This is a genomic window from Kitasatospora sp. NPDC088351 (assembly GCF_040685575.1).
In the GTDB taxonomy this organism is placed as follows: domain Bacteria; phylum Actinomycetota; class Actinomycetes; order Streptomycetales; family Streptomycetaceae; genus Kitasatospora.
Genome location: NZ_JBFBIL010000044.1, coordinates 1 through 56861, shown reverse-complemented (window position 1 = coordinate 56861; position 56861 = coordinate 1). Strand labels below are relative to the sequence as shown.

Genomic DNA, 56861 nt, shown 5'->3' with positions numbered 1-56861 from the left:
GTCGGACGGCACGGCTGCTCTCAGGCATGTCAGGCACGGTCCCGGTGCGCAGACGGAAAATTGGTTGAGCCTCGGGTGGCCAGGTGGCAGGCTTGCCCGCCGTGACCGAGATCACCAAGTCGCACGACGACGAGGTGGACATCGATGCATCCCTGGCGGCGCGTCCGCTCTCCACGAGGCGATGACATCCGGGGTCTCGGTGAACAGCACGCGTTACGGAGGACGGATGTCATCGATCAAGCAGTTCCAAGTCACCTTCGACTGCGCGGAACCTGAGCGCGTCGCCCGTTTCTGGTGCGAGGTGCTGGGGTACGTCGTACCGCCGCCACCGGAGGGGTTCGCCACGTGGGACGATTTCAATCGCTCGCTGCCGCCTGAGCGCCAGGGTTCGGCGTTTGTCTGCATGGATCCCTCAGGTGTGGGCCCGCGCATGTACTTCCAGCGCGTTCCCGAAGGCAAGGCCGTCAAGAATCGGCTGCATCTCGACGTGCGGGTCGGCACCGGGCTCGTGGGCGAAGAACGCCTCGCCACACTCGAGGCCGAGTGCGCACGGCTGACGGCGCTCGGTGCGGTGCGCGTGCAACTACTGCGTGCCGATGGCGTCAATGAGTCGTGCATCGCGATGCAGGACATCGAGGGCAACGAGTTCTGTCTCGACTGAGGCGCCGCGAACGCGTCCTCTTTCTGTCCCCGTTTTGCCCAGGACGAAGAACCGCCCCGGCCTGTCAGGGCGCTGCAGTGCCTTCCGCACCGCCCGGCGACGGATTCCGTACCTCCGGCCGAGCGCCCGGACGCCCGTACCCTCAAGCCGTGTGTCCCGCCGGATCGCGGCGAACATCTCCACCTCGGTCATCCGCGCCATCTGCGCTCCTTGGACTCGGAGCGCAGATGGCGTCCCACCGCAGCCCTCCGGTGGGGCCAACACAGGTCCTTAGAACCAGTTACGTGCCCGCCGACGCTCGGCCGCTGGTGTGAGTTCTCGCTTCGGATCATCCTCCTGAGGCTCGCTCGGGCGGCGACGAGGTCGTCGCTGGTCTCGGCGAGTCTCCGTTCGAGCTCCTGCTTCTCATGGCGGAGCTGAGCGAGCTGGCTGTTCAGCTCTTGGTTCGGCGGTGAGCTGCTCAGCGGGCTGAGGCTGCGCCTCGGGCTGGGTCACGGCCCGGTCGACTGCGGGTCGGTCAGAATCCGGCCGTCATCCACGTGCACCGACTGGCCGGTGATGACCGCTTCGGCTCGGTCGAGGGAAGCGGAGAGGTCCTTGTCCAGCTCGGGCGGAACTGTTCGGCGATCGAGCGCGCACGCATCCAGTACCTGGGTGAGGGAGTATCTCTGGCGGTCCGTCATCAGGAGCGCACACGCGGCATGGGTGAGCACGTCTCGTGCCGCGTACCCGTCGCCGACCTCCAGGATCTGGTCGACCAGCTGTGCCACCTGAGTTTGCACGCGTCGGTGGCGGTCGCGACCGACGGCGTCGATGGCCGACAGCGTCAGGCGGGTGTGGAACACCACCAGATCCGCGCGAAAGCCGACTTGGCGGCAGCGCGTCAGCAGGCTGTCGATCTCCTCATCGGTGGGCCGGTGGCCGGGAGGCCGGCACAGGACGGTGAGGCAGGCAGTTACGGCGTTCTCCCAGGGTTCGCCCGGGGCGGTGTCGGAGAGGAGTTGCTGAGCGCCGGCGTGGTCGCCGGTGGTGGCGAGCGCGAGGACGGCGACTTGGCGGCCGTCGAGCATGTGCTTGCCGATGCCGTGGTGCTGCCGGACATGGGCGAGGGCGTCCCGCCAGCGTCCCGACGCGGTCAGGGCGCGCGTGCCGTCGGCGATGATGACCCGCCACAGCCACTGGCGCACTTCCTGGCGATCCGCGTCGGTGGCGGTCAGGTTGGCCGGCACGGTGATTCCGTCGAGGACGGCTGCCTTGCTTTCGGTGACGGCTTCGTAGAGGGAAAGGAGCAGCCGGTGGCCCTGGTCTCCGTGGCCTGCACGGATGTGGAGCCGGGCGAGGTTGATGATCGGTTCGAGGTTGCGGATCGCGTCCATGCCGCCCAGAGGGCACAAGCGCAGGTAGGCAGCGGCGTGCCGGTGGCACCAGTACCGGGCAGTGTCGGGCAGCCCGAGATCGGAGGCCAGGAGCGCTGCCTGGTTGAAGATGCTGGAGGCAACGCCCTGGTCCGCCTCCCGCTCGGCCTCGTCAGCGAGTTTGCGGATTTTGCCGACCCGGGCGGGGAGCGGGAGGCATCCCGGCCGGGCTCGTGCCACGAGCGGGAAGCGCCGGGCTATTGGTCCGTGGGGGTCCATGTGTTCCTCTCGGACGACCGTTTGGATGCGCGGGCGCTGGGGCCGGACCGGCTGTCCGGTCCTACGGGTCCCGCCAGCCACAGGCGTGTGGCCAGCGGGACCTGTGGCGCTATCCGGCCAGAGGCCGACTCACTGCCACGCGACGACGATCCGGTTGAGCGGAGTGTCGATGGTGAACCGGCCAGGGGCGGGCTTGACGGGCGCGGCGGTCAGGGGCTGGATCTCGAACTGGGCCTCGCGGTCCCGGTACTCGCGGTCCCAGGTGCGCATCGACTCGGCTACTCGGTCGGCCAACTCGTCGCTGCCGGGCCCGTGTCCGACGACCCCGAACTCCCACAGCTTGCCGCCTTCGGGGGTGCGCTTGGGGGACAGGCGTCGGGCGAGATACGTGAGTGCGCCCTTCTCGAACACTGCGGTGGAACTCGGGTACGGGTCCTCGGTGAGCAGGTCGCCGACGGTCTCCCGCTTGAAGGGCATCTGGTTCAGGCCGCTGGGCAGCGTGCAGGACAGCCAGAGTTCCATCCACTCGGGCGACTCCATGGCGCGGTAGAAGACGTCAGCCCAGAGCACGGTACGAGGCTGGTCGAGCACGTCGGCCAGAGCGTCCGCATCGACCGGCTGTTCGCTGTTGGTCTGGAGGCGCACGGAGCCGTTCGAGGCCACCGGGATCATGCGTCGCTCGTCGTCGGCGATTCCCCTGCGCAGCGGCATGAAGGTGTTCATCTCGCTACGGATGGAGACCCAGGCACCGTTCTTGCGCTCGTAGGCGATGGATCGGGACACGCTACCCCGCAGTCGCTGGGGCACGAGCAGCCGACCGCCGGGCGCGAGCTGCTTCATCCAGGCGTGCGGGACACCGTGCGCACCGACCGTGGCGACAATACGGTCATACGGTGCGCCGTCGGGGTGGCCGAGCGCTCCATCGGTCCGCAGGACGGTGACGTTCTCGATCCCCGCCGTGGCCAGGTGTGACCGGGCACCCTCCACGAGGTCGTCGTCCACGTCGATCGTGGTGACGTGGCCGCCCCCTTCGACCAGGTGGGCGAGCAGCCCGGCGTTGTAGCCGGTGCCGGCACCCAATTCGAGTACCTTGTTGCCAGGTTGAGGTTGGAGCTGTTCCAGCATGAGCCCGACGACGCCTGGCTGCGATGCGCAACTGATCGACGTCCCATCGCTGTTCTGCTTGATGTCGACCGTCGAATTGGTGTATGCCTCTTCGAGGGACACCTCGGGGACGAACACGTGGCGGGGCACGGTCCGCATGGCCGCCTCGATGCGAGGTGTGTGCACACGCCCCTCCGTGATGACCTGGTCGACCAGGACGTTGCGGAGGCGTTCGGCGGCGGTGTCGATCTCTTCGATCGTGTCGCTGTTCACCTCGTCGAGGCTAGTGCGCTCGGAGGCCGCGCCGGGCGAAGACGCGACGTTGTCACTCGTTCCCATGACTACTTCTCTCGCTAGTGCTGACATGGCGCTTTGGTCCTCCACGGGGAGGCCGGCGCGGTTGGCGTGAAAGATCAGATGGTGAGCCAGGACGGCCCGCAGTCCCCGGGTCAGCGCGCCGCGACGCGCCAGGTGAGCCAGCGTCTGCCCGGCCTGCTCGAAGGCGGTCACCCACGGGTCATGCCCGGCGAGCGGACCGTCTGGGTTGCACAGGGCTCGGACGTTGACGGTCATGAGCCGGCGCATCGCCGTGACCTTCTCGGCAGGGAGCTCGGAAGGACGGGGGTCAGAGGCCGGGCGCAGTTTGGCGACCTTGTCCCAGACGTCGCCCTGCTCGTAGAAGTCCAGGCCGGCGGCCCGCATCATTGCGCTGAACAGCAGGATCACGGTCTCCCGTCGGCCCAGATGCCCGGCGGTGGGGGACGGGGCGTAGGTGAGCAGGTGGCGGCTGTCGTGGTGGAAGAGCGCGTGGGCGGCGTCCATGGCTGCGTCGCCACCGAAGGCGAATGTCTCGGGTTCGTAGATCCCGGGTGTCCAGCTGACGATCTGGCCTTGGGCGGCCAGCGTGTTGAGCAGGTCGTTGATGACGCCCGGGATGGCAGCGTCGGTCAGGTAGCGCAGCGGCCAAGGCTGCTTGTTCAAGTACCACCAGCCGTGGAGGAGACCTCCGGTTCCGGCGGAGAGCAGGGCGGGGCCGATGGCGTCGGCGACGACCTGCTGGGCGGTCTCGCGGTCGGGGAACTCGATGTTGTGTTGGTGCCAGCGAGCGGTTGGCATCCGGCGTCCTCAGGCTGGTGATGGGCGGTCAGGAGATGAGTAGGCAGGCGTCCCAGGCGGAGCTGGGCGGGGCGGCGGCACTGGGAGTGAGTACGGCCAGGGCGACGCCGGCCGCGCCGTCGAGAAGTCCTGGGCCGCCGTCTGCGGCGCCCATCAGCGCGGTGGTCACATGTTCCGCGTCGGTGCCCGGGGGGTGGACGGCGGAAAGCAACGCGGGTATAAGGGCGCGCAGTTGGCCGACAGTTTCAGGGAGGGCGTCATCGGCCGCGCGGGCGGCAACGTGGGCGAGACCGGCGAAGCCGTGGCACAACGAGATGTCGGTCGTCGCCGCGAGCTGGGCCGGATCACTGAGAGCGCCGACCAGCCCGATCTCCGCCAGGAGCTGGCGGTCGGTGTCGCCGAGGGCGAGAGCGGCGAGTTGTTGCACTCTTCCCAGCCCCGCACCGCCGTAGCACCACGACGGACGCAGTGGCCCGGACTGCTTGGGCAGGTTGCTGCGGAGTTCGGCGCGGGTCACCCAGTAGGGCCAGGTCGGGCCGTGGCCGGTCTCGACACGCCAGCGGTCCAGCCACGCGCAGACCGTGTGGATGGCGTCGAGCTGGCCGCCAACGATGGTGCCGCGCAGGGCAGCGAGGGAGAGCAGGCTCAGGGCGCCGGTGATGCCGTGGGCCACGCTGTTGTTGGCGTGGCCGTCGGGGAACCGGTCGTCTGCCCGTCCGGAGGGCGCCGATGCTGTCCACCACCCGGGCAATACCTCCCCGGCGAGGGTGATCGGGATGGTGAGGCGAACGAGGTATTCGAGGACGGCGCGTACGGCATCGCCGTCGGGGTCGCGGCGTAGCAGGTAGCCGCCGAAGCCCGTGAGTCCCTGGAGCGCGTCGAACTCGGCCAGAGTGGGAAGGTGCCCGGCGTCGATGCGGTGGTGCGCGGCGGCCACGCGGCGGAGGGTGTCGTTGGCGATCTGCTGATCCAGGATGCCGAGGGCGCACTTGTAGGAGCCGGGGAGCCGATCGGCAGCGCAGGCAAGGGCGTGGGCGATGGCGGGTGCCCCGTAGTAGGGGTGGCTGTCGGTCCCGCTGGTGATGGGGACTCGAGTGGCGGCGGCGAGCCAGTCGTGGGCGCGTTGCCAGGGTGCCCGTCCTTCAGCCGCGAGCTCGATGTGCAACAGGGCGATGCCGGGAATGCCGTGTGCGAGCGACTGCGGCCACCACGCCTGAGCGCGCCGCTCGGCGGGGGCAGTGTCGGGGTGGGCGAGTCGTTCGCTGATCACCATGGCGAGGTCAGCGGCTGGATGCTGCGTCACACGGGCCTCCCGGTGGTGCGGGCAGTCCACGCGAGGGCGGCGGCTCGCGCGAGGTACAGGCAGATGGCCTCTTCTGGGAAGTCGACGGCGACGGCGCGTACGAAGTGGACGTGGAGGAGGGAGCCAAGAACGTCGTCGGTGTCGATGCCCTGGGTGTCCGGGCCGGGTAGATGGTTCCGGTAGGCGGCCACCGCGAAGTCGCGTTCAGCCCACGCCTCCACGGTGGCCGTACCGCCGGGCACCGTGCGAAGTGCCGCCCAGTCGTCGCGGGGGTCAGTGACCCGGACGGCTTCGTTGAACTGGTCGCGGGGCACTGGCTCGGGTGCTGTGGGCGGAACGTGGTCGATGAGCCAGCGCATGCCTGCGTCGGTGCTGCCCAGGAAGGCAGAGACGATGGAGACGCTGTGAGCGGCGACCAGTGCCCGCCGATGCGGGCGGGTGGGTTGGCCGAACTGGGTGAGCAGGGCGCGTGAGTCAGCGCGGAACACCTCCTCGGCGGCAGCCCACGCCGGCCCCGAGCCCCAGCGGCCGGTCTCGGGGTAGGAGGTGGGGTAGCGCACCTCCCGCAGTAGTCCGGCGTGATGCAGCTCGTCGGACCAGACGCTGACCGTACCGGCTGCCCGCCCGAACGCTTTCGGGTCGGGTAGAGCGATCCGCAGGCGCAGGTGCTGGTCGGGGTCGCGGAACCGGACGTACCACCAGGGCGGCTGACCGAGCCGGTCGAGCAAGGCCGGGAGGTGTTCGGCCAGGATGGTGTCCTGGCGGCGGATATCCCCGTACAGGCTGGCGAGGAGTACCGACGACATGGCAGGGGTCTGCCCCTGGTCCCGCCCGATGATCCGCGCACGGGTGGGCTTCGGCAGGCGCGGCCACGCCGGCGGTTCGGCCGTTTTCAGAGGAACGACGACTTCGTGAACCCTGCCACCGCACCAACCGGCTTCGGCCGGGGCTTCCGTCAGGACCGCGTGCGCGACACGGTCCAAGTGCACGCGCAGCAGAACGCGGTGGCCGGGCTCGTCCAGATCCAGCGCGAGCAGCCTGTCCCCCTCGGTCAGGTACACCTGTCGCGGCAACCGGTGTGTGTCCCGCCACATGGTCAGGGCTTCGTCCCACATGGACCACGGCTGCGATCGGGCGGGTAGCTCGGCCGCTTCCAACTGCCACCGGGCAGGGGAAAGGACGGTGCGCCCGTAGCGCAGTCGGGGTAGGAACGGCATCGCCCGCGCCGCGCCCCAGTCGAACAGCGTCACCGCAGCGCACTGAGCACGGCTCAGCTCGGTTAGGAAGCGGGCCAGCGGCGGGGTGTGGGTGTGCAGGTTCAGCGCGTGCATGGCTACGGCCTCCACCCGGTGGCCGTGCGCCGGAGCGGCCAGATACATCCGGCGACCATCGCAACCCACGGCCAGGTCTTCGACTGTCAGGACCTCGTCGTCGGGAGCACGGTGCTCCTCCAGGCTGATCACGGTCGGCAAGACCTGCGGGGAGCGGGTGACGTGAGCCGTCTCCGGCACTAACGGCGGGAACGACAACTGCGCCGGCACGGTGTCGCCGTCGGCACCCGGCAGATCGGCCAACTCCACAGCCAGTCGGGCGTGGTCCTGCGGCTCCAGGACATTGAGGAAGCGACCGATTCCGACGCCCGCACCTCGGGAAACGCTCACCACCTCCAGCCGGAAATCCCCGTGCTGGAGGTCGTGCAGGCTGGCGGCGTGCACACGTACCCCCACCTCCAGATGCGGCGGCAGCCGAACCCGGTCCGGTCCCAGCTCCAGATTCTTCATCAGCATCTCGTCCAGGGCTACTTCGTAGCGGCCATCCAGTGCCGCGCCCTGCGCCAGGCGGACCAGGGCCTCGTCCCGGCTCGACACCGGTGATCGGCGTTCCGAGCCCCCGGACCCCGGATAGCCGTCGGGAAATCCGATCCCGCTGTCAGCGACGACATCCAGTACGGGCACCATCGAGCCGATCCCGAAGCGCTCGTAGAACCGCTGGTGATACGACTTCCACTCAGCGGCGCCGTAAGGAGCGGCACTCAGACGGGCCAGGGCCAGCGCCGCGCGCTCCACCTCGCGGGCCACTTCCCGTGGCAGGGTGACCGTGGCGTCCATCCGCAGGTCCACCGCGAGCGGATGCTTGCGGACCGGCGCCAGGCGCTGCATCCGAACGGCCACATCCTCGCGTACAACGCTATCCTGACTGAGAGTCAGTGCCGGGTGGATCTCTCGAAGTGCGATCACCAGATCGGCTACCTGCACGATGCTCGCTGCGTCTACGGCCTCCAACTGCGCCACGAGGTACCGCAAGGCGTCGGTCTCGGTACTCGGTGCGTGCAGAACGGTGATCAGTGCACGTCTGGCGACCAGCTCCGTGAGTAGTGCGGTCACCTTCTCCGGGCCGGCCGTGGGAAATTCGGCCAGGAGTTTCGCCCTCACGCCCCCAACCGGAATCGGGGCGCGGGTAGCCGTCAAGGCCGACTTCACCGGGGCGGTGTGGCGTAGCGAGACCTCGATGGCCCCGGTCCCCCGCTGATGGTTGTTCGGCTGGTACGGCACGATCAACCGGTCGCCGCGAATCATCAACGAGGTGTTGGCGACTACAGGCAAACGGTCCAACAGTTCAGGGCAGCTCTCCAGTTGAGCGGTTACCGCTGCCAGCCACTCCGCTCCGGCCCGGACCACTGCCCGGTGCTCAGTGCCCCAAGCCGCTTGCACCTTCGTCCCGAAGGAGGCGGTTGTCACTCCGGCGAACAGGCCGAATGGGGTGGCGCGACCCTGCGAACGCAGCAGGTAGCGGGCAACGGACAGCACGGCGCGCCGGACATCGCGCGGCGCGGGATTCTCGGCCTCACCCAGGGCGTGTACCTGTGCGGCGAGCACCGGACTCGCATGCCGCAGTCCTTCGGCAACACCTTCTGTTTCCCAAACCGCCCGGAGCCATGCGACCTGAGAAGTCGCTCGCGCAGGGTCGGCGGCGGTGTTAGTCAGGTCAGGCCATGGTGGAAGGTGCAGCGTTGGGCGAGCGACGGCGCGCACGAGCGCCGCACTGCCGGAACGGAACGCGGGGGCCTGGGTGACCACGCTATTACCTCCGTATGGACACGGTGAACGGGACCGCCGGTGCCGCCGCAGTACGGCGGCACCGGCTTACTCAACGGGAGTTGCGCCCGGTCAGGCGACACCGGTGGTGCAGGCACCGCAAGTGCTGCCACAGTTGTCGTTGGTGATGTTGACCAGGCCGGCCGAGTCGGCGACCTCCAGCAGGGTGACGTCCAGCTCGAACTCGTCGGCGGCTGGAGCCACAGGGGCGTTCTGAGCCATCTCATTCCTCCTTTGTGACGGCTTTTCCGGTACCTGGCCTGGGTTTTCAGAGCCAGGAAAATGTGATGCGGTCAGTGGCTTGTACCAGCAGGCCGCTCGACAACGGTCCGCTCCTTATGTCGGGTTGGGCGCGGCATCCCTTCGGTGTCGGGGACGCATCGACGGAGCCGCCGCAGGGAGCCGCCCGGTGCGGTTCCACGGTTGCCGAGGGGGATCGGCATTCCTCGTCCCGGGCGGCTGATGAACAGTTCACCGCTTGCAAGTGCCAAGCACGAGGCCGGATCGGAGGACAAATCACCGGACACTTCGATAGGTAGGTTGTGTCCTCGCGCTACCGGTTGTGTCCGGTGGCCTAGGCTGGAGTGACGGGGGGTGCTCATGCCCGAACGGACAACCACGAACTGGAAGTTCGTGGCAGCGCGAGTCGAACGCGGCTGGCGCACGCAGGAGGATTTTGCCGAGGCGTACAACGCTTCGGCCTTAGCCATCCAGTCGAAGGCGCAGATCTCGGTGCGGCAGGTCAGGCGCTGGGAGTCGGGGCAGACGACATGGCCGAACCGCGACGCGCGCTGTGTGCTGACCGAGATGTTCGAAACCCCCCTCGAACGGCTTGGCTTCATCCCAACGGCCAGAAAATCGACTAGGCTTGACGTCTCCTCCAACCTCAAACCCAACCTGGCGGACCACGTGCTTCGATGCGCGTTCGTGGGCGGCCTAGTGGCCGCTGCCGCTCCGCTGCTCGATCTTGCGGCGCTGGACCATCTCACCGCGGCCACCCGAGATGCCTACCGCTATAGCGATCACCAACTCGTCAGTCACCTACGGGACGCGTTGGACGAGACGGCCCGAACGGACGTCTTCTCGGGTCCGCACCGCGCGATGCCGACTGCCCTCGGACTTCTCTCCGTCATCAACACCGCTGCCCGTGACGCCAAGTCGGTGATCCGGCATCAGCTGCTCAACCTCGGTGCCCGCGCGGCGGAGTTCACCGCATGGCTGCACCGTGACGCCGGATCACCGGAGCAGATCACTACTTACTGGTATGGCCAGTCGAAAGAGTGGGCGACTTTCACCGGCGACGGCGCGATGCACGCCTACGTCCTACTGCGCCAGGCACAGGCGCTCGGCCGCAACGACCCCGCGCGGACACTCGATCTGGCCGAAGCGGCAACCGGCAGCCAGTGGACGCTTCCGCCGCGCCCGCGTGCCGAAGCGCTCCAGCAGAAGGCCCGAGGTCTGGCCATGACCGGGGCCGACCCAGAGGAGATCAAGCGGGTGTTGGACCAGGCGCACGCCGCCCTTGACCAGGCCGCGCCGCCAAGCGGCCCGGCGACCTGCACGGGCCCTCTCGGCGACGGGTACACCCGAACGCGGCTCCTGGTGCAGTCCGGGATTTGCTGGCGCGAGGCCGAACGACCAGCCGAGGCGGTCTCGGTGTTCCAGACCCACCTGATCCCCGACGCGTTCCTTCCCCGCGACCACGCCCATTACAGCGCCTATCTCTCGGGCGCTCTCGCCGAGGCGGGGGAGCCGGACGAAGCGGCCTCGGTCGCCCTTCGCGCTTTGGAGGTCGCCGTTCCCGCCCGCTACGGGCAAGCCATCACCGAACTCCACCACACCGCCCGCATCCTGTTCCCGCACCGCCGGCGGCCAGCAGTGCGGGAACTCCACGAGCGCCTTCTCGTGCTCGCGGCTGGCTAGGCGGCCAGGAAGCCACTCACCTTGGCGATGACCTCGCGCTGCCACGCCTGCGACTGCGGGTGCGCGTACGTGGGGTCATCGTGGACTGCGAAACCGTGCTGCGCGCCTTCGAGTTCGTACAGTTCCGCGCCGGCGCCGAACAGCGGTCCGTACCGGCGGGAAAGCTCAACAGGCACGAACGTGTCCTTCGTGCCGTGGACGATGAGGACGGGGACGCGGACGGCGGCGCAGATGGCTTGGGGTGCCAGGAAGAAGACTTCGTTGAGGAGGGCCCGGCCGGTCTCGAACGGCTGGCGGACGGAGAACCCGCGCCCGTCCAGCTTCGCGGCGCGTTCCTCCGACAGGTAGTCCTCGCTCCAGCCGGCCTGGTCGGTGATGAATCGGTTCCGGTAGTCCATGCGGGGGTTCAGCAACACCAGCTTGGCGACATCGTCGGGCCGGTGGCCGGTGTGCAGCGCGGCTGCACCTCCGGAGAACGACGCCGCGACGACGTGTACCGGCCCCGGCCGTTCAGCGACCTGGACAAGGTGGTCGGAGGCGGCCCGGATGTCGTTGGCCACCCCCGCGATCGTCACATCCGCGAATCGGCCGGAGCTGGCACCGTGGGCCCGCAGGTCGAACCGTAGGCAGGTGATGCCGGTGGACGCCAGACCCGCCGCCAGGCGCGTGAAGAATCCGCCTTCTTCGCGGGTGACACCGGCACCGTGCGCGAGCACGGCCAGAGCTGCCGGGGGAGTCGGGGAGGGTGTGATCGTGCCGAAGAGCTGGGTGCCGTCGAGGGACCGAAATGCCGTCTCGTGATCAGCCATGGACAGATGGTAGCCACTTGCCCATCGCCGAGGGCCGCGCTCACGTGACTCAACCTCGCGCCGATCGGCGCGGAGTCCGGAAACGACGAAGCCCCGTCTCCGGCTACAGCAGGAGACGGGGCTTCGGAGCGATCGTTCGGCAGATCTCGTATCAGGTCGGAACGCGAAGATCCGCCTGCGGCTTCCGCATCGTCGAGGCCCTCCGCGCCATGATCCTGCTCTGCTTGGTCGGTTACGCCCGGCCCCTACCCGGACGCACCTGACCAACGCCCGTCAGGACCCGCAGAAGGGGACGAAGAGCCCTTTTTCTGGGGGGCACTGTCGGCTGCCCGCAATACCCCACCTTGCCCCGCCTCTTACAGGTCGTAGTACAGCTCGAACTCGTGCGGGTGCGGCCGCAGCGCGATCGGGGCGATCTCGTTGGTGCGCTTGAAGTCGATCCAGGTCTCGATGAGGTCGGGGGTGAAGACGTTGCCCGCGAGCAGGTACTCGTGGTCGGCCTCCAGGGCCTCCAGCACGGCCGGCAGCGAGGACGGCACCTGCGGCACGTTGGCGTGCTCCTCGGGCGCCAGCTCGTAGAGGTCCTTGTCGACCGGCTGCAGCGGCTCGATCTTGTTCTTGATGCCGTCGAGGCCGGCCATCAGCATGGCGGCGAAGGCCAGGTACGGGTTGGACGACGGGTCCGGCGCGCGGAACTCGATGCGCTTGGCCTTGGCGTTGGAGCCGGTGATCGGGATGCGGATCGCGGCGGAGCGGTTGCGCTGCGAGTACACCAGGTTGACCGGTGCCTCGAAGCCCGGCACCAGGCGGTGGTAGGAGTTCACCGAGGGGTTGGTGAACGCCAGCAGCGAGGCGGCGTGCTTGAGCAGGCCGCCGATGTAGTAGCGCGCGGTGTCGGAGAGCCCGGCGTAGCCCTGCTCGTCGTAGAAGAGCGGCGAGCCCTCGGTCCACAGCGACTGGTGGACGTGCATCCCGGAGCCGTTGTCGCCGAAGATCGGCTTGGGCATGAAGGTGGCGGTCTTGCCGTTGCGCCAGGCGACGTTCTTGATGATGTACTTGAACAGCATCAGGTCGTCGGCGGCGTGCAGCAGGGTGTTGAACTTGTAGTTGATCTCGGCCTGGCCGGCGGTGCCGACCTCGTGGTGCTGGCGCTCGACCTCCAGGCCGGCCGCGGCCAGCTCCAGCGACATCTCGGCGCGCAGGTCGGCGAAGTGGTCCACCGGCGGGACGGGGAAGTAACCGCCCTTGTACTTCACCTTGTAGCCGCGCGCGTCGCCCTCGGCGGAGCCGCTGTTCCAGGCGCCGGCCTCGGAGTCGATGTGGTAGTACGACGCGTTGGCGCTGGTCTCGAACCGCACCGAGTCGAATACGTAGAACTCGGCCTCGGGGCCGAAGAACGCGGTGTCGGCGATGCCGGAGGAGGCGAGGTAGGCCTCGGCCTTCTTGGCGACGTTGCGGGGGTCGCGGCTGTACGCCTCGCCCGTCACCGGGTCCTGGATGAAGAAGTTGATGTTGAGGTGCTTTTCCTTGCGGAACGGGTCCAGGCGGGCCGTGGCCAGGTCCGCGACCAGGGCCATGTCCGACTCGTGGATGGCCTGGAAGCCCCGGATCGACGAACCGTCGAACATCAGGATCTCGGAGGGGTCGAAGGTCGCCGCGGGCACGGAGAAGTGCTGCAGGACGCCCGGGAGATCGCAGAACCGGACATCGATGAACTTCACGTCGTTGTCCTGAATGAACTGCTTCACTTCGGCGGCGTTGTTGAACATCCATCCTCCTCGGCGTGCGAATGGGGCTCACCCTAGGAATGGCCCGTTTCCAACCGGTGACCCGGTCGTTTCCTGAATGTTAACCGCCGTCGTTGAGCGGGCGGCAAAGACGTACGCTCCGGGGCAAAACGCTTGAGCGGCGCGGGCCGGGCCCCTTGAGTGGTCTGGACCACGCGGGAAGCCCGGGCGACGCGATTCACCCTCCGGGGGAGCCGGTGGCGGCCCGGCGGGCCCGCCCGGTTAGTGTGGATTCGTGGACACCAGAGAAGCGTTGGGATCGTGGATCGACGGCCCGAAGGCGGCCGCCGAGAAGATGGGAGCCGACTTCGGCTACCGCGGTGAGCGCCTCGGACTCCCCCAGGAGGGTCCCGGCTCGATCGCCGGCCCCGGCCGCCGGATCGGCGCGCTGTTCGTCGACGGCTGGCTGGTCTCCCTGGTCGCCTACGGGCTGATCGGCAAGGGCACCGCGGCCTCGGCCAACCTCTGGACCACCCCGCTGTTCTTCGCGGTCACCGTGCTGCTGCTCGCCACCGCGGGAACGACCGTCGGCAAGCGGCTGTTCGGTCTGCGGGTGGTCCGGCTCGACGGCGGCCGCGCCACCATCCCGCAGGTGCTGCTGCGCACCCTGCTGCTCTGCCTGCTGGTGCCGGCGCTGGTCTGGGACCGGGACACCCGCGGTCTGCACGACAAGGCGGTCGGCACGGTCGAGGTCCGGATGTAGCCCGGAGGACCGGATCCGGTCCGGCCGGAGAACGTCGAACGGCCCCGCCGCGGAAGTTCCGCGGCGGGGCCGTCTCATGTCAACGGGGGAGGGGGTCAGCGTACCTGGCCGCCCTTGGGCATCCGGGCGCCCTTGGGCATCGGGCCCTTGGGGATCGGCGCCTTGGAGAGCAGGTCGCCCAGCGCGCGCAGCCGGTCGTTGGTCTCGGTGACCTGGGAGGGGGTGATGGCGCGGGGCAGCCGCATCAGGTGGATCTGCAGCTTCTTCAGCGGGACCTCGCCCTCGCCGTTGCCCACCACGATGTCGTGCACCGGCACGTCGCCGACCACACGGGCCATCTTCTTCTTCTCGGAGGCCAGCAGCTGGCGCACCCGGTTCGGGTTGCCCTCGCCGATCAGCGCGATGCCGGCCCGGCCCACGGCGCGGTAGACCGCGTCCTGGTTACGGGTGACCGCGACCGGGGTCGAACTCGCGCTCCAGCCACGCCGGATGTTGTTCAGCACCGCCGCGACGGCCCCCGGCTGCCCCTCCATCTGTCCGAACGCCGCGCGCTCGGCCCGGCGCCCGAAGACGATCGCCATGGCCAGGAAGGCCACGATGAAGCCCAGGATGCCCAGGTAGACGGGGTGGTCGATCGCGAAGCCGATGGCGAGGAACACGCCGAAGGTCAGCAGGCCGACGCCGGCGATGATCAGGCCGATCTTGGTGTCGACCTTCTTGGTCATGGTGTACGCCGTGCGGATCTGCTTCAGCCGCCCGGGGTTTTCGGATGTTTCCCTCGCCATAACGCTCATGGTACGTGGCGTGGGTACGGGATATCCAAGCCCGGGTACCCGTTCGCCCCGAACCGTGACCCGGGGGCCCGCACGCCGACACGCCGAGGCCGGCCCGGCGCCCACCGCCGTTTGGCCGCCGCACCCGCCCTGACCGGCGGGGACGGCCTGTTCCGGGGCTCGCCGGACCGGCCCTGCCGGCCCTACCGGCGCCCGGACCCCGGCACCGGACCGGCCTGCGGCGCGTCGCGCTCCCGGTCCGCCGCGTACCGGCGGTTCTCGCAGACGGCCGCCCAGGCGTTGCGCCGGGCCTGCCGCTGGCCGCCCGCCAGCAGCACGCTCTCCGCGAGCCGCAGTGCGCTGCCCACCGACCGGATGCCGACCTGCATGCCGACCTGCATGTCGAACAGCTCCCCTCGTGGCTGAGAACAATCCACCGACCGCGCCCGCGAGGGCCTCGTCAGCGGCAACGCTTCCATCGTCACCACCCCGTGTTACCAGCCCGTGACCAGGCAGTCAAAGCGCGATGAACCGAAAGGGGCGGGGCCGAAGCCCCGCCCCTCGGGTGGTTCACGCCGGTTGGCCGAAATCAGCCGCCCGCCCTGACCGCCGCCGTCGGACCGCCGTGGTCGGACCGCCGCCGCCCGGGCCGCCGTGGCCGGACCGCCGCCGTCAGACCGCCGACGCCTGCGCGCGGCGCTCCAGCGCCTGCCGGTACAGCCGCCCGGCCCGGTACGACGAACGCACCAGCGGGCCCGACATGACCCCGGCGAAGCCGAGCTCCTCGGCCTCCTGCTGCAGCTCGACGAACTCCTGCGGCTTGACCCAGCGCTCCACCGGGTGGTGGCGCAGCGAGGGGCGCAGGTACTGGGTGATGGTGATCAGCTCGCAGCCGGCGCCGACCAGGTCGGCCAGCGCCTGGCTGACCTCCTCGCGGGTCTCGCCCATGCCCAGGATCAGGTTGGACTTCGTCACCAGCCCGGCCGCGCGGGCCTGGGTGATGACGTCCAGCGAGCGCTCGTAGCGGAACGCGGGCCGGATCCGCTTGAAGATCCGCGGCACCGTCTCGACGTTGTGCGCCAGCACCTCGGGGCGGGAGGAGAAGACCTCGGCCAGCTGCTCGGGCACCGCGTTGAAGTCGGGGATCAGCAGCTCGACGCCGGTGCGCCCGGCCTCGCGGCCGGCGGTCAGCGCGTGCACCTGGCGCACCGTCTCCGCGTACAGCCAGGAACCGCCGTCCGCCAGGTCGTCGCGGGCGACGCCGGTGATGGTGGCGTAGTTGAGGTCCATGGTGACGATGGACTCGGCGACCCGGCGCGGCTCGTCGCGGTCGAACTCGGCGGGCTTGCCGGTGTCGATCTGACAGAAGTCGCAGCGGCGGGTGCACTGGTCACCGCCGATGAGGAAGGTCGCCTCGCGGTCCTCCCAGCACTCGAAGATGTTGGGGCAGCCGGCCTCCTGGCAGACGGTGTGCAGCCCCTCCTTCTTCACCAGCGACTGGAGGGCGTTGTACTCCGGGCCCATCTTCGCGCGGGTCTTGATCCACTCGGGCTTCCGCTCGATGGGGGTCTCGCTGTTGCGGACCTCCAGGCGGAGCAGCTTCCTGCCGTCGGGTGCGACAGCGGACACGTGCGACTCCTAGAACTAGACGGGGTACCCCCAGGGTACGCCTGTGCTTGTACGGCCTTGGCCGGGCCCGCGGCCCGCAATCGCAGGGCAACAGCGCTACCGGCGGGTAGATTCCCTCGGCCCGGCGTTCAGCGGCCGGGTGCGGGCTCGGGCAGTTCGGCGAACACGGCCGCCAGGTGCTTCTCCACCACGGGCAGCGCCTCGCCGACGGCGAAGTCGCGGGCCAGCTCCGAGGAGACCGAGCCGACGCCCGCGTCGCGGATGCCACAGGGCACGATCCGGTCGAACCAGGTCATGTCCGGGTCGCAGTTCAGCGCGAAGCCGTGCATGGTGACACCGCGCGCGACCCGGACGCCGATCGCGGCGAGCTTGCGGTCGTCACCGCGCTGGCCGGCGTTGGACGGCGCGTACTCGGGGCCGGCCAGCCGCGGGTCGATGCCCAGCGGCAGGCCCATCCGCAGGGTCAGCTTGCCGATGTCCACCACCTGCGACGGGTCCACCACCGCGTCCGGGATGGTCTCGCCCAGGACCCAGACCCCGCTGCGGCCCTCGACCCGGGAGGTCTCCACGCCGAACTCGCCGCAGGAGCGGATCAGCGCCTCCTCCAGCCGCCGCACGTACGCGACGACGTCCATCGGCTCGGGCAGCTTGACGATCGGGTAGCCGACCAGCTGGCCGGGGCCGTGCCAGGTGATCTCGCCGCCGCGGTTGACCTCGACCACCGGTGTGCCGTCCAGCGGCAGGTCGGCCGGGTTGGTCCGCTTGCCCATCGTGTACACGGGCTGGTGCTCCAGCAGCAGCACGGTGTCGGGGATCTCGTCCGCGACGCGCAGCGCGTGCAGCCGCTGCTGCTCCTCCCAGGCCTCCGGGTAGGGGATCGCCCCCGCGCCTATGCCCATGCGTACGAACCGCACGTTCTCGCTCATGCGTCCACCTTCCCGCGCTCGGTGGCCGCCTCGCGAGACGCGCACCCTGCGATGCTCCGCTCGCTCACCACTGCTCCTTGCCAGGGGTTCGAGACCAACCTCGCCACTGTACGCCCCGGCGCGAACCGGGTGTTCAGGCGCCCGAGAGCAGCTGGAGGCGGAGCGCCAGCTGGAGTTCCAGCGAGCGCTCGGGGTGGTTCCAGTCCCGGCCGAGCAGGATCTCGACCCGGTCCAGCCGCTGCACGACCGTGTTCACGTGGACGTGCAGTTCGTCCTTGGCCCGGGTCAGGCTGCCGCCGCAGTCGAAGTAGGCGCGCAGGGTGCGCACCAGCTCGGTGCCGCGCCTGGCGTCGTACTCCAGCAGCGGGCCGAGCGTCGCGCCGACGAACCCGTCCACGTCGTGGCCGTCGCCGAGCAGCACCCCGAGGAAGCCGAGCGCCCGGGCCGAGGCGCCGTCCCCGGCCCGGCCGAGCACCCGCAGCGCCCGGACGCAGCGCAGCCCCTCGGCGTACGAGGCGGCCAGCGCCGGCGGCCCGGCGGCCGGGCGTCCGGCGCCCACGGTGACCGGGAAGCCGGCCAGCCGGGCGAGCCGTTCGGCGGCCCGCTCGGCCGCCCGCAGGGCGCCGTCCGGCCCGGTGGGTCCGCCGGATCCGGCCGGGCCGTCGGTGCCGTCGTCCGGCACCAGCAGCACCACCGCCTCGCCGTGCTCCGCGCTGATGCCCCGCGAGCCGAACAGGTAGCGTCCGGCGGCGCCGGCCAGTCGGCCGCGGTCGACGGCGGCGGTGCCCGGGGCACCGGCCGGCTCGGCGACCAGCACCAGGTGCGGGCGGCCGAGGTCCACACCGAGCCGGCGGCCGCGCGCGGTCAGTCCGGCCGGGTCGCGGTCGGGGCTGGTGAGCAGATCGGCGAGCAGTTCGCCGCGGACCCGGTTCTCGGTCTCGGCGACCGAGCGGCGCAGCAGCAGGACCAGCGCGGTCACCACGCCCGCCCGCTCGAACAGCCGCCGGTCGGCGTCGTCCAGGCCGGGCCGGCCGCGCAGGACCAGGGTGCCCAGCGGCTCCTGGCCGGCCAGCACCGCGCAGACCCAGGCGTCGCCGTGCCGCACCGACCGGCCCTCGGCCCGGGAGGCGGCGACCGCCGCGGCCAGCCCGTCGGCGGGCGCGGCCCGGCCGGCCAGCGGTTCGCCCTCGGTGTCCAGGACCGTTATCTCGCCGTCCAGCAGCGCCGCCACCGCGGCGGCCACGTCCGGCACCTCGGCGCCGCGCAGCACCAGGTCGGTGAGTCGGTCGTGGCCCTGCTCGGCGCGCTGCACGGCGGCGGAGTGGGCCCGGATCAGCTCGTTCGCGCTGTTCAGCTCGGCCAGCGCGGCCCGGGTGTCGGCCAGTGACTTGGCGGTGTCCAGCGCGATCGCGGCGTGCGCGGCCAGCGAACAGAGCAGCGCGACCTCGTCGGGGGAGAAGGCGCGCGGCGAGCGGTCGGCGGCGAACAGCACGCCGATCACCTGCCCGCCGAGCAGCAGCGGTACCCCGATGATCGCCACCAGCCCCTCGTCCAGGACGCCCGCGTCGATCGTGCCGGTGTGGTGGAAGCGCTCGTCGGTGCGGTAGTCGGGGGTGGCGTACGGCCGGGCGGTCTGGGCGACCAGGCCGCCGAGGCCGTCGCCGAGGCTCAGCCGCAGGGTCTGGAAGAGGACGGACACCGAACCGTCGGTGACCCGCATGTAGGTGTCGCCGGCGGCCCGGTCCGGGAGGGTGAGATAGGCGGTGTCGGTGCCGAGCAGCAGCCGGGCCCGGCGCACGATCGCCTGCAGCACGGTGTCCAGGTCCCGGGAGCCGGCCAGGTCCCCGGCAGTGTCGAACAGCGCGGTCAGCTCGGCCTCGCGGCGGCGGTGCTGACGCAGGGTCCGGTGCACCCGCAGGGCCTGCCAGGTGGCGTCGTCGATCTCGCTCAGTACGGCGGCCGGCGCCCCCTGACGACGCGCGGCGGCCAGCACCTCGGCGAAGTCCTCGGTCGCGGCACCGGAGGCGAGCAGGTCGAGCAGCCGCCGCAGCGCGGGCGCCGAGCTGGTCCGGGGGTGGGGGTCGTTCACGGTACGGCCGCCAATCGGCAGTGGGTCTCTGGCCCCAGGGACGGAAGCGCGATCGTAGCTGCTCAGCCGCCCACTCGTGCGGGTGGACCGGGTGGCCGGCGCCCGTGCGGTAGTGGGCGGCGGCCACCGCGGGGCCGGTACGGAGCCGGGCCGCGCGGTGGCGCCATCGGGCCGGTGCCCGGCCGGGGGCCCGCGCGGGCGTCAGTGCGCGGTCCAGCCGCCGTCCACGGGCAGGCTGGCGCCGGTGATGTAGGAGGCGTGCGGCGAGCAGAGCCAGAGGGCCAGCTGCGCCACCTCGTCGGGCTCGATCAGCCGCTTCACGGCGGTGCGGTCGAGCATGATCCGCTCCACCACCTCGTCCTCGTGGATGCCGTGCGCCAGCGCCTGTCCGGCGATCTGCTTCTCCACCAGCGGGGTCCGTACGTACCCCGGGTTGATGCAGTTGCTGGTGACGCCGTACGGGGCGCCCTCCAGCGCGACCGTCTTGCTCAGGCCCTCCAGCGCGTGCTTGGCCGTGACATAGGCGGACTTGAAGGCGCTGGCGCGCAGGCCGTGGACGGAGGAGATGTTGACCACCCGCCCCCAGTCCCGCTCGTACATGTGCGGCAGGGTGCGGCGCAGGATGCGGAACGGGGCCTCGACCATCACCCGCTGGATCAGCGTGAAGCGGTCGAGCGGGAACTCGTGCACGGGGGCGACGTGCTGGAGGCCGGCGTTGTTGACCACGATGTCGGCGTCGTCCGGCAGGGCTTCCACCGCCTCCGGGTCGGAGAGGTCGGCGACGTGCGCGACGCCGCCGATCCGCGCGGCGAGCTCCTGGGCCGGACCGGCCGCGAGGTCGACGACGTAGACCCGGGCGCCGGCCTCGGCGAAGGCCTCGGCGCAGGCCCGGCCGATGCCCGAGGCGGCTCCGGTGACCAGGGCCGTACGACCGTCGAGCGGGCGGGCTGAAGTGGTGTCCATGGCCGAGAACGGTAGGAATCCGGCGGCCCGTCTCCTATGTCGTGGGGAACTACAGCACCCCGGGAGAGTGTGGCGTTCGCCGCTATGACGGTCGATCGGCGGTTCGGGCGGCCAAAGCCAAACCCACTCTGTCCGGACTTCCCCACAATGGGCGCGGATGCTTCACCCGTTCGGAGGATTGCTCGGTCAGAACCGCCCATAGCGCCCGAATGCTCGCTACATTCACGCCGATTCCCGACAGGGGCGCCGCCACAGGCAGCCGAAGTGCTGGTGGAGCCGGTACGGCGTCTGAGAGGTGTTGACTGACTATGCCCCAACGGCCTGCAACCGACAGCCCGGCGTACGGACCGCTCGACCCGCTCGACCAGCACCGGGGGCCGGTCGGCCGGGCCCTTCCGGACGCCCCCGACGCCCCGACCGCCGACGAACGGCGGCTGCCCGAGCAGGCCACCCCCGACCGGCACCCGGCGCCCCTCGCGCCCCCGGACGGGACGACCGCCGCCCCGGCCCCGCCCGTCGCCGGCCACTCCGGCCCGGCCCCGCAGAACGGCCAGCTGGCCGCGCTGATCGAGGAGGCCGGCTTCTCGCACGCCGGTCTGGCCCGCCGGGTCGACCAGCTGGGCCTGGAGCACGGCCTGGACCTGCGCTACGACAAGACCTCGGTCACCCGCTGGCTCCGCGGCCAGCAGCCGCGCGGCGCCACCCCGGCGCTGATCGCCGAGGTCTTCACCCGCCGCCTCGGCCGCCGCCTCACCGCCCAGGACCTCGGCCTGGACGCCTGCGCCCCGGTCTACGCCGGGCTGGAGTTCGCCGAGACGCCGCAGGAGGCGGTGGACATCGTGGCGAGCATGTGGCGCAAGGACAACGGCCCGCAGTCCGAGCTGCGGCGGATCGCGTTCACCCCGGCCGGGCTGGTGGTGCCCAGCCGGGACTGGCTGATCGGCCGCACCGACGAGCGGGTCGCCCGGGACGGCTCCACCCTGGCCCGCCCCGACCCCGCCGCGGGCGCGCCGCCCGCCGGAGCGCCCGCGCCCGGCGGGACCCCGGTGCCCCCGGTGCGCGGCCCCGCCCCCGGGGCGCCGGGCGCGGCGCCGGCCAGGGCGGGCGTCCCGGGTGCCGCCGCCTCCACGGCGCTCGGCCGGGTACCGGTCCAGAGCCGGCGCCCGCCGCTGGCCGTCGAGCCCCCCTACAGCGACCCGGCCCGCGAGCAGCGCCCGGCGCTGCGGGTCGGCCGGGGCGACATCGCCGCCATCCGCGCCGTCGGGGACCTCTTCCGCGCGCTGGACCACGCGTACGGCGGCGGCCACGCCCGGCAGGCGCTGGTCCGCTACCTGGAGAGCGAGGCCGAGCCGATGCTGCGCGGCCGCTACGGCGAGCAGATCGGGCGGGCGCTGTTCGCCGCGGTCGCCGACCTGACCAGGCTGGCAGGCTGGACGTCCTTCGACATCGCCGCGCACGGTCTGGCCCAGCGCTACTTCGTCCAGGCGCTGCGGCTCTCCCAGGCGGCGGGGGACCGCGTGCTCGGCGGGTACGTCCTGGTGACGATGAGCCAGCAGGCGGTGCACCTCGGGCACGGCCGGGAGGCCGTCCAGCTGGCCCGGGTCGCCCAGCAGGGCGTGGGCACCGCCGTGCCGCCCGTCGTGCAGTCGCTGCTGCACGCGGCCGAGGCGCGCGGGCACGGCCTGCTGGGGGACGTCCGGTCCTGCACCACCGCCCTGGTGCGCGCCGAGCGGTCCCTCGCCGCGGCCCGTCCCGTCGACGAACTGCCCACCTGGGCGCGGTACTTCGACGAGGCGCAGCTGGCCGACGAGTTCGCGCACTGCTACCGGGACCTCCAGCAGTGGCGGACGTCCGCCCAGCACGCGGAGAAGTCGCTGCGGCTGCGCTCGCCCGCCTACGCCCGCAGCCGGATCTTCTGCCGGCTGGTGCTGGCCACGGCCCGGCTGGGCATGGGGGACCTCGACGAGGCGTGCACCATGGCCACCGACGCGCTGCGGGCGGCCGGGGAGATGCGCTCGGCCCGCTCGCTGGAGTACGTGCGGGACTTCCACCGCCGGCTCGCCCCCTACCGGGGCAGCCCGGTGGCCCGGGCGTTCGAGGAGACGGCCCGTCAGACGGGGGTGATCTGACGCCCGCCGTCCGGCCGCCGCTTGCCCGCCCGCCGCATGGCCGGCCACCGCCCGCCCGGGCGAGGGCCGGCCGGCGGTGCTCACCAGCTCTCGGCGCGTACCCGGGGCCGGCCCTGCTCCGCCGGCGGGCGCGCGCCGCCGCGCAACTGCTGGGCCAGCAGCGGGAAGAGCAGGACGGAGAGCATGCCCGCACCGACCAGCGCGGCCGCCGTGGAGGACGGCAGGTGATCCGCGTTCACCTCGATCGTGGTGATCACCACGACCAGCGGCAGCGCCGTCGCGCCGTACAGCCCGAGCGCCGCCCGGTCGCGCCGCCCGAGCCCGATCGGCGCGAGCAGCGCGGCGGGCAGCCCGCGCACCACCAGGAGCAGCAGCAGGAACACCGGGACGAGCAGCATCGTGCCGGGTTCGTTCAGCAGCGCGTCCAGGTCGAACTTCATCCCGCTGACGACGAAGAACACCGGGACGAGAAAGCCGAAGCCGATGCCCTCCAGCTTGGCCTCGATCACCGTCTCCTCGGCCTCCGGCACGTCGGAGAGCAGCAGACGGGAGACGACGCCGGCGGTGAAGGCGCCGAGCAGCATGTCCAGGTCGAGCCAGAGTGCGGCGGCCACCATCGCCGCGAGCACCAGCATCACCGTGCGGATCGCGAACTGCCCGGAGGTGCGCAGGGTGTGCCGGATCAGCCGGGTCATCCACGCCGGCCGGGGCCGGCGGGCGCAGCTCACCGCGACCACCGTGATCACCGCGAAGGCGCCGAGGATGACGGCGGCCCTGGCCGGGGTGTTGCCGCTGAGCAGCGCCGCGATCGCGATGATCGGCCCGAACTCGCCGACCGCGCCGGTGGCCATCACCAACGAGCCGAACGGGGTGGGCAGTTCACCGGCGTCGCGGAGGATCGGCAGGATGGTGCCGAGCGCGGTGGTGGTGAGCGCCAGCCCGGCGAAGGCGCCGTTCAGCGGGTCGCGGTTGACCATCGCGCCCACCCCCAGCGCCACCGCCAGGGTCGTCAGCCACGCGGCGCCCGCCCGTCTGAGCGGGCCGCCGCGCAGCCTGGCGAAGTCGATCTCGTAGCCGGCCAGGAACATCAGCATGGCCAGGCCGAACCGCGAGAACGCGTCGACCAGGCCGCCGACGTGCGCCCAGTCCAGGACGTCCGGGCCGATCAGGACGCCGAGCACGATCTCGAACACCACGGTCGGCACGGCGATCCACCGCAGCAGCCGGTCGGCGAGCAGCGGCGCGGCCACGGCGGCGGCCGGGATCAGGATCAGCGCCAGGGGCTGGACCTGGACTCCGGCGCTCACCGCGCAACCGGCCGAGAGGGGAATGCCATCCGATTAGCGGTCATATCGGCATACTGGCATGTCGTCGGTTGCCGCCATCGCAGCCCGGTCACGTGTTCACGCCACCGCGGGTGCCACCCCCTGCCGCCACGGGAGAGCGGCCCGCGCCGCCGTAGACACGCCTAGGCCGCCGCCTCCACCGCCCGGGGCGCGGTCGGCAGGCCGAGGTCGCGCACCACGGCCTGTGCCGCCCGCCGCCCCGAGACCAGCGCACCCTGGACGCTGCTGGTGTCCCGGTGGTCGCCGCAGACGTACAGCCCGGCCAGCACCCGGACCGGGCGCCGGCTGTTGTGCGGCGGCGGCATGGCCGGCAGGGCGTCGGGCAGGTGCCGCACGCTCAGGAAGTGCCAGCCCTTGGTCGGTGTCCCGTACAGCTCCGCCAGCCGCCCGCGCACCGCCGGTTCGAGTGCGGCGGGCCCGCCGGCGTCGAAGGAACGCCGCCCGAGCACGGTGGTCGCGATCAACGCCTGCCCGGCCGGGGCGTACGAGGGGTGCAGCTCGCTGAGTACCAGCGAGTGCGAGACCAGCGGCGGGTGGCCGCCGGGCCGGTCGCCGTCGAGCAGCAGGACGGCCTCGCCGACCGGGGGCCGGTGGGCCGCGTGGTAGAAGGTGGTCACGGGGTGGAAGTCGGGCAGCCGCAGCCCCGGCAGCAGCCCGGTGGCGGACTGTCCGTCGGTGGCCACCACGACGGCCTGCGCGCCGATCCGTCCGTGCCCGGCGGTCTCCACACCGTCGGCCGTGATCGAGGTGACCTGCACCCCGGTCCGCACGGTGCCGGCGGGCAGGGCGGCGGCGAGCTGGGCCGGCACGGCCGCGATTCCGGCGGCGGGCAGACAGAGCCGTCCGCGCGCGTAGGAGCGCAGCACCAGGTCGGCGATCCGGCTGCTGGTGCCCAGGTCCGGGTCGCTGAGCAGGGCGCTCAGCAGCGGCCGCAGGAAGCCGTCGACGGTGCGGGGGGCCGGGCCGCGTTCGGCGAGCGCGCGGGCGGCGGTGGTCTCCGGCCGGGCCTGCAGCCGCCCGGCCGGGGTGGCGGCGAGCCGGCTGAGCCAGTTGCCCAGCCGGGCCTTGTCCAGCGGACTGCCCAGCGGTGCCCGGGTGGTGGCCTGCCGGGCGGCGGTCAGCTGCGGGTCCCCGGCGCGGTAGCGGCGGCCGCCGCTGTGGACCAGCACGCCGGGGGCGAGGGGCCGCAGATCGAGGCGGTCGAGGTCGAGTGTGCGGCGGAGTTCGGGGAAGGCGGTGTTCAGCAGGTGGCTGCCGTGGTCGAGCCGGAATCCGTCCAGCTCGCGGGTGGCCATCCGGCCGCCGATCCGGTCCGTGGTCTCCAGGACCTGGACGGACAGGCCATGGCCGGTGAGCGCGCGGGCGGCGGCCAGGCCCGCGAGGCCGGCGCCCACCACGATGACGTCCGGGTCGGACTGCCGGCGAGCGCGGCGAGTGAAGTCGTACGTGGGCACTGGCGTGCTCCCTCCCTGGTCCCGGAGCTTCGGCCGACGCAGGCAGCGGGGTGCCGGGACACGGTCCGACGATGTGATGCCCAGTCAATGTGAGCGTCAGACCGTCGTACTGGGCCGTATCCCGGGCCCGGAAAGGGCTCGGCGGCATCCGGCGGGGGCGCGGTCACGGACTGTGCGCCCAAGGGGCCGGGTTCGGGGGCTACGGGCGCGCACGGTCACCGGGGGCGTGCGACGCGCCCGCCGTGTGCTCCCGTGCGCCCCTCCCGGGAGCCCCGTCGGTTCCCCGCCCGGCATATGCCCCTGGCCAGGGCAAACGCCGTAGCGGGCGTACGCGGACGAGAGTGGACGGGCCGGGTCGGCCGTCCCGGTGCGACAACCGCACCAACGACACCATCGGCGACACCGCCAACGGCACCGCGACGACCGCAGCGCCGACGCAACACCGACATGCGCCGACGCAACGCCGACGTACCGCCGAACCCGGAGCGCGCCTACAGCGCCGCCCGCACCGCCGAGTCCACGTCCGGGTGTTCGAACCGGAAGCCGGCCTCCAGCAGCCGCCGGGGCACCACCCGGTGGCTGCCGACCACCTCGATCGCCAGCTCGCCCAGCACGGCCTTCAGCACCGCCTCCGGCACCGGGAACGGCGTCGGCCGCTTCAGCGCCCGCCCGAGTGCCGCCGTCAGCTCGGCGTTGGTCACCGGCTCCGGCGCGGTGAGGTTGAAGGCGCCGGCGAGGTCGTCCCGGTCGATCAGGAACCGCAGCGCGGCGACCTCGTCGGCCAGCGAGATGTAGCTCCAGTACTGGCGCCCGTCGCCGAGCCGCCCGCCGAGCCCCAGCCGGAAGAGCGGGAACAGCCGCCCACCGGCCCCGCCGGCGGCGGAGAGCACCAGTCCGGTGCGCGGGTGGACCACCCGGATGCCGGCCCGCTCGGCGGGCCGGGCGGCGGCCTCCCACTCGACGCAGACCTCGGCCAGGAAGTCGTCCCCGGCGGGGGAGTCCTCGTCGATCACCCGGTCGCCGGTCTGTCCGTACAGGCCGACCGCGGAGGCGCTGACCAGCACCCGGGGCGGCTCCTTCAGGTTCGCCAGCGCGACGGCCAGCGTCTCGGTGCCGAGCACCCGGCTCTCCCGGATCTCCCGCTTGTAGGAGTCCGTCCAGCGGCCGTCGCCGACCCCGGCGCCGGCCAGGTGCACCACCGCCTCGACGCCGGCCAGCCCGTCCCGGTCGACCTGGCCCAGCTGGGGGTTCCAGCCGATCGCCGTCGTCCCGTCGGCCTGTGGGCCCGTCCTGGAGCGGTGCCGGACCAGCCGGACCACCTCGTGGCCGTCCGCCAGCAGCGAGTGGACGAGTGCCGAGCCGATCAATCCCGTGGAGCCTGTGACCGCGATGCGCATGGGCCCATCCTCGCAGCTCAAAATCCGTATGCCTTCGGGACGCGGCTGATTAGCATGACGCGCATGTCCGACGACGATCTGATCATCCGTTCCGCGCAGCCCGAGGACGAACAGGAGCTCGCCACCCTCAACCGCGCCACCTGGTCCACCCTTTCCGAGGTCTCCCCGCGGCCCGCGGAGGAGGACGGCGTCTTCGACGAGCGTCACCTCCCGGACCAGTTCCTGCTCGCCCTGCTCGGCGGCCGGATCGTCGGCTACGTCCGCCCGGTCCCGCCCACCCCGCTGGCCAGCAACCAGCACGTCCGTCAGATCCAGGGCCTGGCCGTCGACTCCTCGGTCCGCGGCCGGGGCATCGGGCGGTCGCTGGTCGAGGCCGCCTGCGAGGCCGCCAAGGAACAGGGCGCCCGCCGGATGACCCTGCGTGTGCTCGGCCACAACGCCCCGGCCCGGCGGCTCTACGAGAGCTGCGGCTTCGTCGTCGAGGGCTCGCTCGCCGAGGAGTTCCTGATCGACGGCCAGTACGTGGACGACATCTGGATGGCCCGGTCGCTGACCGCCTGAGCCGCCCTGGCCGCTTGACCGGATCACCTGCACCACCCGCCCCATCCGTCTGACGAATCGTCAGATCGCTGGCGTGGGTGGTGCAGAGTCGTGACAATCCGCACCTGTCTGGGGTGCTGCCGCGCCGGGTACCGTACGGCCGTGAGCAATTCGACGCCTCCCGGGTGGTACCCGGTACCGGGTGCGGACGGCGCAGCCGGTCATGAGCGCTGGTGGGACGGCAACGCCTGGACCAGTGACGTCCGTCCCGTCCAGGCGGGCGGTGCCCAGCTCGCCGACGCCCCGACCCAGACCTGGCAGCCCCCGCAGCAGCCGGTCTCCGCCCCGCCACCCGCATACGGCTACGGAGCCCCGCAGCAGGGCGCCCCCGGCTACGGCTACCCGGGCCAGGCCCCGCAGGCCTACGGCTACCCCCAGGGCGGCTACCCGCCCCCACCGCGGCCGGGCCGGATGAAGCCGGGCGTGGCCGTCGCCGTCGTGCTCGCGGTGCTGGCCGTGGTCGGTGTGGTGGCCGGGATCGCGCTCAACAACAGCGACAAGCCGCAGGCGGGCCCGGCGCCGACGCCCACGGTCACCGTCTCGGACAGCTCGAGCCCCAGCCCGTCCCCGACCCCGCGCACGCCCACCCCGACGACGACCCCGCTCCCCGCGCCGATCGTCAAGGACACCGTCTCCGACAGCCGGCACGCCATCATCGTGCCGGTCTTCGAGGACTGGGACGCCCAGACCGACAGCGCGCACTCGACGGTCTTCCTGGGCACCGGCCGGTACACCTGCCCGGGCGGCGGCTCGTGCATCCGCGGCCAGTTCTCGGTCGAGAAGGAGACCATCGCGGGCGCCAGCGCCCGCGCGGCGGCCGAGGCGGCGATGCCCGCCTACGCGGCGGCGATCTTCACCGGCATCGCCTCGCACACTGACGCGGGCTCCTTCGCCACCACGGTGGCGGGCGTCCCGGGGTACGCCGTGCGCTGGCGCATCAAGACCACCGACGGCACCCGGGGCTACGTCCTGCTGGCGGCCGTCCCGGCCAAGGGCGGCGGCTACGTCGCCTTCGAGGGCGGGGTGGACGACGACCCGAGCGCACCCGACCCGACCGTGCTCGACCAGATCCTCAAGGGCATCAAGCAGGACGGCACCGCCACCGGCTCCACCACCTGACGCCCGCCGGGGGCGTCTCCCGCGAGCCACCCCCGGGGCCCGCTCCGGTCGCCCGGCGGGAGGCGTGTGTCAGTCCCCGTAGCGCTCCCAGAGCTTGGGGAAACGCTTCGCCATGGTGTCCGGATCGTCGAAGTCCAGGGCCGCACCGGCCGGCCGCGCGGGCTGCCGCCCGCCCACCTCGGGCAGCGGCAGCCCGGTCAGCTGCTCGTACGCCTCGTCGGCGGCGTAGCCGAGATCCTCGGCCTCGCCGTCCTCCTCCTCGTCGAAGCCGGGCAGCAGCTCCGCCAGGTCGTCCGGATCGTACAGCCCGCCCTCGAACACCTCCCGGCCCTGACCGATCAGCCAGCAGCGGAAGAAGTCGAAGGTGTCCTCGGAGGCGCCGTCCAGCAGCAGGTAGGCCGCTCCCCAGAGGTCGATGCGGTAGGCGCGCTGGAAGCGGGCCTCGAAGAGCCGCGCGAAGTCGATGACGTCGTCCGGGGTCAGCTGGACGAGCCGCTCCACCAGGCGCTCCGCCTGCTCGTCCGGGTCGCCCTCGGCGGCCTCCCGGGTCTCGTCGATGATCTGCCAGAAGTCGGTCTCGTCCATCACCGCTCCAGCATCCCCGTTCACCCGCGCAACCGCATGCGATGGGCTCACGAAACGCGGAAACCCCCGGAGACGGGGGGCCACGAAAACGCGGAGCCCCGCGCCGTCCGGGGACGACGCGGGGGCTCCGGGGACTGCCGTGCTCGCTGGTGCCTTACAGGCCGAGCTCGACCTCGAACTCGCCGGCCTCCAGGATCTCCTTGACGGCCACCAGGTAGCGGGCGGCGTCGGCGCCGTCCACCAGGCGGTGGTCGTAGGAGAGCGACAGGTAGGTCATGTCGCGGATGCCGATGGCGGTGCCGCCGTCGGCCTCGATGACGACCGGGCGCTTGACGGTCGCGCCGATGCCCAGGATGGCGGCCTGGTTCGGCGGGACGATGACGGTGTCGAACAGCGCACCGCGCGAGCCGGTGTTGCTGATGGTGAAGGTGGCGCCGGACAGCTCGTCCGGGGTGATCTTGCTGTCGCGCACCTTGCCGGCCAGCTCCGCGGTCTTCTTGGAGATGCCGGCGATGTTGAGGTCGCCCGCACCCTTGATGACCGGGGTCATCAGACCCTTCTCGGAGTCCACCGCGATACCGATGTTCTCGGAGTCGAAGTAGGTGATGGTGCCCTCGGCGTCGTTGATCCGGGCGTTGATGACCGGGTGGCTCTTCAGCGCCTGGGCGGCGGCCTTGACGAAGAACGGCATCGGGGACAGCTTCACGCCCTCACGGGCGAGGAAGGCGTCCTTGGCCTTGCCGCGCAGCGACATGATCTTGGTGAGGTCCACCTCGACCACGCTGGTCAGCTGGGCCTGCTCGTGCAGGGCCTTCATCATGTTGTCGCCGATGACCTTGCGCATGCGGGTCATCTTGACGGTCTGGCCCCGCAGCGGGGACGGCGCGGCGGCGGCCTTCGGCGCGGCGGCCGGAGCGGCGGCGACGGGGGCCGGTACGGCCTTCGCGGCCTCGGCGGCGGCGATGACGTCCTGCTTGCGGATACGGCCGCCGACACCGGTGCCGGTGACGGCGGTCAGGGCGACGCCCTGCTCGGCGGCGAGCTTGCGCACCAGCGGGGTGACGTAGGCATCACCGGCGTCGGCCACCGGGGCGGCCGGAGCGGCAACCGGAGCCGGAGCGGCGACGGGGGCCGGGGCAGCCGGGGCGACCGGGGCCGGAGCGGCCGGGGCAACCGGAGCCGGGGCGGCGACCGGAGCCGGAGCAGCGGCCACCGGGGCGGCCGGGGCAACCGGCGCGGGGGCGGCGACCGGCGCCGGAGCGGCAACCGGGGCCGGAGCGGCAACCGGGGCCGGAGCCGGAGCGGCGGCACCGGCGGCACCGATCAGCGCGAGCTGGGCGCCGACCTCGGCGGTCTCGTCCTCGCCGACCAGGATCTTCACGACGACGCCGGCGACCGGCGACGGGATCTCGGTGTCGACCTTGTCGGTGGAGACCTCGAGCAGCGGCTCGTCGATCTCGACCGTCTCACCCTCGGCCTTCAGCCAACGGGTGACGGTGCCCTCGGTGACCGACTCGCCCAGCGCGGGCAGCAGGACCGGGGTGGCGTCGGCGGCCGGGGCGGCCGCGGCCGGGGCCTCGGCGACCGGCGCGGCCGGAGCGGCAACCGGGGCGACGGGGGCCGGGGCGGCGACCGGAGCCGGAGCGGCGGCGGGCGCGGCCTCGGCGGCCGGCGCGGGGGCCGCGACCGGGGCGCCGGTGCCGTCGTCGATGATCGCCAGCTCGGCGCCGACCTCGACGGTCTCGTCCTCGCCGACCTTGATCGAGGCCAGGATGCCCGAAGCCGGGGCCGGGATCTCGGTGTCGACCTTGTCGGTGGAGACCTCGAGCAGCGGCTCGTCGACCTCCACGCGCTCACCCTCGGCCTTCAGCCAACGGGTGACGGTTCCCTCGGAAACGCTCTCGCCCAGCGCGGGCAGTGTTACTGAGACCGCCATGGTTTCAGCGACTCCTATCAAGTCTTGCGTACTGGAATGGGGGATTGGGGAGCGCGATCAGTCGTGCGCGTGCAGCGGCTTGCCGGCCAGCGCCAGGTGCGCCTCGCCCAGGGCCTCGGACTGGGTCGGGTGGGCGTGGATGAGCTGCGCGACCTCGGCCGGCAGTGCCTCCCAGTTGTAGATCAGCTGGGCCTCGCCGACCTGCTCGCCCATGCGGGCGCCGACCATGTGGACGCCGACCACGGCGCCGTCCTTGACCTGGACGAGCTTGATCTCGCCGGCGGTCTTCAGGATCTTGCTCTTGCCGTTGCCGGCCAGGTTGTACTTGAGGGTGACGACCTTCTCCTTGCCGTACAGCTCCACGGCCTTGGCCTCGGAGATGCCGACGGAGGCGACCTCGGGGTTGGAGTAGGTCACGCGCGGGACGCCGTCGTAGTCGATCGGCACGGCCTTCAGGCCGGCCAGGCGCTCGGCGACCAGGATGCCCTCGGCGAAGCCGACGTGGGCCAGCTGCAGGGTCGGGGCGAGGTCGCCGACGGCCGAGATGGTGGGCACGTTGGTGCGCATGTACTCGTCGACGAGGACGTAGCCGCGGTCCATCGCGACGCCGTTCTCCTCGTAGCCGAGACCAGCCGAGACCGGGCCGCGGCCGATGGCGACGAGCAGCAGGTCGGCGTCGATCTGCTTGCCGTTCTCGGTGGAGACGCGCACACCGGTCTCGGTGTACTCGACGCCGGAGAAGCGGGCCTTCAGCTCGAACTTGATGCCGCGCTTGCGGAAGGCGCGCTCCAGCAGCTTGGAGGAGTTCTCGTCCTCCAGCGGGACCAGGTGCGGCAGCGCCTCGACGATGGTGACGTCGACGCCGAAGGACTTCCAGACCGAGGCGAACTCGACGCCGATCACGCCGCCGCCGAGGATGACGGCCGACTTCGGGATGCGGTCGAGCTTGAGGGCGTGGTCGGAGGAGATCACGCGGTCGCCGTCGATGGTCAGGCCCGGGAGCGACTTCGGCACGGAGCCGGTGGCCAGGACGATGTGGCGGCCCTCGATGCGCTGGCCGTTGACGTCCACCGAGGTCTGCGAGGAGAGCTTGCCCTCGCCCTGGATGAAGGTGACCTTGCGGGAGGCCACCAGGCCCTGCAGGCCCTTGTACAGGCCGGCGATGACGTCGTCCTTGTACTTGTGGACGCCGTTGATGTCGATGCCCTGGAAGGTGGCCAGCACGCCGAACTCGGCGGCCTCCTTCGTCTCGTCCGCGATCTCGGCGGCGTGCAGCAGCGCCTTGGTCGGGATGCAGCCTCGGTGCAGGCAGGTGCCGCCCAGCTCGCCCTTCTCGACCAGGGCGACACTCTGGCCCAGCTGAGCGGCGCGGAGCGCCGCGGCGTAACCGCCGCTTCCGCCTCCGAGAATGACTACGTCGAAAACGGTGCTGGCGTCGTTCGCCACGTCACGTCCTCCATGCAATGGGGTGTGGATCGCCGGGCCGGTCACGGTCCGGTGGGTCGGGAAGCCCTTGTGGGGCGCCCAGTCGTGCCGGAAATACATCTTCGCACTTGTTCACGGCGGCTGATGTCCGGGTCCGCTCCAGGGGTGTCCGTCAGGGCGGTCACCGGGGTGGGAATACCCCCGACGGAAGGACATCACCGCAGCTCACGGCGGTATTGACGGCGGTGGTGCCGACGCCCCCGGCGGGCCGGGGCGTGGCGGGTTCCGCACTGTGGAACAAAGTTTCGCCAGTAGCGAACAAGAGTGCACACCGCGGGTTCGTTCCCTACCCGCAGGTAACCGCGGGTGGGAAGCCGACGGGGCCCGGCGCAACCGCGCCGGGCCCCGTCCGCTCAGGCCTCGGATCAGGCCTTGGCGCCCGCCGCGGTCTGCTCGGCGAAGCGGACCAGGGTGCGCACCGCGGTCGCGGTGCCGCCCTTGGGGGTGTAGCCGAACGGCGCGCCCTCGTGGAAGGCCGGGCCGGCGATGTCCAGGTGGGCCCAGTCGATGCCCTCGGCCACGAACTCCTGCAGGAACAGGCCGGCCACCAGGCCGCCGCCCATCCGGTCGCCCATGTTGGCCAGGTCGGCGATGGTCGACTCGGTCATGCCCTTGCGCAGCTCGGCCGGCAGCGGCATCGGCCAGGACGGCTCGCCGGCCTCGCCCGCGACGGTGTGCAGCGTCTCGCGCAGCTCGTCGTTGTTGGCCATCACACCGAAGGTGCGGTTGCCCAGAGCCACCATCATCGCGCCGGTCAGCGTCGCCACGTCGACGATGACGTCCGGGTTCTCCTCGCCGGCCCGCACGATCGCGTCGGCCAGCACCAGACGGCCCTCGGCGTCGGTGTTCAGCACCTCGACGGTCTTGCCGCCGTACATCTTCAGCACGTCGCCCGGGCGGGTGGCCGAGCCGGACGGCATGTTCTCCGCCAGCGCCAGCCAGCCGGTGACGTTGACGGCCAGGCCCAGGCGCTTGGCGGCGACCACGGCGGCGAACACCGCGGCGGCGCCCGCCATGTCGCACTTCATGGTCTCGTTGTGGCCGGCCGGCTTCAGCGAGATGCCGCCCGAGTCGTAGGTGATGCCCTTGCCGACGAACGCCAGGCTCGCCCTGGCCTTCGGGTGGGTGTACGCCACCTTCACCAGCCGGGGCGGGTTGGCCGAGCCGTTGCCGACGCCCAGCAGGCCGCCGAAGCCGCCCTTGAGAAGCGCCTTCTCGTCCAGCACCTCGACCTTGAGGCCGTGCTCCTTGCCGGCGGCCTGGGCGATCGCGGCGAAGCCCTTCGGGTTCAGGTCGTTCGGGGCGGTGTTGACCAGGTCGCGGGCGCGGTTCATCTCCTCGCCGACGGCCAGGGCGCGCTCGACCGCGGCCTTGGCGTCCTTGCTGCCCTTGCGGGCGACGAGCAGGACCAGCTCGCCGACGGGCTCCTTGGCGCCGCTGTTCTTGTAGGTGCCGAACGTGTACGCGCCGAGCAGGCCGCCCAGCGCGACCGCCTCGACCTCGTCGGCGGACTCGGCCGGCAGTGCCAGCGCGGCCTTCTTGGCGCCGGCCAGGGTGCGGGCGGCGACACCGGCGGCGCAGCGCAGCGCCTCGGCCGGGTAGCCGCCGTCGGCGGCCTCGCCGAGGCCGACCGCGAGCACGAGCGCGGCCTTCAGGCCGGCGGGGGAGGGCACCTTGACGGCCTCGCCCTCGGCGCCGGTCGCGCCCAGGGTGGTGAGGACCTCGGCCAGCTTGCCCTCGAACGCCTCGGCCACGGCCTCGGAGCCGGGGGCCAGCACAATGCCCTTCGGGCCCTTCGCCACACCGATCACCAGGGCGTCCGCGCGCAGCGAGGCGGCGGAGGAGGTGCTCACAGACAATGCAGTCACGTAATGCGTCCTGTTCTTTCGCGGTCCACGGCCGGTCACGGCGCGGCTGACGCACCGGCACAGCCCGGAGCCGCCGCGCGGGTCGTTCCGCCCGCCGTGCGCCGGGTCCGGGGCCCCTGGCGCGGGCGCCCGCCGGTCGCGGCGGCCGCACACATCAGAGGCCCCGGCTCCTCAACGCGCGCCGGGCGGGCAGGACCTGCGACGGTGCAGGGCTGCGGTGCTCCCCGCATGGTAGTCCGCATGCTGGGATCACGCGTCGCCCGGTATCCCGCCTTTCGGTAGGGTGTGCGGCCGTCGGCCTCAGCCGAGCAGCGCCAGGGTCAGCAGGCAGCCGGTCGCGGCGGTCTCCGCCATCGCCCCGAGGACGTCCCCGGTGACCCCGCCGAACCGCCGGACGCAGCGCCGCAGCAGCAGCCAGGCGCAGCCCAGGCCGACCGCAACGGCAGTCGGCAGCCGGAGAACTGACCATCCGTCAAGTGCGCCGAGAGCGGCCAGCAGCAGCGCCGCGGCGGCCGAGGACAGCAGGGCGGTGGCGGGCGGCACCGTGCTCGCCACCATCGCGCCGAGCCCGCCCGGCCGGGCGGCCGGCACCGACCGCGCGCACCCCCAGGCGAGCGCGCATCGCGCGGCCGTCGCCGAGGCGAGCACCGCGAGCGCGCCGCGCGCCGCACCGGCGTCGAACTGTCCGGCCAGCGCGGCGATCTGGGCCAGCAGGACCAGGACGAGTGTCAGTACGCCGAACGGCCCGATGTCGGACTGCTTCATGATGCGCAGTGCGTCCTCGGCGGGTTTGCCGCTGCCCAGGCCGTCGGCGACGTCGGCGAGGCCGTCCAGGTGCAACCCCCTGGTCAGCGCGGCCAGTACGCCCACCGCGACCACCGCGCCGAGCGGCCCGCCGGCCCGCCAGGCGGCCGGCGCCCCCACGGCCGCCGCCAAGGCCCCCAGCACCAGCCCGACCACCGGGGCCGCCGCCATCGCCCGGGCCGCCGCCGGGCGGTCCCAGCGCTCGACCCGGACCCGCAGCACCGACAGCGTGCCGAAGGCGAACCGCAGCCCCTCGCCCCAGCCGGCCGGTGCCGTCGGCGACTTGTCCGGCATCTTGTCCGGCATCGCCCACCGCTCCTTACGCCCGCTCGCCGGGGCCGTTCGTTCGCCGGGGCGTGCCCCGGTCTTCCACCACCCCGTCAACGGCCTTGCCCCGCACCGTCGTCAGGGTGGCGGCGGAGGTCAGAGCCGGCCGAGCAGCTCGGTCGCCGAGGGCAGCTTCGGCAGTTCCTTCGGCGCCGCAGGGACGAACGGCACGGGCGTCTGCTCGGCCAGGGTGTCCGCCGCGGCCTGCAACAGCGGCAGCGCCATCAGCGCGCCGACGCCCTCGCCCATGATGATCCCCTGCTCCTGCAAGGGGGTCAGGGTGAGCCGGTCGTACGCCTTGGCCTGGGCCGGCTCGCCGCTGGACTGCCCGGCCCGCCACCACTCCGGCGCCCGGAAGGCGATCCGCTGCGCGACCAGCGCGCAGGCCGAGGAGACCACGCCGTCCAGCACCACCGGCAGCTTGCGCGCGGCGGCCTGGAGCAGGAAGCCGGTGATCGCCGCGAAGTCGGCGCCGCCGGTGGCACCGAGCAGCGCCAGCTGGTCGCCGAGCACCGGCCGGGCCCGCCGCAGCGAGTCCCGGACGGTCGCGCACTTGACCATCCACACCCGGTCGTCGATGCCCGAGCCGCGCCCGGTCACCGCGGCGGCGTCCGTCCCGCAGAGCGCGCCGACCAGCACCGCCGCCACCGTGGTCGCGCCGACCCCGAGGTCGCCCAGCACCACCAGGTCGGTGCCGGCGTCGGCCTCCTCGTCGGCGACGGCCATGCCGGCCCGGAACGCCCTGACGGTCTCCTCGGGCGTCATCGCGTCCTCGACGTCGATCCGGCCCGAGCCGCGCCGCACCCGGTGGGCGACCACCTCGTCGGGGAAGTCCGACGGGTCCGCGTCCACCGCCACGTCCACCACCCGCACCTCGGCGCCGAAGCGCCGGGCGAGCAGGGCGACGGGGGCGGTGCCGTCCAGCACCGCCTGCACCCGGGCGGCCGTGCCGCCCTTGGCGGGCAGCCGGGACACCCCGAGGGCCGCCACTCCGTGGTCGGCCGCGAACAGCACCACCTTGGGCGCCGACAGCGGCCGCACCGGGGAGCGCCCCTGCACGGACGACAGCCAGCTGCCCAGTTCCTCCAGCCTGCCGAGCCCGCCGCGCGGCCGGTCCAGCGCCTGCCAGCGCTCCTCGGCGGCCCGCCGGGCGCTCTCGTCGGGGCGCTCGACGAGCGAGGAGAACGTATCGAGATCCACGGTCGTGTCCATCGGTCGGAAGGCTACACGCAGCCGGTCATCGGTCTGCGGCGGGCTTGACCGTCAGAACCTGCCCGGCCACGACCAGCAGCACACGCTCCGAGGCGTCCGCCACCGCCATGTTCAGCCGGCCCAGGGTGTCGCGGAAGCGGCGGCCCGAGGCGGTCGCCGGGACGACGCCCATGCCGACCTCGTTGCTGACCGCCACGACCCGGCGACCGGTGGCCGCCCAGGCCCGCGCCAGCGCCTCGCAGCGCCGCCCGACCGCGGCCTCGCCGCCGGCCGCCCACACCTCGTCGTCCCAGGCGCCGCACTCGTCCATCACCGCGGTCAGCCAGAGCGCCAGACAGTCGATCAGGACCGGTGCCGGGTCGGCGCGGTCCGCCAGGACCGCCTCCAGCTCACAGGTCTCGGCCGTGCGCCAGCTCCCCGGCCGCCGCTCGCGGTGCAGGGCGACCCGCTGTGCCCACTCGGCGTCGCCGTCCCGGGTGCCGCCGGTGGCCACGTACAGGACATCCGGGTCGCCGGCGAGCAGCTGCTCGGCCCGGGTGGACTTGCCGGAGCGGGCGCCGCCGAGGATCAGGGTGCGGGGGAGTGCGGGGTGGGCTGCCATGCGCCCCATCCTGCCCGACCGCGCCGTCCGGCCGGCCGCCGAGCCGCCCGGCCGGCACCGCGCCGAGGCATAGGGAAGATCGGACCGGGCAGGCTAAGGTGCGCAGCACACAGCACACAGCACACAGCACACAGCGTTACAAGCGTCGGTAGCGTCGTCGGGTGAGGAGAACCGGTCATGGTCTGGACGTGGCGGTACGAGAAGGCGGACGGCACCGTGGTGGCCCCGGGCGAGGGCCAGGAGGAGTTCGCCGGCCAGGGCGACGCCGAGACCTGGATCGGGGAGAGCTGGAAGCAACTGGTCGAGGACGGCGTCGACACCGCCGTGCTGCTCGACGACGACCGGGTGGTCTACGCGATGAGCCTGCACGAGGCGTAACGGCTCACTTCGCCCCGAGGACGTGCAGCAGCGCGGCGACCTGCCGGTACGGGTCGGTGCGGCCGGCCCGCTCCTCGGCCTCCAGCAGCTGGGCCAGCTGCCGCCCGTCCACCGGTGCCGTCGCGTCGTCGGGCGCGTTGTCGGTGAAGACCCGCACGCCGTACCAGTGCTTCAGCGGGACGGACACCTCGGAGAGGGTGACGGAGAGGTCGGAGAGCCGGTCGGCGCGGGCGGCCAGGCCGAGCCGGTTGTAGTAGCGGTCGCTCTCGAAGGCGTGCAGGGCGGCCCGCCAGTCCCCGGCGGCGGCGGGCCGCAGGGCCAGCGCGTCGCGGTTGCGGACCAGCAGCGAGAGCAGTCCGCCCGGCGCCAGCAGCCGGGCCAGTGAGGCGATCATCGGATCGGGGTCCGGCAGGTACATCAGTACGCCGTGGCAGAGCACCACGTCGAAACTGCGCGGCCCGAACCAGCGTCCGCACTGGTGGCCGTCACCGCTGAGCAGCTGCATCCGGCCGCGCACCTCGGGCGGCTCCTCGGCCAGCGCCCCCTGGGCGACACCGAGCGCGACCGGGTCGGAGTCGATACCGGTGACGAAGTGGCCGGCCCGGGCCAGGCGCAGTGCCTGGGTGCCCTGGCCGCAGCCGATGTCGAGAACACGCTGCGTCGTCCGGCCGGCCAGCTGCTCGGTGAGCTGCCGGGCGACCAGCTCCTGCCGGACGAGGTTGCGCAGGCCGCCGAGTCGCTCCAGCCAGGGGCCGGTGCCGCCGGCGAAGGAGCCGCTGCGCGAGGGCAGCCGCTCGTGCGCCTGCCGGTCGTGGGCGCCGAGACGGTCGTGGCCGCCGCCGCCCTGGCCCGGCAGTGCGTACAGGCCGGGCCCCTCCCAGGTCGGGGGGGCCCAGCCGGAGTCCACCGGCTCGGCGGTCAGGGCTTCTCCCCGCGCCGCACCTGCGGCTTGGGCAGCCGCAGCCTGCGCATCTGCAGGATGCGCATCAGGCCGTACGCGACCGCGCCGCGGGTGTTCTGCCCGGCGAAACGCTCGGCGAGCTGCTTGCGCAGACCGAAGCCGAGGCGGACGAAGTCCAGGATCACCAGGACGAAGAACAGCAGGAAGAGCAGGGTGGAGAGCAGTTGGAGGGCCGGCACCTTCACGATGCTGAGGACCAGGATGACCACGGCCGCGGGCAGGAAGAACTCGGCGAGCGACCAGCGGGCGTCCACGTAGTCGCGGGCGAACTTGCGCACCGGGCCCTTGTCACGGGCCGGCAGGTGGCGCTCGTCACCCTCCAGCAGCGCGGTGCGCTGCTTCTCTCGCTCGGCCCGCATCCGCTCGCGCGACTGGCGGGCGGCCTCCTTGCGGTCCTTGGGCACGCTCACGCGGGTACGCCGGTGAGCCTCGGCCTCACTGCGCTTGGGCGTGGGCCTGCCCTTCTTCGCCTGCGGGTCGCGGGGCTGGGTGGTCTCGTCCTGCTTCTCCAGCACGGCGGCGGAGGCGGCGGCATCATCTGAACGGCGTCGGAACACACCCCCAGCGTACGGGGTGCGGGCGCGCTTCTTCCGGTGCCCTTGGACCCAAACGCATATCGATCCCCGGCGCCCGTGTCCGACGCGAGGTTCAGGGTGCCTTCCCGTAGGGGATCACTCCGATGGACGGTTGGTGGAATGAGGGGCGGATCCACCCCGGGGATGAGGCAGTGGCGCGGATTGCTGTAGCACTCTTGTTGCAGGCAGGTGCACTGCGGCGAAGGGCTCGCTGCACATACACTCGTCGTGTCTGGTAACGAGATAGAGACCGCAGGCCGGAGAAGGGGGCACCCGAGGCCCATGAGCGACGGAATCATGAAGCGTATGGGGCTGATCTTCCGCTCCAAGGCGAACAAGGCCTTGGACCGGGCGGAGGATCCGCGTGAGACGCTCGACTATTCGTACCAGAAGCAGCTCGAGCTGCTGCAGAAGGTACGTCGCGGCGTCGCGGACGTAGCCACCTCGCGCAAGCGCCTGGAACTCCAGCTGACCCAGCTTCAGCAGCAGTCCGCGAAGTACGAGGACCAGGGTCGCAAGGCGCTGTCGCTCGGCCGCGAGGACCTCGCGCGCGAGGCGCTGACCCGCAAGGCCAACATGCAGTCCCAGATCACCGACCTGGAGACGCAGTACCAGCAGCTCCAGGCCGAGGAGGAGAAGCTCACGCTCGCCTCCCAGCGGCTGCAGGCCAAGGTGGACGCCTTCCGTACCAAGAAGGAGACCATCAAGGCCACCTACACCGCCGCCCAGGCGCAGACCAGGATCGCCGAGTCCTTCTCGGGGATCTCGGAGGAGATGGGCGACGTCGGCCTGGCGATCCAGCGGGCCGAGGACAAGACGGCCCAGATGCAGGCCCGTGCGGGCGCCATCGACGAGCTGCTGGCCTCCGGCGCGCTCGACGACGCCAGCGGGCTCGGCCGCAAGGACGACATCGAGGCGGAGCTGGAGCGGGTGGCCGGCGGCTCGGACGTCGAGCTGGAGCTGGCCCGGATGAAGGCCGAGCTGACGGGCGGCTCGCCGTCCGCCGGTCCGCAGGCCATCGAGCAGGGCAAGCCGCAGGACGCGCACCCGCAGGACACCCCGCGCATCAACTACAACAAGTGATCTGAGCTTCACCCCACGAACCAGGGAGACGCACGGCATGATCATGAGGGTCATGGGTGAGGGGCAGTTCAGGGTCGGCGACGACCATCTGAACCGGCTCAACGAGCTCGACGAGGAGCTTCTCGCCGCACTGGAGTCGGGGGACGAGGAACACTTCCGGCGGGCGCTCGCAGAACTGCTCGGCGCGGTGAAGGAGTTCGGCACCCCGGTGCCGCTGGACTCGCTGGATCCGTCCGACCTGATCCTTCCGAATGCCGACGCGACGATCGACGAGGTCCGGCAGCTGCTGCGGGCCGAGGGTGACGGCCTGATCCCCGGCATCCCCGAGTAGCTGCCGTCTCGCGCCGGACGCCAGACACAGGGCGGGCCCCCTCCGTCACGGAGGGGGCCCGCCCTTTGGCGCGCGTTCGCCCGTACCGGGGCTACGGCAGGGCCAGCATCCGGTCCAGCGCCGCCTTGGCGTACTTCTCGGTCTCCGGGTCGACGGTGATCACGTTCGGCACCCGGCCCTCGACCAGGGACTCCAGCGCCCAGACCAGGTGGGGCAGGTCGATCCGGTTCATGGTGGAGCAGAAGCAGACCGCCCGGTCCAGGAAGACGACCTCCTTGTCCGGGTGCGCCTTGGCGAGCCGGCGGACCAGGTTCAGCTCGGTGCCGATGGCCCACTTGGAGCCCGGCTCGGCGGCGTCCAGCGCCTTGATGATGTACTCGGTCGAGCCCACCATGTCGGCGGCCGAGACGACCTCGTGCCTGCACTCCGGGTGCACCAGCACGGTGACGCCCGGGATGCGCTCGCGGACGTCGTTCACCGAGTCCAGCGAGAACCGGCCGTGCACCGAGCAGTGGCCGCGCCAGAGGATCATCTTGGCGTTCCGCAGCTGCTCGGTGGTCAGTCCGCCGTTCGGCTTGTGCGGGTTGTAGAGGACGCAGTCGTCCAGCGAGTAGCCCATCTCGCGCACCGCGGTGTTGCGGCCGAGGTGCTGGTCGGGCAGGAAGAGCACCTTCTCGCCCTGCTCGAAGGCCCACTCCAGAGCCCGCTGGGCGTTGGACGAGGTGCAGATGGTGCCGCCGTGCCGGCCGGTGAAGGCCTTGATGTCGGCGGAGGAGTTCATGTACGAGACCGGGACGGTCACGTCGGCTATGCCGGCGTCGGTGAGCACGTCCCAGCACTCGGCGACCTGCTCGGCGGTGGCCATGTCGGCCATCGAGCAGCCGGCCGCGAGGTCGGGCAGTACGACCTGCTGGGCGTCGCCGGTGAGGATGTCCGCGGACTCGGCCATGAAGTGCACGCCGCAGAAGACGATGTACTCGGCCTCCGGGCGGGCGGCCGCGTCGCGGGCGAGCTTGAAGGAGTCGCCGGTGACATCGGCGAACTCGATCACCTCGTCGCGCTGGTAGTGGTGGCCGAGGATGAAAACGCGGTCACCGAGTGCGGCCTTGGCCACGCGGGCGCGCTCGACGAGGTCCGGGTCGGAGGCGGCGGGAAGGTCGCCGGGGCACTCGACGCCGCGCTCGCTGTTCGGATCGGCCTCACGGCCGAGCAGCAGCAGAGCGAGCGGCGTCGGAGTGGGGTCGACGCCGTAGGTCTCGGTGGTGGTGGTCACGGGCGGGTGCCCTTCTGTGCGGCCGATCGGTCGGTGCAGCCTTCTCGTCTATCTGACGTTATCTATGATAACCGGTTAGCGTCAGACTGACGATGGCCGTCCTGTCGATGTGACGAGAACCGCTCGCCGGTTCGGACGCTTCCCGGCGTGGCCGAATCGATATCCGGGCCCGATCGCGTTGGCTGTCGCCATGAAGGCAATCGCGATCAGCCGCTACGGCGGCCCCGAGGTGGTCGAGTACACCGATCTGCCCGACCCCAAGGTCGGGCCCGACTCGGTGCTGGTGCAGGTCAGGGCGGCCGGTGTGAACCCGGTGGACTGGAAGATCCGCGAAGGGCACCTGGACGGGCTGCTGGACGTCCACTTCCCGCTGGTGATGGGCTGGGACGCGGCCGGGGTGGTCCGCGCGGTCGGCGGCGGGGTCACCGAGTTCGCCCCCGGCGACGAGGTCTACGGCTACATCCGCAAGGACGCCGTCGAGCACGGCACCTACGCCGAGCTGGTCGCCGCCCCGGTCCGCACCCTGGCCCGCAGGCCCGCCGCGCTCGACTGGGCGCAGAGCGGCGGCCTGCCGCTGGCCGGGCTCACCGCCCTCCAGGGCCTGAAGGCGCTGCGGGTCACGGCGGGCGACACCGTGCTGGTGCACGCAGCGGCCGGCGGCGTCGGCCACCTGGCCGTCCAGATCGCCAGGGCGCTCGGCGCCCGGGTGATCGGCACGGCGGGCGGTCGCAACCACGACTATCTGCGCGGGCTCGGCGCCGGGCCGGTCGCCCACGGCGAGGGCCTGGCCGACCGGGTCCGGGCGCTCGCCCCCGGCGGGGTGGACGCGGCCCTCGACCTGGTCGGCGGCGGCGCCGTCGAGGTCTCGGCCGGCCTGGTCGCCGACCCGGCCAGGATCGCCTCGGTCGCCGACTACGGCGTCGTCGCGCGCGGCGGCCGCTACGTCTGGGTCCGCCCCGACGCCGCCGGCCTGGCCGAACTCGCCGCCCTGGCCGACGACGGGCGGCTGACCGTCACGGTCGCCTCGACCTTCCCGCTCGCCCAGGCCGCCTCCGCCCAGGCGCTCAGCGCCGAGGGCCGTACCCGGGGCAAGATCGTTCTCCTGACGGGCTGAGCGGCGGCGTACCGCGGCCCGTCATCTGTCAGCGGTGGACTCACTCCTGTCATCCGCCAGAATGGTGGCGAACCGTTTCGGCGGCCCCAGCCCCGCCGATCCCGTACGACCAGTGGAGCCCCGCACCGATGAGCAGCAGCCCAGCGCACGAGACGGTCGGGGCCGCCCTGGACGAGACCGACCGCCTCCTGCTCGCCCGGCTGGGCAGCGACGGCCGCGCCTCGTACGCCGAGATCGGTGCGCAGGTCAACCTCTCCGCCACCGCCGTCCGCCGCCGGATCGACCGGCTGCGGGCCCGCGGCGTGGTCCGCGGCTTCACCGTCGTCCTCGACCCCTCGGTGCTCGGCTGGCAGACCGAGGCCTTCGTCGAGGTCTACTGCCGCGAGCGGACCGCCCCCGAGGAGATCCTCGCCAGCCTGCGCCAGTTCCCCGAGGTGGTCGCCGCCTGGACGGTCACCGGTGACCCGGACGCCCTGGTACACCTGCGCGCCCCCGACATGCGGCACCTGGAGGCCGTCATCGAGCGCATCCGCAAGGAGCCCGGCGTCCAGCGCAGCCGATCCTCGGTGGTCCTCTCCCAGCTCATCGGCTGACCGGGCAGCGGCCCGGAGAACGGCCCGCGAAGGGCGCCCGGCCGCTCGCGCAGGAAACCTGCGCGAGGGTCGGCGAAGACGCTCGAAACCTGCCTGACCAGCCGCGTTCCGACGCGCGGCGAAGGCCCCCGGCTGCCTACGCTGATCACGTCCGGCGGCGCGGTGGGAACGTCCCGCGCGACCGGACCTCCCCCGACACCCCACAGCCGAGAGGGACATCCGTGTCCGCAGCCCCCGACCGCATGCACCGGCCCGACAACGAGCTGGTCGACCTGGTATTCGACTACATGCGGGAGCGGCTGCAGTACGACCCCGTCCCGCTCGACCACCCCGGCGACGGCGAGCACCTGCGCGCCCAGCTGGCCGGCCTGCTGAACCCGGACGGCAACAGCCCGGCCGACGTGCTGAAGCTCTACGACCACGAGCTCTCCCGCGCGGTGATCTCCGCCGACAGCCCGCGCTACCTCTCGTTCATCCCGTGCGCCCCCACCAAGGCCGCGCTCCTCTTCGACATGGTCGTCTCCTGCGCCTCCCTCCAGGGCATCTCCTGGCTGGAGGCGGCCGGCGCCATCGCCGCCGAGAACCAGGTGCTGCGCCTGATCGCCGACCGGGCCGGCCTGCCGGACACGGCCGGCGGCACCTTCGTCTCCGGCGGCTCGGCCGGCAACCTCTCCGCCCTGGTGGTCGCCCGCGACACCGCCCGCCGCCGCCTGGGCGTGGGGCCGGAGACCCGGCTGCGGATCGCCGTCGCCGACCAGGTGCACTCCTCGGTCAAGAACACCTTCAACATCATCGGTGTCGAGGCGTTCAAGGTCCCCACCGTCGACCGCCGTTTCACCGGTGAGGCGCTGCGCGCCGCCCTGGCCGCCGACCCCCACCCGGAGACGGTGATCGCCGTCGTCGGCACCGCCGGCACCACCAACGAGGGCATCGTCGACGACCTCCAGGGCCTCTCCGAGGTCACCCGCGAGCGCGGCCTCTGGTTCCACGTGGACGGCGCCTACGGCGGCGCGGGCCTCTTCGCCCCCTCCGTCCGCGAGCGCTACAACGGCATCGAGCACGCCGACTCGTTCGTGGTGGACCCGCACAAGTGGCTGTTCGCCCCGTTCGACTGCGCCGCGCTGATCTACCGCAACCCGCAGCTCGCCCGCGCCGTGCACACCCAGGACGCCTCCTACCTGGACGTGCTGCACACCGAGGGCGACGAGTGGAACCCCACCGACTACGCCTACCACCTGACCCGGCGCGCCCGCGGCCTGCCGCTCTGGTTCTCCCTCGCCGTGCACGGCACCCAGGCGTACACCGACGCCATCGAGGCCGGCCTCACGCTGGCCCGGGACACCGCCCAGGTCATCCGTGACAGCGAACACCTGGAGCTGCTGATCGACCCGCAGCTGTCCGCCGTCTGCTTCCGCCGCAAGGGCTGGACCAACGACGACTACTACCGCTGGTCGCAGCAGCTGCTCGCGGACCAGGTCGGCTTCGTCACCCCCACCGGCTGGGACGGCGAGACGGTCGCCCGCTTCGCCTTCCTGCACCCGGGCACCACGATGGAGATGGTCCGGGAGATCCTGGACACCATGGTCTGACCGCTGTGGTCCGCCCCCTCCGGGCCGACCGCTCCGTGAACCCCCGCCGGGCCGCCCGGCGGGGGTTCACGCGTCGGGGGTCCGGGCCGCGGACGACGGCTACAACAGGGCGCCGTTCGGCAGGTACGGCGCCGGCGGGCGCATCCCGCGCAGGCCCAGATAGCCGCGGGTCTGCGGCGTGAGCCCCAGCTCCAGGCCGACGTCCAGCGCCCACTCCTGCTCGGCGGTCAGGTACTCCACCCGGGCCTGCTCCCCGTCCGGCACCCGGGCCAGCGCCTCGCGCAGCAGCCGGACGGCTATCCGCTTCGAGGTCGCGGCCAGCAGCTTCACCTCGGCGCCGTCCCGGTAGCAGTAGCCGCTGCCGGCCAGCGCGTCGGCGACCAGCAGCTCCTCGAAGTGGCCCAGCATCAGCTCGTGGTCCGGTCCGTGCGCGGCGCCGCGCAGCCGCCGGTCCACCGAGTCCAGCAGATGCCGGTGCGTGGAGTTGCCGCGGTGCACCGGGATGTCCCCGGGGTCGATCAGCCCGGACCGGTCCACCCGGCCGGCCAGCCGCATCGTCGGGTGCAGCGTGAAGCCGGCCAGCCGGTAGCGGCGGGCGGCCGCGGGGGACGGCGAAGCGCAGAGCATCCCGCGCAGACAGCCCCGCCCGTACGCGGCGGCCCGCTCCAGCAGCAACCGCCCGACGCCCTTGCCCTGCGCCTCGGGCCGCACCACGAACAGCGCGAGCATCCACAGCCCCTCGCGCCGCAGCGACAGCACCGCGCCGACCGGTTCGCCGCCGCTCTCCGCCAGCCAGCAGCCCTGCGGGTCGGTGCGCACCAGATGTCTGGTCCGGGCCGCCTGGTAGACCGGTGAGGGCGGGGCGCCGGGCATGCCGTCGGGGGCATCGGCGAGCGAGGCGAACGAGGCGCGGGCGATGTGCTGGACGGCCTCCGCGTCGGCGGTGGTGTCCTGGACCAGGCGCAGGATCATGCCCACCATCCTGGCCGCCCGGCCTCGCGCGCGGGGCCCGTTCGCCCGGATCGGCACCTCGGGCGGTGACCGAGCCCCGCCGGTTGTGCGAGCATGGGGAACGTAGGGAGCGGGTAGCACACCCGGCCCACGGAAATTCCGCCGCCAGAGACCTGTGAAATCCACCCGCCGTCCCGGAAATGAATTCGGGCGGCTGCTGGTTGGCACTGGCGGCAGACCGTCGTCAAGACCGGGAGAAAGCAGATGACCGTCCAGGACGAGACCACCGTCGAGAGTGGCATCCTCCTTACCGATGCCGCCGCGGCCAAGGTCAAGGGCCTGCTGGAGCAGGAGGGCCGCGACGACCTCGCACTGCGTGTGGCCGTCCAGCCCGGTGGCTGCTCCGGCCTGCGTTACCAGCTGTTCTTCGACGAGCGTTCGCTCGACGGCGACGTGCTCAAGGACTTCGACGGTGTCAAGGTCGTCACCGACCGGATGAGCGCCCCGTACCTCGGCGGCGCCACCGTCGACTTCGTGGACACCATCGAGAAGCAGGGCTTCACGATCGACAACCCGAACGCCACCGGGTCCTGCGCCTGTGGCGACTCGTTCAGCTGAGCAGCGGCTCGGCGGTGAACACCAAGGCGGCCCCGGGAATCTCCCGGGGCCGCCTTCGTCATGTCCGTGGCCCGCGCTACCGGCCGCCGGTCTCCGGCCCGGCCGGGTCCGGGCCGACGTGCGGGTCGGCCTCCAGCGGCACCGCCTCGCCGGTCGCGAGGTCCGTCACCGCCCGGCCCGCCAGCGGCTGCTTCAGATCGGCGGTCACCGACTGCCGCTTGGCCACCTGGGCGCAGACCTGCCCGGAGGGGACCGGCGCCGCCACCGTCACCCGCACGTCCACCCGCCCGGGCCTGGACTCGTCCGCCTTGAGCGCGTACTTCTCGCAGATCCCGCCGTAGAACCAGACCGTCAGCCGGGCGCCGTCCACCCGGTAGGTGATCGCCGGGTGCGTCGCCGGACCGTTCGGCGCCGGCTCGCCGACCGCGATGCCGTTGCCCGGGGGAGTGGGCGCCGGGGACTGCGCCGGTGCCGACGGCACGGAGGACGGCGCGGGGCCGGTCGGCCGGGGCTCGGGCGCGTCCGCCGAGGGATCGGCCGGCGGGGTCGTCACCGGTGCCGGGGCCACGGCCCCGTCGGTGGGCGGGGCGCTCGCCGACGGCCGCGCCGATCCGGCGGCCGCGTCCGAGGCGGCCCGGCTGTCCCCGCCGCACCCGGCCACCGAGGTCGCCGCCGCCAGCACCAGACCGGCCAGCGCCACCATCCGCCGTCCGCGCGGACGGACGGCACGCGCACCGCCGGGGCGCCGGGGCATCGTCTCCAGATCCATCTGAACTTCCTCCCGAGGGCTCAGCGGCGCCGCCTTCACGGCCGCACCGCGCGGATCCGACGTGCCCGGGACGATTCCGGTTCCCCCGCGCCCGCCGTGCCCGCGCCGAGCCGCTCGCGAGGCCTGCTCACATCCCGTAGTCGGCCATCCCGGCGACCACACGCTGCGCCCCGGACGGGACGCGGAAGCCCGGGTGGGCGGGGGCGCTGGGCTCCGGGCCGGTGGCCAGCAGTGGCCAGAACCGCCGCAGTTGCCGGGAGGAGTCAACCAGCGCGTCGAGCGTCTCGCCGTCCGCGTCGCCCCGCGGGACGGGAGGGACCCGCAGGGGGTGGTGACTGGGCATCATCGGCCATCGCTCCGATCCACCGTGCCGTGGCCGCACCGCCACGGACCTGGAAGGGCCGGTCCGGCCCCTGCCGCGACCCTAGGCCGGACCGCCGGGCCGCCACCAGAGCTACCGGGAGGTAGTACCCGTTCGAGCCGACCGGTGCCAATTCGGGCGGTCTTGCTGTCGCCCGCCCTCTGCCCGGTACCGTGAGTGGGTTCGCCGCCCGCTTTCCGTGGCCATGCCGCCATCCTGAGGAGACCTTCCGTGCGTATCGCCGTCGCCGGTTCGATCGCTACCGACCATCTGATGACGTTCCCCGGCCGGTTCGCCGACCAGCTGGTCGCCGAGCAGCTGCACACCGTGTCGCTGTCCTTCCTGGTCGACACCCTCGACATCCGCCGCGGCGGTGTCGCGCCGAACATCGCCTTCGGTATGGGCGTCCTCGGACTGCGCCCGATCCTGGTCGGCGCGGCCGGCGCGGACTTCGCCGAGTACCGCAGCTGGCTGGAGCGCAACAACGTGGACTGCACCTCCGTCCACATCTCCGAGACCCGGCACACCGCCCGGTTCATGTGCACCACGGACGAGGACCACAACCAGATCGCCTCGTTCTACACCGGAGCCATGGCGGAGGCCCGCAACATCGAGCTGAAGCCGATCGCCGACCGGGTCGGCGGTCTGGACCTCGTGCTGATCGGTGCCGACGACCCGCAGGGCATGGTCCGCCACACCCAGGAGTGCCGTACCCGCGGCTACGCCTTCGCCGCCGACCCCTCCCAGCAGCTGGCCCGCCTGGAGGGCGACGACATCCGCGAGATCGTCGACGGCGCCGCGTACCTGTTCACCAACGAGTACGAGGCCGCGCTGATCGAGAGCAAGACCGGCTGGGACGCCGACGAGATCCTCACCCGGGTCGGCACCCGCATCACCACCCTCGGCAGCAAGGGTGTCCGGATCGACCGCAAGGGCGAGGCCCCCATCGTGGTCGGCTGCGCCCCCGAGGAGAGCAAGACCGACCCGACCGGCGTCGGCGACGCCTTCCGGGCCGGCTTCCTGGCGGGCCTCTCCTGGGACCTGGAGCTGGAGCGCTCCGCCCAGCTCGGCTGCATGCTCGCCACCCTGGTGATCGAGACCGTCGGCACCCAGGAGTACGAGCTGCGCCCGACCGCGTTCCTGCAGCGCTTCGAAGGCGCCTACGGTCCGGAGGCGACCGCCGACATCCGGGCGCACCTGCTCAAGTAGTGCGCCGGACCAGGTAGGCCGAGCCCCGGTCGCCGCCGTAGTCGGCGGCCGGGGCCTCGCCCGCGTACTCCTGCCCGCGCATCTCGCACCAGGCCGGGATGTCCAGCCGCGCCGCCTCGTCGTCCGCCAGCACCGCGACCGTCCCGCCCACCGGCACCTCGCCGATCCGCTTCGCCAGCTCGATCACGGGCAGAGGACAGCGCTTGCCCAGGGCGTTGATAAGAGTGACCTGCCCACTCGCCTCCGGTTGCACTGCCGTCACTGCCGTCACTGCCTCCGCCGGGGCCGGCAGGTCCAGCCCGAGCGGGGCACGGACGCCGGCCACCAGGCCGGGCAGGACGGCCAGGAAGCGCTCGACGTCCGCCTCCGCCGCCCCGAACGGCAGCGAGACCCGGACGTTGCCCTCGGTGAGGACGCCCATCGCGGCCAGCACATGGCTCGGCGTCAGGGTGGAGGAGGTGCAGGACGAACCGGAGGAGACGGCGAAGCCGGCCCGGTCCAGCTCGGTCAGCAGCACCTCGCCGTCCACGTACAGGCAGGAGAAGGTGACGATGTGCGGCAGCCGCCGCACCGGGTCGCCGACCACCTCGACCTCCGGCACCAGCTGCGGCACCCGGGCCCGGATCCGCTCGACCAGGGTGTGCAGCCGGGCGTTCTCCCGCTCCGCCTCGGCCCGTACCGCCCGCAGCGAGGCCGCCGCGGCCACGATCGCCGGCACGTTGACGTAGCCGGGCACCCGGCCGCCCTCGCGTTCGTCGGCCGGCAGCGGCGAGACGTACCGGACGCCCTTGCGCACGGCCAGCACACCGACCCCGGCCGGGCCTCCCCACTTGTGCGCACTGGCCGTCAGCAGCGACCAGCCGCCCGGGACGTCCACCCTTCCGGCACTCTGCGCGGCGTCCACCAGCAGCGGCACGTCCCCGCAGGCCTCGGCCGCCTCGGCCACCGGCTGGACCGTCCCCACCTCGTGGTTGGCGGACTGCAGCACGGCGAGTGCGGTGTCCGGCCGCAGCGCCGCCGCGAACCCCTCGGGCGAGACCCGCCCGAACCGGTCCACCGGGACGACCGAGACCGGGCCGCCGGCCGCCCCGGCCGGAGGCTGGAGGTGCGCCCATCGCTCGGCGGTGTGCAGCACGCTGGAGTGCTCCACGGCCGAGTGCACCAGGTGCCCGCCGCGCCGCCGGTTCCCGGCCAGCGCGCCCAGCATGCCCAGGTGCACCGCCTGCGTCCCGCTCGTCGTGAACGCGATCTCGTCGGCCCGGGTGCCCAGCACCCCGGCCACCGTCTCGCGGGCCGCGTCCAGCAGCATCCGGGCCTGCCGCCCGGACCGGTACAGCCGGGCCGGATCGGCCCACCCCTCGTCCAGAGCGGCGGTCAACGCCTGCCGCGCGACGGGGTGGAGCGGCGCGGTGGAAGCCACATCGAAGTACACGGTCACATTTAACGACACACCCGAACGCATTCCGGCCTCCCACCGCCGCTTAACGGCCGTCAGTCGATCACCCCGAATGCCCGATTCGTCCGCTTCCGACGGACCGTCACCCGCGTTGTCCGAGGTCATCCCCCGATCGGGCGTACGGACCCCTAATGCCTACGATGACCTGCGACGCAGCCCTTGCGGGGCCTGATCGGGTGGCCGGGCGGCGCGTTACCGGGACCTGCCCGTCAGCAGCGCATAAGGCTGGAGTAGGGTTTGGCCCGCATAAGCATTCAAACCGTGCCCGTGGACGGGTCGCCGGGGAGGCTCACAAACCTCCGCGGGGCGACGCGAAGGCGGGCGAGACTTCGGGAAGGCGCTACGTGAGTCCCAACGGCTCCGACCGCTCGCCGCGGCGCACGATGCGGCGGAAGCTGCCTCAGGCGCTGGCACTGGGCCTCGTCATCGCGACCGCCACCGGCTGCTCGGCCAACGACCTCCCCAGGCTTGGCCTCCCGAGCCCCGTCACCAAGGAAGGACCGATGGTCCTCCAGATGTGGCAGGGTTCCTGGATCGCGGCGCTGGTGGTCGGCGTACTGATGTGGGGTCTGATCATCTGGAGCGTGATCTTCCACCGGCGCAGCCGCACCGGTGTGCAGGTCCCCCCGCAGACCCGGTACAACGTGCCCATCGAGGCGCTCTACACCGCGGTCCCCATCATCATCGTGTCGGTTCTCTTCTACTTCGTCGCCCGCGACGAGACGAAGCTGATCGCCGTCTCCGAGAAGCCGCAGCACACCGTCAACGTGGTGGGCTTCCAGTGGAGCTGGGCGTTCAACTACGAGAACACCGAGACCCCCGACCCGGCCAACAAGGACGCCGCGTACGACGTGGGCACCCCCAAGGAGGTGCCGACCCTGTACCTGCCGGTCGACGAGACGGTGCAGTTCCGCCTCACCTCGCGGGACGTCATCCACGACTTCTGGCCCATCAGCTTCATGATGAAGATGGATGTCGTCCCGGGCGTGGTGAACAAGTTCGAGGTCACCCCGACCGTCAAGGGCGAGTACATGGGCAAGTGCGCCGAGCTCTGCGGCGTCGACCACTCGCGCATGCTGTTCAACGTCAAGGTCGTCGACCGCGCCGAGTACGACAAGCACCTGGCGGACCTCCGGGCCAAGGGTCAGACCGGCGCGGTGCCCTCCGGCATCACGACCATGGGAAGTGAAGAGAAGTGACCATCCTCAACGAGCCCGCCGCGGCCGGCGGGGGCGCCGGGGCCGTCACGGTCGGGGCGCAGCGGACCCGGAAGCCGGGTTCGACCATCATCAAGTGGCTGACGACCACTGACCACAAGACGATCGGCACCCTCTACCTGGGCACGTCGTTCGCCTTCTTCCTGATCGGTGGCATCCTCGCCCTGGTCATGCGCGCCGAGCTGGCTCGTCCCGGGACCCAGATCCTGTCGAACGAGCAGTTCAACCAGGCGTTCACGATGCACGGCACGATCATGCTGCTGATGTTCGCGACGCCGCTCTTCGCCGGCTTCGCGAACTGGATCATGCCGCTCCAGATCGGCGCCCCGGACGTGGCGTTCCCGCGTCTGAACATGTTCGCCTACTGGCTGTACCTGTTCGGCTCGACCATCGCGGTGGCCGGCTTCGTCACCCCGCAGGGTGCGGCCGACTTCGGATGGTTCGCCTACTCCCCGCTGTCGGACGCGGTCCGCTCGCCGGGCGTCGGCGCCGACATGTGGATCATGGGTCTGGCCTTCTCCGGCTTCGGCACGATCCTCGGTGCGGTCAACTTCATCACCACGATCATCTGCATGCGCGCGCCCGGCATGACGATGTTCCGGATGTCGATCTTCGTCTGGAACGTCCTGCTGACCGCCGTGCTGATCCTGCTGGCCTTCCCGGTCCTGGCCGCCGCGCTGTTCGCCCTGGAGGCGGACCGAAAGTTCGGGGCACACGTCTTCGATCCGGCCAACGGCGGGGCGCTGCTCTGGCAACACCTCTTCTGGTTCTTCGGCCACCCCGAGGTGTACATCATCGCGCTGCCGTTCTTCGGCATCGTGTCCGAGATCATCCCGGTCTTCAGCCGCAAGCCGATGTTCGGCTACTCCGGCCTGATCGCGGCCACCATCGCGATCGCCGGTCTGTCCGTGACGGTGTGGGCGCACCACATGTACGTCACCGGCCAAGTGCTGTTGCCGTTCTTCTCCTTCATGACCTTCCTGATCGCGGTCCCGACCGGTGTGAAGTTCTTCAACTGGGTCGGCACCATGTGGAAGGGCTCGCTGAGCTTCGAGACGCCGATGCTCTGGACGGTCGGCTTCCTGGTCACCTTCCTCTTCGGCGGTCTGACGGGCGTTCTGCTCGCCTCCCCGCCGATCGACTTCCACGTCTCGGACTCGTACTTCGTCGTCGCCCACTTCCACTACGTGGTCTTCGGCACCGTCGTCTTCGCGATGTTCGCCGGCTTCCACTTCTGGTGGCCGAAGATGACCGGCAAGATGCTGGACGAGCGCCTCGGCAAGATCACCTTCTGGACGCTGTTCTTCGGCTTCCACTCCACCTTCCTGGTGCAGCACTGGCTCGGCGCCGAGGGCATGCCCCGCCGCTACGCCGACTACCTGGCCGCCGACGGTTTCACCACCCTGAACACCGTCTCGACCATCGGCTCGTTCCTGCTCGGCCTGTCGATCCTGCCGTTCCTGTACAACGTCTGGAAGACCGCCAAGTACGGCGAGAAGATCGAGGTCGACGACCCGTGGGGCTACGGCCGCTCGCTGGAGTGGGCGACCTCCTGCCCGCCGCCGCGGCACAACTTCGTCACCCTGCCCCGGATCCGCTCCGAATCCCCGGCCTTCGACCTCCACCACCCGGAGATCGCCGCGCTGGACTACCTGGAGAACCACGGTGAGCCGGCCAAGCACTTCGCCGGTGTCACCCCGGTGAAGTACGACAACCCGCAGCTGGGCAAGGGCAAGAAGGAAGGCGACGCCTGATGAAGGAACAGGGAAAGATCTTCCTTGGCCTGTCGGTCTTCATGCTCGCGATGGCGATCACCTACGGCCTGTGGACCAGCAACTCCTCCGAGCACGGCGTCGAGGCTGCCGGTACCACCGCGCTGTTCCTCTCCTTCGCACTGAGCGCCTTCATCGGGTACTACCTCGCCTTCACCGCCCGCCGGGTGGACAGCGGCGCGGGTGACAACCCCGAGGCCGAGGTCGCGGACGACTCCGGCGAGCTGGGCTTCTTCGCCCCGCACAGCTGGCAGCCGCTCTCGCTCGCGGTCGGCGGTGCGCTCGCCTTCCTCGGTGTGGTCTTCGGCTGGTGGCTGATGTTCTGGTCGATTCCGGTGATCCTGATCGGCCTGTACGGCTGGGTCTTCGAGTTCTACCGGGGCGAGAACCAGAACCAGTAACGGGTCTCTCTCGCACAGGGCCGGGTATCCCGCACGGGATGCCCGGCCCTGTTGCGTCCCCGGAGTGACGGCCTCACTCCGCCGGCCCAATGGAACGGCGCTCCGATGTCGCTTCCGCCCCGACCCTTCCTACGATCTGACTCAATCGTGCGACCCCTACGGAGGCGGTCATGGCCGGCAGGCGCGGAATCGCAGGTATCGGCAGCATCTCGCTGGCGCTCGCAGTACTGACCCCACTGGCCGCCTGCACGTCCGGCGGCCGGGGCGCCGCCGGCCCGCTCCACAAGGTCGACGCGGCGCCGCTGGTGCGCCTCTCGGCCGACCGCACGGTGGACCCGGCCCAGCCCGTCACCGTGACCGCGGTCCGCGGCAGCCGCCTGACCGACGTCACCGTGGTCGGCCCGGACGGCCGGGTGGTGGCCGGCCGGCTGGCCGAGGACCAGCGCAGCTGGCAGACCACCGGCCGGCTGAAGGCGGCCGCCGCCTACACCGTCAGGATCGCCGCCGACGACGGCAAGGGCGGGCGCGGCGAGACCACCGCCGGCTTCACCACGCTGGCCGGGCAGCGCCTGCTCACCGCCAAGCTCGGCCCGGACTCCTCCGGCAGCGGTGTCTACGGAGTGGGCCAGCCGCTCACCGTCCAGCTCTCCGAGGCGGTGAAGGAGCCGCAGGCCCGCCAGGAGGTCGAGCGGGCCCTGACCGTCACCTCCCAGCCCGCCGTCACCGGTGGCTGGTACTGGGTGAACGACAAGGAGCTGCACTTCCGGCCGGAGAACTACTGGCCGGTCGGCACCGCCGTCGGCCTGGCCTTCGAGGGCACCGGCAGCCGGATCTCGGACGGCCTCTACGGCGGCGACCGCAGCTCCCTGACCCTGCGGATCGGGGAGCGGGTGGAGTCGGTGATCGACGCGGCGGCCCACGAACTCACCCTGATGCGCGGCGGCGAGCGGGTCCGGACCGTGCCGGTGACCACCGGCAAGCCCGGCTTCGACACTCGCAACGGCATCAAGGTCGTGCTGGGCCAGGAGCGCGTGGTACGGATGAACGGCGAGACGATCGGGATAGCGGCCGGCAGCTCCGAGGCGTACGACCTCAACGTGGAGTGGGCCACCCGGGTGACCTGGAGCGGGGAGTACGTGCACGCCGCGCCCTGGTCCGTGGGCTCGCAGGGCCTGGAGAACGTCAGCCACGGCTGTACCGGCATGAGCACCGAGAACGCCAAGTGGTTCTACCAGAACACCCGGGTGGGCGACCTCGTCACGGTGGTCAACAGCCGCGGCACCGGCATGGAGCCGTTCGGCAACGGCTTCGGGGACTGGAACGTCTCCTGGGACGAGTGGGTGAAGCGCAGCGCCCTCGGACAGCCCGTCAGCACCACCCTCCCGCCCGCCCAGGCCCCCGCCACCGGGATGATCCGGCCGGAGCTGTAGCGGGGCCGCCCAGGCCCCTTCAGGACCCCGCAGACCCCTCTGGACCCCCTCCGGGCCGCCCAGGTCCCGCGGGTCCCTCAGACGTCCTCGGGTCCCTGGTAGGCCAGCCGCAGGGCGGTCTCCACGGCCGCCAGGGCGTCCGCCCGCGGCAGCCCGAGCCGGTGGGCCCGCTCGGCGTACTCGGCGGCGGCGGTCGAGGCCAGCCGGTGGGCGGTGTCACCGGCGGCGGCGATCAGGGTGCCGCGACGGCCGTGGGTCTCCACCACGCCGTCCGCCTCCAGCTCCCGGTAGGCACGGGCCACCGTCCCCGGGGCCAGCCCGAGCTCCTCGGCCAGGGCCCGGACGGTGGGCAGCCGCAGCCCGGTCGGCAGCTCGCCGGTCCGGGCCTGCTCGGCGATCTGGACACGGATCTGCTCGAACGGGGGAGTGGCGGCGGCGGGGTCGACGGACAGCTGCACGGGGACTCCTGACGATGGGCGGAGACGGGAAAGCCCGAGGGCCGCCGACCAGAAGAACTCTGGTCAGCGGCCCTCGGGTGTGACGCGGGGTGCGTACGGGATCAGTGGTGGCCGTGGCCGCTGGTGATCTCGTGGTGCTCCTCGGCGGTGGGCTTGGGGATCTGGCTGCCCTCGCCGTAGAAGCCGCGGGAGAGCTTCGCCCGGGTGCGGGTGAGAATGCCGGCCTTGCGGGCCACGCCGTTCTCGTCCGTCTCGGCCGGCAGCTCGAACGGCTCACGCTGCTCGTGCGAGGTGAGCTTGTGCAGGTCGGCCTGCGGCAGCTGCGCGTGCACCTCGACGAACTCGCCGTGCGGCAGGCGCTTGATGACGCCGGTCTCGCGGCCGTGCAGCACCTTCTCCTTGTCCCGGCGCTGGAGGCCGAGGCACCAGCGCTTGGTGATGATGAAGGTCACCACCGGCAGCACGAAGAAGCCCACGCGGACGAAGTACGTGATGTCGTTGATCGACAGGTGCAGGTGGGTGGCGAACAGGTCGTTGCCACCACCGACCAGGAGGACCAGGTAGAGGCTGATCCAGGCGGCGCCGAGCGCGGTGCGGACGGGCGCGTTGCGCGGGCGGTCCAGGATGTGGTGCTCGCGCTTGTCGCCGGTGATCCAGCCCTCGATGAACGGGTAGACCGCGATCGAGACCAGCACCAGCGGGAAGATCATCAGCGGGACGAAGACACCCAGGTTGAGGGTGTGGCCCCAGAGGCCGATCTCCCAGCCGGGCATGACGCGGATGAGGCCTTCGGAGAAGCCCATGTACCAGTCGGGCTGGGCGTCGGTGGAGACGTGGTCGGGGCGGTACGGGCCGTAGGCCCAGATGGGGTTGATCGTGGCGATCGCGGAGATGGCCGAGATGATGCCGAAGACGAGGAAGAAGAAGCCGCCGGCCTTGGCCAT

The 56861-nt window shown here is 71.9% G+C and carries 48 protein-coding genes and 2 pseudogenes; 18 read left to right on the top strand and 32 right to left on the bottom strand.

Going from position 1 to position 56861, the window contains the following annotated elements:
* Positions 1-226: 226 nt before the first annotated feature.
* Positions 227-661: a VOC family protein gene (locus AB0P06_RS26425; RefSeq protein ID WP_363611453.1), complete on the top strand. Its 435-nt coding sequence runs from the start codon at positions 227-229 to the stop codon at positions 659-661.
* Positions 662-1152: 491 nt separating this feature from the next.
* On the opposite strand, the gene AB0P06_RS26420 is transcribed toward AB0P06_RS26425, so the two are convergent.
* The 5 genes from AB0P06_RS26420 to AB0P06_RS26400 form a co-directional block, all read right to left on the bottom strand.
* Positions 1153-2295, bottom strand: a complete 1143-nt coding sequence (locus tag AB0P06_RS26420; protein ID WP_363611451.1) for a hypothetical protein — start codon at positions 2293-2295, stop codon at positions 1153-1155.
* A 129-nt stretch (positions 2296-2424) separates the two neighbouring features.
* Positions 2425-4515, bottom strand: a complete 2091-nt coding sequence (fxlM, locus tag AB0P06_RS26415) for a methyltransferase, FxLD system (protein WP_363611449.1) — start codon at positions 4513-4515, stop codon at positions 2425-2427.
* Between the two features lie 28 nt (positions 4516-4543).
* A complete protein-coding gene (locus AB0P06_RS26410) occupies positions 4544-5818 on the bottom strand; it encodes a lanthionine synthetase C family protein (protein WP_363611447.1) in 1275 nt (424 codons plus the stop codon).
* A complete protein-coding gene (locus AB0P06_RS26405) occupies positions 5815-8802 on the bottom strand; it encodes a lantibiotic dehydratase (protein WP_363611485.1) in 2988 nt (995 codons plus the stop codon). The genes AB0P06_RS26410 and AB0P06_RS26405 overlap by 4 nt, the downstream gene beginning before the upstream one ends.
* A 183-nt stretch (positions 8803-8985) precedes the next feature.
* Positions 8986-9135: an FxLD family lanthipeptide gene (locus tag AB0P06_RS26400; protein ID WP_363611445.1), complete on the bottom strand. Its 150-nt coding sequence runs from the start codon at positions 9133-9135 to the stop codon at positions 8986-8988.
* A 378-nt stretch (positions 9136-9513) separates the two neighbouring features.
* Here AB0P06_RS26400 and AB0P06_RS26395 point away from each other — a divergent pair, with 378 nt between their 5' ends.
* The gene (locus tag AB0P06_RS26395) at positions 9514-10836 is read left to right on the top strand and encodes an XRE family transcriptional regulator (RefSeq protein WP_363611443.1); all 1323 of its coding nucleotides are present in this window, start codon (positions 9514-9516) and stop codon (positions 10834-10836) included.
* On the opposite strand, the gene AB0P06_RS26390 is transcribed toward AB0P06_RS26395, so the two are convergent.
* Complete coding sequence (locus AB0P06_RS26390; RefSeq protein WP_363611441.1) at positions 10833-11645, bottom strand: alpha/beta fold hydrolase; 813 nt, start codon at positions 11643-11645, stop codon at positions 10833-10835. The genes AB0P06_RS26395 and AB0P06_RS26390 overlap by 4 nt on opposite strands.
* Positions 11646-12001: 356 nt before the next feature.
* Positions 12002-13414, bottom strand: coding sequence for a type I glutamate--ammonia ligase (gene glnA / locus AB0P06_RS26385; RefSeq protein WP_363611439.1), 1413 nt, complete (start codon positions 13412-13414; stop codon positions 12002-12004).
* Between the two features lie 253 nt (positions 13415-13667).
* Here glnA and AB0P06_RS26380 point away from each other — a divergent pair, with 253 nt between their 5' ends.
* On the top strand, positions 13668-14135 hold the full coding sequence (locus AB0P06_RS26380; RefSeq protein ID WP_363611437.1) for an RDD family protein: 468 nt from the start codon (positions 13668-13670) through the stop codon (positions 14133-14135).
* A gap of 95 nt (positions 14136-14230) precedes the next feature.
* Here the strand turns inward: AB0P06_RS26380 and AB0P06_RS26375 are convergent, their stop codons facing one another.
* The 6 genes from AB0P06_RS26375 to AB0P06_RS26350 all read right to left on the bottom strand — a co-directional run bounded on the left by AB0P06_RS26375 (position 14231) and on the right by AB0P06_RS26350 (position 20515).
* Positions 14231-14920, bottom strand: a complete 690-nt coding sequence (locus AB0P06_RS26375) for a DUF4191 domain-containing protein (RefSeq protein WP_363611435.1) — start codon at positions 14918-14920, stop codon at positions 14231-14233.
* A 191-nt stretch (positions 14921-15111) separates the two neighbouring features.
* Entirely contained in the window at positions 15112-15309 is a 198-nt protein-coding gene (locus AB0P06_RS26370) for a hypothetical protein (protein WP_363611433.1), read from the bottom strand.
* A 271-nt stretch (positions 15310-15580) separates the two neighbouring features.
* On the bottom strand, positions 15581-16537 hold the full coding sequence (locus tag AB0P06_RS26365; RefSeq protein WP_363611431.1) for a lipoyl synthase: 957 nt from the start codon (positions 16535-16537) through the stop codon (positions 15581-15583).
* 128 nt (positions 16538-16665) lie between these two features.
* On the bottom strand, positions 16666-17463 hold the full coding sequence (gene lipB / locus AB0P06_RS26360; RefSeq protein ID WP_363611429.1) for a lipoyl(octanoyl) transferase LipB: 798 nt from the start codon (positions 17461-17463) through the stop codon (positions 16666-16668).
* 133 nt (positions 17464-17596) lie between these two features.
* Positions 17597-19552 (bottom strand): GAF domain-containing protein, encoded by a 1956-nt coding sequence (locus AB0P06_RS26355; RefSeq protein WP_363611427.1) that lies wholly within the window; start codon positions 19550-19552, stop codon positions 17597-17599.
* Positions 19553-19753: 201 nt separating this feature from the next.
* Positions 19754-20515, bottom strand: a complete 762-nt coding sequence (locus AB0P06_RS26350; protein ID WP_363611425.1) for a 3-hydroxybutyrate dehydrogenase — start codon at positions 20513-20515, stop codon at positions 19754-19756.
* Between the two features lie 308 nt (positions 20516-20823).
* Here AB0P06_RS26350 and AB0P06_RS26345 point away from each other — a divergent pair, with 308 nt between their 5' ends.
* Entirely contained in the window at positions 20824-22644 is a 1821-nt protein-coding gene (locus AB0P06_RS26345) for a regulator (RefSeq protein WP_363611423.1), read from the top strand.
* 80 nt (positions 22645-22724) lie between these two features.
* Here AB0P06_RS26345 and AB0P06_RS26340 read toward each other — a convergent pair whose 3' ends face one another.
* The 3 genes from AB0P06_RS26340 to AB0P06_RS26330 all read right to left on the bottom strand — a co-directional run bounded on the left by AB0P06_RS26340 (position 22725) and on the right by AB0P06_RS26330 (position 26841).
* Positions 22725-23951, bottom strand: a complete 1227-nt coding sequence (locus AB0P06_RS26340; RefSeq protein ID WP_363611421.1) for a cation:proton antiporter — start codon at positions 23949-23951, stop codon at positions 22725-22727.
* Between the two features lie 161 nt (positions 23952-24112).
* A complete protein-coding gene (locus tag AB0P06_RS26335; protein WP_363611417.1) occupies positions 24113-25444 on the bottom strand; it encodes an FAD-dependent oxidoreductase in 1332 nt (443 codons plus the stop codon).
* 491 nt (positions 25445-25935) lie between these two features.
* A complete protein-coding gene (locus tag AB0P06_RS26330; protein ID WP_363611415.1) occupies positions 25936-26841 on the bottom strand; it encodes a TIGR01777 family oxidoreductase in 906 nt (301 codons plus the stop codon).
* 63 nt (positions 26842-26904) lie between these two features.
* Between AB0P06_RS26330 and AB0P06_RS26325 the strand changes: the two genes are divergently transcribed.
* Positions 26905-27402, top strand: coding sequence for a GNAT family N-acetyltransferase (locus AB0P06_RS26325; protein WP_363611413.1), 498 nt, complete (start codon positions 26905-26907; stop codon positions 27400-27402).
* A gap of 141 nt (positions 27403-27543) precedes the next feature.
* Positions 27544-28560 (top strand): DUF2510 domain-containing protein, encoded by a 1017-nt coding sequence (locus AB0P06_RS26320; RefSeq protein ID WP_363611411.1) that lies wholly within the window; start codon positions 27544-27546, stop codon positions 28558-28560.
* Between the two features lie 69 nt (positions 28561-28629).
* Here AB0P06_RS26320 and AB0P06_RS26315 read toward each other — a convergent pair whose 3' ends face one another.
* The 7 genes and pseudogenes from AB0P06_RS26315 to cobU form a co-directional block, all read right to left on the bottom strand.
* Positions 28630-29145 carry a DUF4240 domain-containing protein gene (locus AB0P06_RS26315; RefSeq protein ID WP_363611409.1) on the bottom strand — a complete coding sequence of 172 codons (516 nt, stop codon included), beginning with the start codon at positions 29143-29145 and terminating at the stop codon, positions 28630-28632.
* A gap of 154 nt (positions 29146-29299) precedes the next feature.
* The gene (gene sucB / locus AB0P06_RS26310; RefSeq protein WP_363611407.1) at positions 29300-31081 is read right to left on the bottom strand and encodes a 2-oxoglutarate dehydrogenase, E2 component, dihydrolipoamide succinyltransferase; all 1782 of its coding nucleotides are present in this window, start codon (positions 31079-31081) and stop codon (positions 29300-29302) included.
* Between the two features lie 57 nt (positions 31082-31138).
* Positions 31139-32527, bottom strand: a complete 1389-nt coding sequence (gene lpdA / locus AB0P06_RS26305) for a dihydrolipoyl dehydrogenase (protein ID WP_363611405.1) — start codon at positions 32525-32527, stop codon at positions 31139-31141.
* Positions 32528-32931: 404 nt separating this feature from the next.
* Entirely contained in the window at positions 32932-34434 is a 1503-nt protein-coding gene (locus AB0P06_RS26300; protein WP_363611403.1) for a leucyl aminopeptidase, read from the bottom strand.
* Between the two features lie 300 nt (positions 34435-34734).
* Positions 34735-35544, bottom strand: a complete 810-nt coding sequence (locus tag AB0P06_RS26295; RefSeq protein ID WP_363611401.1) for an adenosylcobinamide-GDP ribazoletransferase — start codon at positions 35542-35544, stop codon at positions 34735-34737.
* A gap of 117 nt (positions 35545-35661) precedes the next feature.
* Positions 35662-36777, bottom strand: coding sequence for a nicotinate-nucleotide--dimethylbenzimidazole phosphoribosyltransferase (cobT, locus tag AB0P06_RS26290; protein ID WP_363611399.1), 1116 nt, complete (start codon positions 36775-36777; stop codon positions 35662-35664).
* 25 nt (positions 36778-36802) lie between these two features.
* Positions 36803-37372, bottom strand: a pseudogene (gene cobU / locus AB0P06_RS26285) (bifunctional adenosylcobinamide kinase/adenosylcobinamide-phosphate guanylyltransferase); the annotation flags it as partial.
* A gap of 183 nt (positions 37373-37555) precedes the next feature.
* Between cobU and AB0P06_RS26280 the strand changes: the two are divergent.
* Positions 37556-37756, top strand: a complete 201-nt coding sequence (locus tag AB0P06_RS26280) for a hypothetical protein (RefSeq protein ID WP_363611397.1) — start codon at positions 37556-37558, stop codon at positions 37754-37756.
* A gap of 4 nt (positions 37757-37760) precedes the next feature.
* Here the strand turns inward: AB0P06_RS26280 and AB0P06_RS26275 are convergent, their stop codons facing one another.
* Entirely contained in the window at positions 37761-38501 is a 741-nt protein-coding gene (locus tag AB0P06_RS26275; RefSeq protein ID WP_363611483.1) for a methyltransferase domain-containing protein, read from the bottom strand.
* Positions 38502-38674: 173 nt separating this feature from the next.
* Entirely contained in the window at positions 38675-39274 is a 600-nt protein-coding gene (locus AB0P06_RS26270; protein WP_363611395.1) for a DUF3043 domain-containing protein, read from the bottom strand.
* 300 nt (positions 39275-39574) lie between these two features.
* On the opposite strand from AB0P06_RS26270, the gene AB0P06_RS26265 reads away from it, so the two are divergent.
* On the top strand, positions 39575-40375 hold the full coding sequence (locus AB0P06_RS26265) for a PspA/IM30 family protein (RefSeq protein WP_363611393.1): 801 nt from the start codon (positions 39575-39577) through the stop codon (positions 40373-40375).
* A 37-nt stretch (positions 40376-40412) separates the two neighbouring features.
* Entirely contained in the window at positions 40413-40706 is a 294-nt protein-coding gene (locus AB0P06_RS26260; RefSeq protein WP_363611391.1) for a hypothetical protein, read from the top strand.
* Between the two features lie 91 nt (positions 40707-40797).
* On the opposite strand, the gene nadA is transcribed toward AB0P06_RS26260, so the two are convergent.
* Positions 40798-41979 carry a quinolinate synthase NadA gene (gene nadA / locus AB0P06_RS26255; RefSeq protein WP_363611389.1) on the bottom strand — a complete coding sequence of 394 codons (1182 nt, stop codon included), beginning with the start codon at positions 41977-41979 and terminating at the stop codon, positions 40798-40800.
* A 190-nt stretch (positions 41980-42169) separates the two neighbouring features.
* On the opposite strand from nadA, the gene AB0P06_RS26250 reads away from it, so the two are divergent.
* From AB0P06_RS26250 to AB0P06_RS26240, 3 genes are all read left to right on the top strand, one after another.
* Complete coding sequence (locus AB0P06_RS26250) at positions 42170-43093, top strand: NADP-dependent oxidoreductase (protein ID WP_363611388.1); 924 nt, start codon at positions 42170-42172, stop codon at positions 43091-43093.
* A gap of 128 nt (positions 43094-43221) precedes the next feature.
* Positions 43222-43686: an Lrp/AsnC family transcriptional regulator gene (locus AB0P06_RS26245; protein WP_363611387.1), complete on the top strand. Its 465-nt coding sequence runs from the start codon at positions 43222-43224 to the stop codon at positions 43684-43686.
* Between the two features lie 221 nt (positions 43687-43907).
* Positions 43908-45275, top strand: coding sequence for a pyridoxal-dependent decarboxylase (locus tag AB0P06_RS26240; protein WP_363611385.1), 1368 nt, complete (start codon positions 43908-43910; stop codon positions 45273-45275).
* Positions 45276-45374: 99 nt separating this feature from the next.
* On the opposite strand, the gene AB0P06_RS26235 is transcribed toward AB0P06_RS26240, so the two are convergent.
* A complete protein-coding gene (locus tag AB0P06_RS26235) occupies positions 45375-46247 on the bottom strand; it encodes a GNAT family N-acetyltransferase (protein ID WP_363611383.1) in 873 nt (290 codons plus the stop codon).
* Between the two features lie 243 nt (positions 46248-46490).
* Between AB0P06_RS26235 and erpA the strand changes: the two genes are divergently transcribed.
* Positions 46491-46844, top strand: coding sequence for an iron-sulfur cluster insertion protein ErpA (gene erpA, locus AB0P06_RS26230; RefSeq protein WP_030391519.1), 354 nt, complete (start codon positions 46491-46493; stop codon positions 46842-46844).
* A gap of 76 nt (positions 46845-46920) precedes the next feature.
* Here erpA and AB0P06_RS26225 read toward each other — a convergent pair whose 3' ends face one another.
* Both AB0P06_RS26225 and AB0P06_RS26220 read right to left on the bottom strand, forming a co-directional pair.
* On the bottom strand, positions 46921-47613 hold the full coding sequence (locus tag AB0P06_RS26225; protein ID WP_363611381.1) for a hypothetical protein: 693 nt from the start codon (positions 47611-47613) through the stop codon (positions 46921-46923).
* Between the two features lie 127 nt (positions 47614-47740).
* A complete protein-coding gene (locus AB0P06_RS26220; protein WP_363611379.1) occupies positions 47741-47959 on the bottom strand; it encodes a hypothetical protein in 219 nt (72 codons plus the stop codon).
* Between the two features lie 246 nt (positions 47960-48205).
* On the opposite strand from AB0P06_RS26220, the gene AB0P06_RS26215 reads away from it, so the two are divergent.
* Positions 48206-49183: a carbohydrate kinase family protein gene (locus AB0P06_RS26215; protein WP_363611377.1), complete on the top strand. Its 978-nt coding sequence runs from the start codon at positions 48206-48208 to the stop codon at positions 49181-49183.
* Here the strand turns inward: AB0P06_RS26215 and AB0P06_RS26210 are convergent.
* Complete coding sequence (locus tag AB0P06_RS26210) at positions 49176-50645, bottom strand: aminotransferase class V-fold PLP-dependent enzyme (protein WP_363611375.1); 1470 nt, start codon at positions 50643-50645, stop codon at positions 49176-49178. The two genes, AB0P06_RS26215 and AB0P06_RS26210, sit on opposite strands and share 8 nt — an antisense overlap.
* A 338-nt stretch (positions 50646-50983) precedes the next feature.
* Between AB0P06_RS26210 and coxB the strand changes: the two genes are divergently transcribed.
* The 4 genes from coxB to AB0P06_RS26190 all read left to right on the top strand — a co-directional run bounded on the left by coxB (position 50984) and on the right by AB0P06_RS26190 (position 55459).
* Positions 50984-51838 carry a cytochrome c oxidase subunit II gene (gene coxB / locus AB0P06_RS26205; protein ID WP_363611373.1) on the top strand — a complete coding sequence of 285 codons (855 nt, stop codon included), beginning with the start codon at positions 50984-50986 and terminating at the stop codon, positions 51836-51838.
* 86 nt (positions 51839-51924) lie between these two features.
* Entirely contained in the window at positions 51925-53610 is a 1686-nt protein-coding gene (ctaD, locus tag AB0P06_RS26200; RefSeq protein ID WP_363611481.1) for a cytochrome c oxidase subunit I, read from the top strand.
* Positions 53610-54029, top strand: coding sequence for a cytochrome c oxidase subunit 4 (locus AB0P06_RS26195; RefSeq protein ID WP_363611371.1), 420 nt, complete (start codon positions 53610-53612; stop codon positions 54027-54029). The genes ctaD and AB0P06_RS26195 overlap by 1 nt, the downstream gene beginning before the upstream one ends.
* Positions 54030-54199: 170 nt before the next feature.
* Complete coding sequence (locus AB0P06_RS26190) at positions 54200-55459, top strand: Ig-like domain-containing protein (protein ID WP_363611368.1); 1260 nt, start codon at positions 54200-54202, stop codon at positions 55457-55459.
* A 77-nt stretch (positions 55460-55536) separates the two neighbouring features.
* Here the strand turns inward: AB0P06_RS26190 and AB0P06_RS26185 are convergent, their stop codons facing one another.
* Together AB0P06_RS26185 and AB0P06_RS26180 are read right to left on the bottom strand one after the other, a co-directional pair.
* Positions 55537-55917, bottom strand: a complete 381-nt coding sequence (locus tag AB0P06_RS26185; RefSeq protein ID WP_363611366.1) for a GntR family transcriptional regulator — start codon at positions 55915-55917, stop codon at positions 55537-55539.
* 101 nt (positions 55918-56018) lie between these two features.
* Positions 56019-56861, bottom strand: a pseudogene (locus AB0P06_RS26180) (ubiquinol-cytochrome c reductase cytochrome b subunit); the annotation flags it as partial.

Coding starts and splice junctions, on each gene's coding strand:
- AB0P06_RS26425 (WP_363611453.1), top strand. CDS start 227: ATGTCATCGATCAAGCAGTTCCAAGTCACCTTCGACTGCGCGGAACCT.
- AB0P06_RS26420 (WP_363611451.1), bottom strand. CDS start 2,295: ATGGACCCCCACGGACCAATAGCCCGGCGCTTCCCGCTCGTGGCACGA.
- fxlM (WP_363611449.1), bottom strand. CDS start 4,515: ATGCCAACCGCTCGCTGGCACCAACACAACATCGAGTTCCCCGACCGC.
- AB0P06_RS26400 (WP_363611445.1), bottom strand. CDS start 9,135: ATGGCTCAGAACGCCCCTGTGGCTCCAGCCGCCGACGAGTTCGAGCTG.
- AB0P06_RS26395 (WP_363611443.1), top strand. CDS start 9,514: ATGCCCGAACGGACAACCACGAACTGGAAGTTCGTGGCAGCGCGAGTC.
- AB0P06_RS26390 (WP_363611441.1), bottom strand. CDS start 11,645: ATGGCTGATCACGAGACGGCATTTCGGTCCCTCGACGGCACCCAGCTC.
- glnA (WP_363611439.1), bottom strand. CDS start 13,414: ATGTTCAACAACGCCGCCGAAGTGAAGCAGTTCATTCAGGACAACGAC.
- AB0P06_RS26375 (WP_363611435.1), bottom strand. CDS start 14,920: ATGGCGAGGGAAACATCCGAAAACCCCGGGCGGCTGAAGCAGATCCGC.
- AB0P06_RS26370 (WP_363611433.1), bottom strand. CDS start 15,309: ATGCAGGTCGGCATGCAGGTCGGCATCCGGTCGGTGGGCAGCGCACTG.
- lipB (WP_363611429.1), bottom strand. CDS start 17,463: ATGAGCGAGAACGTGCGGTTCGTACGCATGGGCATAGGCGCGGGGGCG.
- AB0P06_RS26350 (WP_363611425.1), bottom strand. CDS start 20,515: ATGGACACCACTTCAGCCCGCCCGCTCGACGGTCGTACGGCCCTGGTC.
- AB0P06_RS26345 (WP_363611423.1), top strand. CDS start 20,824: ATGCCCCAACGGCCTGCAACCGACAGCCCGGCGTACGGACCGCTCGAC.
- AB0P06_RS26330 (WP_363611415.1), bottom strand. CDS start 26,841: ATGCGCATCGCGGTCACAGGCTCCACGGGATTGATCGGCTCGGCACTC.
- AB0P06_RS26325 (WP_363611413.1), top strand. CDS start 26,905: ATGTCCGACGACGATCTGATCATCCGTTCCGCGCAGCCCGAGGACGAA.
- AB0P06_RS26315 (WP_363611409.1), bottom strand. CDS start 29,145: ATGGACGAGACCGACTTCTGGCAGATCATCGACGAGACCCGGGAGGCC.
- sucB (WP_363611407.1), bottom strand. CDS start 31,081: ATGGCGGTCTCAGTAACACTGCCCGCGCTGGGCGAGAGCGTTTCCGAG.
- AB0P06_RS26295 (WP_363611401.1), bottom strand. CDS start 35,544: ATGCCGGACAAGATGCCGGACAAGTCGCCGACGGCACCGGCCGGCTGG.
- cobT (WP_363611399.1), bottom strand. CDS start 36,777: ATGGACACGACCGTGGATCTCGATACGTTCTCCTCGCTCGTCGAGCGC.
- AB0P06_RS26280 (WP_363611397.1), top strand. CDS start 37,556: ATGGTCTGGACGTGGCGGTACGAGAAGGCGGACGGCACCGTGGTGGCC.
- AB0P06_RS26265 (WP_363611393.1), top strand. CDS start 39,575: ATGAGCGACGGAATCATGAAGCGTATGGGGCTGATCTTCCGCTCCAAG.
- AB0P06_RS26260 (WP_363611391.1), top strand. CDS start 40,413: ATGATCATGAGGGTCATGGGTGAGGGGCAGTTCAGGGTCGGCGACGAC.
- AB0P06_RS26250 (WP_363611388.1), top strand. CDS start 42,170: ATGAAGGCAATCGCGATCAGCCGCTACGGCGGCCCCGAGGTGGTCGAG.
- AB0P06_RS26245 (WP_363611387.1), top strand. CDS start 43,222: ATGAGCAGCAGCCCAGCGCACGAGACGGTCGGGGCCGCCCTGGACGAG.
- AB0P06_RS26235 (WP_363611383.1), bottom strand. CDS start 46,247: ATGATCCTGCGCCTGGTCCAGGACACCACCGCCGACGCGGAGGCCGTC.
- erpA (WP_030391519.1), top strand. CDS start 46,491: ATGACCGTCCAGGACGAGACCACCGTCGAGAGTGGCATCCTCCTTACC.
- AB0P06_RS26225 (WP_363611381.1), bottom strand. CDS start 47,613: ATGGATCTGGAGACGATGCCCCGGCGCCCCGGCGGTGCGCGTGCCGTC.
- AB0P06_RS26220 (WP_363611379.1), bottom strand. CDS start 47,959: ATGATGCCCAGTCACCACCCCCTGCGGGTCCCTCCCGTCCCGCGGGGC.
- AB0P06_RS26210 (WP_363611375.1), bottom strand. CDS start 50,645: ATGCGTTCGGGTGTGTCGTTAAATGTGACCGTGTACTTCGATGTGGCT.
- AB0P06_RS26195 (WP_363611371.1), top strand. CDS start 53,610: ATGAAGGAACAGGGAAAGATCTTCCTTGGCCTGTCGGTCTTCATGCTC.
- AB0P06_RS26190 (WP_363611368.1), top strand. CDS start 54,200: ATGGCCGGCAGGCGCGGAATCGCAGGTATCGGCAGCATCTCGCTGGCG.